Here is a 57,671-nt window from a genome sequence, read left to right as displayed (position 1 = left end):
CGTTCTATGCCGAAAGTTCTGTATTATCCGACCACTCTCTCCTATATAAAAAATGAAAATCCTCTTTCAACCTATCACCATGCTCCACAAGCCCTTTATTCATCGTACTTTTAGAGCGGTGATAGGTTGTTGGCAACCTATCACCGAATCTATCACCTATCACCGCCCAATTTAGATAAAGTCTACTGCAAACATAATCAGACAGCCAGAGGCTATTTCTGTTTCATGTAGTGAAACAAAGTGTTTCATGCCTTGAAACGAAGTGTTTCAAGTAATGAAACATTTAGTTTCAAGCCGCTGAAACTATAGTTCCAAGCGTATGAAACTAAAGTTTCCTGCCGTAGGAACTAAAGTTTCGACCGCTGAAACTGGAGTTTCAAGGCAGGAAACAAGTGATTAGACCGTATGACCGGATAAGTTAGCAATTATTCCCGCACGAAACAAAAGATATAATAAGTAAAATCGCCGGAGCAGATATGAATCCACTCCGGCAATTTCCCTATTGATTCTATTTCCACTTACTATAACATCAATCAACTATTCGGATGAATGTCCAACTTCACCGGTTTTATCATATTCTCCGGTTTCAGAATGGTATCCAAATCTTCTTTGGAAAGGATATTATGTTCCAGTACAAGTTCATAAACTCCCTTTCCTGTCTCTAACGCTTCTTTGGCAATCTTCGTAGAGTTCTTATATCCGATTACCGGATTCAAGGCTGTCACTACTCCGATGCTGTCGTGTACGTCCCGACGGCATTTTTCTTCATTTGCCGTGATACCGTCCACACACAAGGTACGCAAGGTATCAAAACCATTCATGAACAAGTCGGCCGATTCGAAACAGCATTGCGCCATCACCGGTTCCATTGCATTCAGTTCCATTTGGGCGGCTTCGCCGCTCATCGCTACGCAGAGGTCGTTTCCTATCACCTTATAGGCTATCTGGTTCATGACTTCGGGAATCACCGGATTTACTTTTCCCGGCATGATGGAAGAACCCGGTTGCATAGCCGGCAAGTTAATCTCTCCCAATCCGCAACGGGGGCCGGAGGCCAACAGCCGCAAATCATTACATATCTTATTCATCTTGACAGCCACACGTCTCATGGCAGCCGAATACCCTACCATGCAGGAAGTATCCGAAGTAGCTCCTATCAGGTCATCCGCGAGTTTTATATCCAGTCCGGTGATTTTGCGCAAAGCGGCGATACACTTTTCGGCATAGCCCGGTTCGGCAGTGATACCGGTTCCGATAGCAGTTGCTCCCATATTGACCGTCAGAAAATCCTGTGCGGCAAAGTCGAGGTTCTTCACTTCATGTTCCAGGATGCTTGCAAATCCGTTGAATGTCTGTCCGAGGGTCATCGGCACAGCGTCTTCCAACTGGGTACGCCCCATCTTAATCACATGCGCAAACTCTTTTCCTTTCTTGCGGAAAGATTCTATCAACTCGACAAAATGTTTCACCAGTTTCAGGTGAGTATAATATAAACCTATGTGAATAGCGGTAGGATACGCGTCATTGGTGGACTGCGAACGGTTCACATGGTCGTTGGGAGAACAATACTGGTATTCGCCACGCTGATGTCCCAACAATTCCAACGCACGGTTGGCTATTACTTCATTGGCGTTCATGTTCGTCGTGGTTCCGGCTCCGCCCTGAATCATGTCGACAGGAAATTGTTCGTGATGTTTCCCTTCAAGGATTTCCTTACAAGCTTTCAAGATAGCGTCTGTCTGTTCCTCGGTCAGCAAATCCAGTTCACGATTGGCGATGGCAGCCCCCATTTTCGTGATGGCCAATGCCTGAATAAATAAAGGATACTCATTCAAATGAAACTTGCTGATGCGAAAGTTTTCAATACCACGGAGTGTCTGTACTCCATACAATGCGCTCTCAGGCACTTCACGACTTCCTATCAAGTCGCTCTCTGTACGAGTTTTTTTTGATAAATTCTGTTCCATATCGGTTGTTTTATAACAATAACATTTTAGTTAGTACTTATATAACCAACCAAGAAGGTTATTGTTTTTATAAATATGCAAAAACTATTCAATAAGTTTTTTGTTGTTAATACAAGAAAAAGAAAATACAAAGAACGAAAACACTTATCTTTGTGTTTAAACTTAAAATAAGAAACAACCTATGATATTACAATTAGCATTTGTTCTGACTGCCATTATTATTGGCGCACGCCTGGGAGGCATCGGTCTTGGCGTTATGGGAGGCGTTGGATTGGCGATACTCACGTTCGTTTTTGGTTTACAGCCCACCGCCCCGCCTATCGACGTCATGCTGATGATTGCCGCCGTCATCTCGGCAGCCGCTTGTATGCAAGCTGCCGGCGGGCTTGACTACATGGTAAAGCTGGCAGAACATTTGCTACGCAAAAATCCGTCACATGTCACCCTGTTAAGCCCGTTGGTTACTTACCTGTTTACGTTCGTTGCCGGAACGGGACACGTGGCTTATTCCGTATTGCCCGTGATAGCGGAAGTCGCCACCGAAACAAAAATCCGCCCGGAACGTCCGCTCGGCATTGCGGTCATCGCTTCCCAGCAAGCCATCACGGCAAGTCCTATCTCCGCCGCTACTGTCGCCCTGCTCGGATTGTTGGCAGGATTTGATATCACCCTCTTCGATATTCTTAAAATTACGATTCCTGCGACTATCGTCGGTGTACTGGTAGGCGCTTTATTCTCCATGAAGGTCGGCAAAGACCTGATAGAAGACCCCGAATATCAGAAACGGCTGAAAGAAGGACTTTTCAATGATAAGAAAGTGGAGATTAAAGATGTCAAGAACAAACGTTCAGCCATGATTTCCGTCATCATCTTTATATTGGCAACTGCCTTTATCGTACTCTTCGGCTCTTTCGAAGGGATGCGCCCGTCCTTCCTTATCGACGGCGAAATTGTTACATTGGGCATGTCGTCCATCATCGAAATTGTCATGTTATCGGCAGCAGCCATCATCTTATTAGTGACAAAGACAGACGGAATCAAAGCAACGCAAGGTTCTGTATTCCCGGCCGGGATGCAAGCGGTTATCGCTATCTTCGGTATTGCCTGGATGGGCGATACCTTCCTTCAGGGAAATATGGCGCAGCTTACTTTCTCCATTGAGGGCATCGTACGTCAAATGCCATGGCTTTTCGGAATCGCGCTGTTCGTGATGTCTATCCTGCTATATAGCCAGGCAGCCACCGTGCGGGCACTCGTACCGCTGGGCATTGCGCTGGGTATCTCCCCATATATGCTGATTGCCCTGTTCCCCGCCGTAAACGGATATTTCTTTATTCCGAACTACCCCACCGTGGTAGCCGCCATCAATTTTGACCGGACGGGGACAACAAAAATCGGCAGATATGTGTTGAATCATTCGTTCATGATGCCCGGACTGGTATCGACAGCCGTCGCAATCGGGTTGGGACTGCTTTTTATACAAATATTCTAATATATATTATTAACCTAAACTTCATTCAGTTATGAAACAATTCAAGAGATTTGGTCTGGTAGTATCAGCACTGCTACTTACCGTAACAATGGCATTTGCCGCAAAACCGAATATTCATATTCTTGCCACCGGAGGAACCATTGCCGGCACGGGAAGCTCTGCCACCGGAACCAGTTACACGGCAGGGCAGGTTGCCATCGGCGCATTGCTCGATGCTGTTCCCGAAATTAAGGACATCGCCAACGTGACAGGCGAGCAGATTGTAAGAATCGGCTCACAGGACATGAACGATGAAGTATGGCTGACACTCGCCAAGAAAATCAATGAACTGTTGAAGCGGCCGGATATCGACGGTATCGTCATCACTCACGGAACGGATACAATGGAAGAAACGGCTTACTTCCTGAACCTGACCGTCAAGAGCGACAAACCGGTAGTACTGGTAGGCGCCATGCGTCCTTCCACCGCACTAAGTGCTGACGGCCCGTTGAATCTTTACAATGCCGTAGTTACCGCCTCTGCCAAAGAGTCCAAAGACAAAGGCGTATTGGTTGCCATGAACGGACTTATCCTCGGAGCAGAAAGCACAGTGAAGATGAACACCGTCGACGTACAGACTTTCCAGGCTCCCAACTCCGGTGCACTGGGTTATGTCCTGAACGGAAAAGTATTCTACAACCAAGTGACTCTCAAAAAACATACAACCCAGTCTGTATTCGATGTAACTCACCTCACTTCACTGCCTAAAGTCGGTATCGTATACAGTTACTCCAACATTGAAGCCGATATGATGAATCCGCTGCTCAACAACGGCTACAAAGGAATCATCCATGCAGGAGTGGGCAACGGAAATATCCACAAGAACATCTTCCCGTCATTGATAGACGCCCGCAGAAAGGGAATCCTCGTTGTCCGTTCTTCCCGCGTACCTACCGGACCGACCACCCTTGACGCAGAAGTAGATGACGCCAAGTACCAGTTCGTAGCTTCACAGGAATTGAATCCGCAAAAATCACGCGTTTTGCTAATGCTCGCATTGACCAAAACCACTGACTGGAAACAAATTCAGCAATACTTTAACGAATACTAAAAACCTGACCGACTTATGAAAAAATTAGTCCTTATGCTGCTCCTGGCGGGCAGCATACAGGGAGTATATGCACAAAAAACAGAGAAGAAAGACAAATTCTCGCCCAACACTCCCTTATTTGAAGAACTGACAGACGTAAAGAAGAAAACGGATAAGTTCAATCTTTACCTGAATATGCAAGGCAGTTTCGACGCGCATTTCCGGGATGGTTTCCAGGAAGGTGACTTCAACATGCACCAACTCCGTATCGAAGCGAAAGGAAACATCAACAACTGGCTCTCTTACCGCTATCGCCAGCGCCTCAACCGTTCGAACGACGCAAACGGCATGATTGACAATCTCCCGACTTCCATCGACTACGCAGGTATCGGCATCAAGCTGAACGACCAGTTCAATCTTTTCGCCGGAAAGCAATGTACCGCTTATGGTGGCTTCGAGTTCGACCTCAACCCGATTGATGTCTATCAATACTGCGACATGATTGATTATATGAGTAACTTTATGACCGGATTGAACGTAGGCTATAATGTCACTCCCGACCAACAGCTCAACCTGCAAGTCCTGAACAGCCGCAACGGTTCTTTCGACAGCACCTACGGAATCACGGAAGATGCCGAAGGAAATATCCCCGACCTGAAATCCGGCAAAATGCCATTGGTTTATACTCTGAACTGGAACGGTAATTTCAACAATGTATTCAAAACCCGTTGGTCGGCTTCCGTCATGAACGAAGCCAAGAGCCATAATATGTATTATTATGCTTTAGGAAACGAACTGAACCTGGGGAAATGGAACGCTTTTGTGGATTTCATGTATTCGAAAGAGGATATCGACCGCAAAGGTATCATTACCAATATCGTAGGTCGCCCGGGCGGACACAACGCTTTTGATACCGGCTATCTTTCCGTAGTAGCCAAATGCAACTATCGTTTTCTGCCGAAATGGAACGCCTTTGTGAAAGGTATGTATGAGACGGCTTCCGTCACCAAGGCTTCCGAAGGAATCGAAAAAGGAAACTACCGTACTTCCTGGGGTTATCTCGCAGGTGTCGAATTTTATCCGATGGAAACCAACCTGCACTTCTTCGTCACCTACGTAGGGCGTTCGTACGACTTCACTTCCCGCGCCAAAGTGCTGGGACAGGAGAATTACAGTACCAACCGCATTTCTGTTGGTTTTATCTGGCAAATGCCAGTATTCTAAAATACAATAGAACATTAAAAATACCCGATAGCCTTTGTACAGCTATCGGGTATTTTTATATGTTCAGTTCTCTGTTTACGTCAATACTCTTCCTCGTTAAAGAAAAAATCTTCCTTACTTGGGTAATCCGGCCAAATATCTTCAATACTTTCATAGATTTCGCCTTCATCTTCCATCTCCTGGAGATTTTCAATAACTTCAAGAGGAGCACCCGAACGCATGGCATAATCAATCAATTCGTCCTTGGTTGCCGGCCAGGGAGCATCTTCCAGTTTTGATGCTAGTTCCAATGTCCAATACATAATTTTGAGTATTTAAAGTGAATACTAAATTTGTCTTGCTTTCTAATTTTTCGGCAAAAGTATAATAAAATCTATCATTTCCAACTATTATCCCAAAATATTTCGTTGTTTTGTTCATCAAAATTAATTTTTCGGGATAAAACAAACAAATAATCTGATAATCTGTTGACAAAAGCTAATACTTCGGGCGAAATTGTACAAGTTTCGGATAAAGTAAGAATACGTCTTTCGGCTCTCCGGCAAATCGTCCGGCATACGTGGCAGACAGCCGCTCCGCGACTTCCGCCCGGAATAATAAAGGCACAAAGTTCCGGCAGCTGTTCGTCCAGTTTGTCAATCTCCCGTTCGATACTTTCCACATCTTCCGAAGTGATGACACTGGCAGCTTTCAGTTGTGTTTTTTCCTGATCGGTGGCAAGATGCGAACCAATGGCAAATAGCTTATGCTGAATCCCCAAAATAAAATCACGGTCTGCCTCATCCAACAGATAGGTATGCAGCCATCCCAAATGAGAATTCAATTCGTCCACTGTGCCGTAGGCTTCCAGGCGGATATGCGTTTTCGGTACACGGCTGCCGCCCACCAGGCTGGTAGTGCCCTTATCACCGGTCTTTGTATATACAAGGCTCTTTTTCATAATCTTCTTTTTTTAATCATCTATATAAGGTAAACATACAAAGGTTATCAGAAGTTGACTATATAATGCTGTTTTATTTTTGTTTTATCAAAAAAGAGCAAACCGAGGTCGTATAAGTCAAAAGTAATCCCTACCCGCTCGTCCTCTTGCAATCGTTTCCACAGCTCTTTCATCTCTTTCGAGTAACAGATTCCCTGTATCACAAAGACACTTTTCAAGGTAGTCCGCCGTGCACAAATCCTGAAAACTTCTTCCTGCAATTCCGGATTCCGGTAATCATTCAGATAGAGAAAATCGACAGGCGTATCCGCATCAAGGAAAAGTTCAGAAAGATCGGAAGAGAAGAGATAAGAAGCGGAAGGTTTGGCGGATTGCAGGTAGAGGGAAGTCACCGAAGGACGCCCCACCTCAACAATGGCAGCAGGCTGCATCCTGTTCACCAACCTGAACAAGAAACGATTTACTTTTTGTGTGCCCTTACTGTACCCACGTTCCCTTACCAACTTTTTCTGTTCCTTTTTCAAAGAATCATAAGCATAGTAAGGGAGCTTTTCATATATCACATCTGTTATCAGACTGAAAGCAAAAGGGGAATGTACCCCATATCCGCAACGATAGCGGAAACGGGAAAGCCAGATAAAAGGTCTTTTTATACAGAGTAGAAGATTCATAAAACCATCATTCGTTTTTTATTCGTAACGCAAAGATATGTTTTTTTATTTCACAGAAGCAAACCAGGAAAGAAATGTTATAAATACTCGGCAACTTAAGGAAGCGGATTTCATTAGAAAAGGGTTGGTTCCGCAAGGAACCAACCCTCATTACTCATCTATTCCAAGTTACTACTGTAGTCTGAATACCACAGGCACAGTATATTTCACTCGAACTTTCTTACCATTCTGTACTCCGGGCTTCCATTTCGGCATAGAGCTTATCACACGGATAGCTTCTTTGTCCAAATAGGCATCCACCCCTCGTACCACTGCCGGATTCGTAATCGTTCCGTCTTTGTCAACGACAAACTGAACAATCACTTTTCCTGCTGAACCCATTTCTTGAGAAATAGTCGGATACTTGATATTCGTACCCAAATACTTCATCAAAGCAGCCATGCCACCGGGGAAGTCCGGCATGATTTCTACATGTTCATGTATTACATCTTCATCTACCTCTTCTGCTTCCACAACTGGTGGTATCCAAACAATGTTAGGAGTCGCGTCCATATCCTCTCCTACCGTAGAAACATCATCTGCCACCTCTATATCGTTTTTTACTATTTCTAATATATCTACGACCTTAGCTTCGGGAGGTGGAGGCGGTTCCAGTTTCTCTTCCGGAAATGTGATTGGAACTAACTCTGTAACAAAGATGGATTCATCATCTGGTGATAATGCCGCAATCCTGACATCATGTTGTGTCCATTCGAACGAAACGAACATGAAGGCAAGCGCAACAACCAAACCCATCAACAACCAAGAACCTCGTTGATTCTCAATTGCAGCCTTTTTTGATTTCTTGGCTTCCATAAAAAATGTGTTTAAGTAATTAATAATAGAAAATATATAGTATATATACTACTTTTCGTTTTTCTTCTTAAAGCATTACTTAAAGTGCTCTCTAGCTGCAATAAATATAGTATTTTTATGGATAGACTGTTACATTAGCTCTTGTTTATTTTATTCTTTTTCCTTCTTTTGAATAAAATTTATGAAAAGAACCGACTATTCCTCATCCTCAGTAATTTTGATTTTGGCACACCCACTCCAAAGTACAAGGGTTCAGAATGTAGTCATAAAAGTCCAAGATTTTTCATTCTCAATAAGCTGACGGAATTTTATCGCTCTATCCAACTTTTGGTATAGCAGAGCCGTTCCAAAAGCTCATCATGTAAGTAGAAAAGAAAAAACTAGGATTTAAATTGTAATTTATCTATATTGTACGAATTATCAGTAAAATTGCCTATCTTTGCGAATGGATAGAGATCGCTCTTACCAAGAACATATTTAGAAAAGAAAGAAGCGTTATGTTTATCTTGTAGATGAAAACCTGAGAAATTTTCAAATGAGCAAGGATAGCATAGTGGTTCTCACGCTATAAGCGTGGGCTGCTATTACTACATCTGCTCATTAGGTTTTCTCAGGACCTTCATCTTAGATGTGACATTGCAGTTCCACGCTTTCGTTGTTTAATGTAAAAGCCTTTGGGAACTGAAAGGCCAATATTTACGTATGAAAAAAATCCTTTTATGTTTATTTGTTGCCGCATGTTTCGCTTCATGTAGCAACAATGATGAAAATGCATCTATCCAGCTGACGGGAAATACAACAACCTCGCAGACTGTGTATGCAGATGAAACGAGCAAACCGGAAGGTATCAAATTCACCGCTACTGCTCCATGGACAGCTATGGTGAAAAATGTGACAACAACTCGTAGTAGTGAAGTCGATTGGCTAGCTTTAAACCTGTATAGTGGCGATGCAGGAGAATACACTTTGACCATGACGTTACAGCCGAACTTAACAGGTAAAGACCGAGTAGCTGAAATTGTAATCACTTGTGGAGACACGGTTATCCGTATCAGAGTGGAGCAAAAAGAGACTAAGGCAAATGGTGAAAAACCGGAAGTATCAAAAATGCGTTTTGTGGACAATATCGTTTGTAAATGGGAAGATGCAAAAGATGATTGGAGACAAGAAATTACAGAATTCACATACAATCTGGACGGTACCGTAAAACAGATCAGCACTTACGGTGACTTTAACAACAATAATATCATTGACGCTGACGAACGCAGAGATGGTTTGGATTGGAAAACGGAATTTACATACGATGCAGCCAATAAAAAGGTGCATACTAAATTTACAGAATATAATGAAAAAACACATGAAGAAGATTACCAAACCGGTGAACTCATACTTAATGCAGAAGGATATGTTACAAAGGCAAGTTATAAAACAAATGATAATGGTACAGTAGAAACATATCATGAAACATATCATATTTCCTATCAAAATGGTCATGTCATTTCAGTGGAAGCTACCAAACCGGATAGCGATTCAAAATATATAGAAAAGCCGGAATGGCAAAATAACAATCTAGTTAAAATTACGTGCGGTAGCGGTACTGAACAAATCTGGGGGAATTCCGAAGTCACTTATGGCGAAGAGTTAAATCGTCCAGATGTCTCTATAGATTTAAATTTCATTATCGCAAACACAGAATGGCTTGACTGTTTCTGTGAAGATGGAAACTACGGCTTGAAAGTTTGTGATTTTTTTGGCAAACGCAGCAAGAATATGATGGTGAAAGAAAAATCACATAATAATGCAGACAGTCAAGTACATGAATATTCCCACACTTACGGTAAGGATGCAGAAGGATTTATCAATAAAATTACGGTTGACAACAATAACGGTGGTCCCCAAAGTAATGCAAACGCTGTTTACATCATCAACTACAAGAAATAAGATAAAAGAATACAATACGTTGACTCAACTCTGAATGTCTTTTGAGGATATTATCCAAACTGAAATCCCTTTCAACTATCAGCAAAGCAACGGGTTACTAAGAACATAAAAAGAAAAGTTCCAGCTTGGGAAAGTTCGGAACTTTTCTTTACCTGGAAAATTCCTTCCGCAAACTTTTTACCTTTCCTCAAATCCTAAACAAATACCCTTTATTGCCAATCATTACTTTTATTACTAGTCTTTATTTCTATTACTGGTCTCTATCTTGTCAAAACTTATAGTTTAGTGCAACAAAAATCCTTATTCACTGTACTGAAAACTCTTAATTACAATGATAGACTTGTAGCTCATTACCATGAGCTAAACATTCTTTTTTCGATAGAAAAAGAACGATTAGCCACAAATAAAGATAAAATCTGAATTAGCAAAAAAACACTCAACACAAAACGTCCGGATATCCATAGAAAGTGTTACATTTGTGAGTTAACACATAAATCTTCAAACTCAATACTTATGAAACGAATCATTTTTCTATTCATATTAGTACTATCACTCCCCAACATGGCATTCTGCCAAAGTTGCAAAGATGAGTTTTTTATACTTGAAGAATACCAATATGATGAGGAAGGAAAGCCAATCATCATCCCGGCAGACAGTATAGAATATTATCGGATTACAAATAAAGATTATTCTGCATGGGGATTCAAAAACAAAAAAGGAGAAATTATAATACCGCCCGGCAAATACAGTTTCTTAAACGACATAAATAAATACGGGATGATATACGCAGAAAAAGAAAGAAAAGAAGGTTATATAGATATTACCGAAAAAGTCCTTATCCCCTTTATTTATGATAAAGTTGGGGCTCCTTCTGATAATGTAGAACTAATATCCGTCATTAAAAATGGCAAGCAGGGATTCGTCAATTACAAAGGAGAAATCGTCATTGCCTTGGAATACGACGGAAAGCCATACAGCGCTGCGTTTTTTCACCCGGAAGTTGCTATCTTAACTAAAAATGGCAGATATGGAGTAATTGATTCTAAAAACAATGTCATAATCCCATTCGAATATGACAATATCAGATATTCGAATGAAATGGATTATTTCATAGTGACCAAAGGAAAAGAGTGGGCTACTTTTTCTTTCGATGGCAAACAACTATCAAGGTTCGATAATTCCATTATTATACAAAACAGAAATCGGCTCCCTTCTTATATGACTAATCTTCCGTTGTTAATTACAGCACAAAAGAATGAAGAAAATATCGATTATCTTTTTATGGACATCAACTATCGAAATGGAACCAAACGAATTAGAGATTCTATCGAAATTTCAATTGGGGGAGAATTCTCTTACATCGACAAAGCCAAACAAATAATTGTTCCTTACGGAATATATGATTACGCGAAACCATTCGGCTTGGGACGAAATGCTATTGTTGCAAAGAAATGGAAATATGGCATTATCAATGAATATGGAAAAATTGTGTTACCATTAAATTATGATTATATAGAGCGTTTTTCCCAATACTCCCCTTTTAATGATATATTTCTAGCTACTCAAGGACAAACTGTGACAGTTTTTGATAAAAACGTCCGGAAGCTCCCAGTGAAAGATATCACTTCTTACTTATATGAAGATAATAAATTATATATTTCGGATATTCATGGCAAAAAGGGACTTCTTGACTATTTCGGAACGCAGACTATTCCCTTCAAATATGATACACTTTACGCATCACACAACCTCTACACTACAGGATTTATAGCTAAAAAAGAAGGAATGTACGGATTTATCTCAGAAAAAGATGAAATCATTCAGCCTTTCATATATAGAGACATATATACGTTGAAAGATGGACTTGTTTTTGTAAACACTGACAACAAAGCCGGAATGTTTGATAAAAACTGGAATATTAAATTAGCTTTTGAATATGATAGCATCTGTGATACGTATTACAATAACTTTGAACCGGAAGAGGCCAAATACATTGTTATCAAAAATGGAAAAGTGGGTACAGTGGACATTCATAATAAAACTGTAATACCAATCATGTATGACGCACTTTCAGGTTGGGTAGAATATGGTCCAGAGGCACACTTTGCACTAAAGGATGGCAAATATGGTTTGATATCCCACACCAACCAAATTATCATACCTTTCGAATATGACTATATAGGTTTACCGAAAGGTGGCGTCATAGTAGTTCGCAAAAATGGGAAATATGGAGCTTTATCATGGGAAAACAAGGAAATTCTACCTTGCAAATATGATTTCATTATTAATGATATGCCCATAGAAGATATCGGAGACAAACGAGCCCCCAAATTGATTGTATTATTGAATAATACATGGAATTACTATGATGGTCAAGGGGAGATTATCCGCAAAGATGTCCCCAAAGAAATAATTATGGGAAATTATGGATACATACTGGAATGGGGTACACCATCTAATGAGAACCCAGACTTTAGCATGAAGCATGCGAAAAGTAATTCAAAAAATTAATCAACACATGAAATCCTTACTTCAAATTTCGAAAGACAAGACAAAGTTAATCCCATATGCTGAAGTCATTATAGGGATAATTCTACTCAGTCTGGAAGTTTATGACTATTTTACTTTATACTCTATGGAGGAAGTCGATGCTATGTATGGAGGCATTGTTGATTTCTACAAATATAAAGAAAACACATTTTGCCCTGCCTTTCTATGGACGATGCTTATACTTACAGGTATAAGTTATTGGACTAACAAAAAGCTATATTGGATTTCGACACAGGCATTGATACTTCTGCTTTTATTGAAAGCAATCCTACCATTCTATGCAATTTTCATAGAATTAAACCCGATAGTTTTCTATATTTTCCCACTTTGTTACTTCACATTATTTATTGCAATAGAGATACAACTATTCAAAATTAACCAAATAGAATCAATAGATATCAGCACAAAAACGAAGCTATCAAGGCTTGGAGTTGGTATTCTATGTTGTATAATTTATATCTTACTTTTATAAAGACCTGCCGACCTATCATCTTTATCAAGACATTCTTGTATGTTAGACCTCATAAATGACTGAAAGTTAATCCCATCTCAAAGAAAAAACATTGTTTTCACATTATTTATCTATGAGATATTATTTTAGAGTATAAAATGACTATAATACTCATTGCAGTACCACAAGTAGCCAAACACTACTAAAATTGCAACGTCTAACTCCGTAAATGCATAAGGATTGCCTCTTTTAGGAAGCTGTTTAACGCAACTATATTATAATTGCAGTTCATCACTTCCACCTGATTCTCGAAATGCCGATGAATAAGGAGATAGCAGGTGAAAGCAAGGACTGAATTCAGGTGAAACTGGAAATGGGCAGTTCACCTTGTCTTTTCAAAATATCCCATGAGCTAAAACTAATTTCATTATAGCTAATCCGGATATGCTTATAGCAAATCAAAATATGCTCATTGTAAATCTCTGTCATGTATTAACTATTGGGTGGCCAAGTAGCAATAGCCTAGTTATCAAGCAACAATAGTCTATTTATCAACTACTTAAACACTTGAAGTGATGGATCTATATACCCAATACGTTAGATCTATATGTCCAACATATTAGAGCTATATGTCCTGCATATTGGATCTATATGTTCTGCAAACGGTACACATCAAACTAATAAGTTCGATGTGTACCGAAAAAATCGAATTTGACGGAAAAACATATCGAACTAATTCTTATAACAAAGTGCTTGATTAAATATATCAGCAAACCAACGAGTTACAAGGAGTAGAAAAGAAAAGCGGAGAAAGTATTTCTACTTTCTCCGCTTCAGTACCCAGACCCGGTACAAGCCATAGAAATCATAGGAAAATAAAAGAACATATCTTCTTTATTATCAATCACTTGTATATTTCCTATTTTCTCTATTTTTGCCATATTTTGCCCATTTTCCGTTATTCAGTACACTTTTAGTACACTTTGAAATATCATTTTCTTTTGTACCTTTGCAATATCGGAAAACAAAAGAAAATCAACTATTTAGCGTAATCACCCGGTTATGGTACCTAAATCGGGATAAAACCTCTAAACAATGGCAAAGTTAGAAAATAAAACGAAAGAAAACCCCAAGTTAGAACAAAATAAGCTCTCGGATGGTAGAATTAGCCTTTACTTAGAGTATTATTTAGGTAGAGAGGAAAAGCCCGTATTAGATAAAAACGGCAATCAAGTGTACTATGATAGTGGAAAGATGCAAGGTAAGCCCAAGTTTGCAGTAAAGCACAACAGGCGAAAAGAAAACCTTAGTCTGTATCTGATAGATAAGCCCCGTACCCCTGCAGAACGTCAGCAGAACAAAGAAACGTTGGAGCTTGCTACAAAGATACGTGCGGAGCGTGAACAGGAGTTTAAAGAAAGTATGTTGGGCTATCGGTTAAAAAAAGATAGAACGGTCAATTTCTTAGACTATTTCCAAGCCTATATCAACAGTTATACCAAGAAAGATATTCGCATGGTACAAATTGCACTTAGCCGTTTTAAGGACTTCTTAAAAGAGCAATACCCCATGAATGAGTTTAGTATCAAACCGGAACTTATCACCAAAGAAATGATGGAGCAGTTTGTAGCCTACCTGCAATCCCGAAGTGTAGGTGAAGGGGCTAAAAGCATTTACCAGCGTTTCAAGAAAGTTATTCGATATGCGATTGACCACGATGTAATGTTGAAAGACCCATGCAAAAGTGTTACCTGCAAAGTGGATAGCCAAATGCTTCGGAAAGATGTTCTTTCTCCCGAAGAAATACAAAAGTTGGCGGCTTGCCATTATGACAACGAGAACCCGAATGTCAGACGTGCTTTTATCTTCTGCTTATACTGCGGTCTGCGTTTCTGTGATGTAAAAGACCTTACCTATAAGAATGTGGATTACGCTAATCGGTTATTGAAATTTGAGCAAAGTAAGACAAAGGGACATTCTGCCAGTAGTGGTGTAGTTATTCCCCTGAATGATGGTCTATTGTCTATCATTGGTGAAGCCCCGGCAGATAAAAACTGCTTGATATTCGATTTACCTACTTACGAAAGCTGCTGTAAATCAGTAAAACGTTGGGTAAAGAGAGCCGGAATAGACAAACATATAAGCTGGCATTGTGCCCGACATTCGTTTGCCGTGAACATTCTGAACAATGGGGCAAATATCAAAACCGTAGCCAGCCTTTTAGGGCATAGCGGATTGAAGCATACGGAGAAATACACCCGTGCGGTGGATAAATTGAAAGAGGAAGCAATAAACAGCTTGCCCGAACTAAAGTTTTAACCATAAAAGACTTATCTTTGTAACTATGAACTTTGAAGCATTAGTAAAACATATCAGCACGATACAGAACACGTTGCAGGCACAAGCCGCACACGCTGTAAACCTTGCCCTTACTTCCCGTAACTGGCTTATGGGGTGCTATATCGTGGAGTTTGAGCAGAACGGAGAAGACCGTGCCGCCTACGGTGAACAATTGTTGAAAAAACTGGAACAACGACTGAAAACAAAAGGTCTGAACGAACGTAGATTCCGTGAATTTAGGCGGCTGTACCTCGTTTATCCACAACTAAAAGAACCTGTTACACAATACATTGCATCACAAATTCAAATTCGGCAGTCATTGACCGCCGAATTCACTGAACCAATTCGGCGGTTGGTGACCGCCGAATCTGAAAATGGCGTTTGGAAACTATCAACAGAATACCCACAAACCGAAACGTGGATGATTCCGGCTGATAGATTATTCAACAGATTATCTTCCACCCATTTAAATACCATATCGGGAATTGAGAACCCGGTAAAACGTGCTTTCTATGAAATGGAAACCATGCGTGGCTGCTGGTCTGTAAAGGAGTTAGAGCGACAAATCGCATCTTTATATTACGAACGTAGCGGACTATCCAAAAACAAAGAAGCCCTCTCCGCTTTAGTCCAGCAACAAGCAACCTTATTACAACCTAAAGATGTTATCAATACCCCTGTTACTTTGGAGTTCTTAGGGTTGAATGAACGTGCATTAGTGACGGAAAACGATTTGGAACAATCCATTCTTGACAACTTGCAACGCTTCCTATTGGAAATGGGACATGGCTTCTGCTTTGAAGCCCGGCAAAAACGCATCTTGATTGATGAAGATTATTTCTTTGCCGACCTTGTGTTCTATCATCGTATTTTGAAATGTCATGTTATTGTAGAATTGAAGATAGACAAGTTCCACCATGAGTATGCTTCGCAACTAAATATGTATCTGAACTATTTCAAAGCGGAAGTGATGCAGCCGGATGATAATCCACCTATCGGTATTCTGCTTTGCACTGAAAAGGGAGATACATTAGTAAAGTATGCCACTGCCGGATTAGACCCAAATATCTTTGTACAGAAGTATAGGATAGAACTTCCAACAGAAGAAGAAATAAAAGAGTTCATTTCTTCCTCAAACTATGAGAGTTACAAACTTTAAAATTGGCGAAAAGAAAAGGTTATTTCTTCTTTCGAAACTCTGCCTTGCGAAGTTTCACGGAAACACGGGTGTGGGATAGAGATTTCTTCATAAGGATGCTTATTTATAGAGATTGTCTATTCCCTTTTTGGGCACATATACGAAATTGCCGATTTGCCGAGTAGGAATTGAAAACTTTCTGATTTGAAGATAGAGTGTACTGTCATTCATGTGATATTTCTCACACGCTTGCTGTATCGTGTAGCAATCCTTTGGTTCCAAACTATACAGCTTGGGAATGGGCTTGGGCTGCTTTTTAAGCAGACTCTTCCTTAGAGGGTACATCTCCATAAGCGTTTCTTTGCTTACCCGTGTTTGGCGTTGCCCTACATTAACACTTGGAATAACGCCCTTTCGGATTTGGCGATAAAGGGTTTCCTTACTGATGCCAAACAAAGAATAGGCTTCGGGAACTGTTATGTACTCCTGGTCATTGGGAATAGCTTTGGCTATAGCATCCAAACGTTCATTTCTTTTCTCTTCATCTTTCCTGCGCTTAAATGCAACTTTAGAACATCTTGGTGAGCAATACCAAGACGTGATAGTCTTTGCGACGAATGGCTCACCGCAAATCTTGCATTTCCTTGTTATCTCAAACTTTGCTGCACCCATACAATTCTACTTTATTATTACTTATGCTTGTTAAGTGTCACATTATCTACCAATAAGTGTTGGTACAATTATGGCACAATAATACAGCTAATATCCGAATATAACAAAAGAAATACAAAGTTTAACTAAAAAGAAAATCCGCATAACTCATTGAGCTATGCGGATTTATCTATCTATACCTTTCGGTAGTTATCTATACCTACTTAACTTTGTATCATTTAATTCGTAGAAGTATAGTCCTACGAATTAAATGATACAAAGTCGCTATTTTATTCGAAAGAATGATAACCTATACTTCCCAAAGAGAGTATAGCGTACAAAATTAAACAGGACCTAAGAAGCTTTCGGTACAAGTGAAATAGCAAAACCTCCACCAGATGCAGTGCTAATTTTCAACGTTGTTTTATTAGTGACAGTCTTTGTCTCAATCACATAATCTGTGGGATTATTACGATAATGAGCCTTCTTACCATCACGATAAATCGTAGCAATATACTTTTGCCCTGTAGGAAGAAATGAAAAATCAATTGTCGCAATACGAGGAACTTCACCGTTAGTACCACCTACAAACCAATTGTCAGTATTCTTTGCACATCGAGCTACAGTTATATATTCCATTGGTTCAGCTTCAAGGTAATAACTTTTATCCCAATCAAGGGCCACATCTTTAATAAACTGAAAAGCGTCGAGATATTTCTCATAAGTTTCCGGAAGATCGGCAGCCATCTGAAGCGGACTTGACATTGTGACATATAACGAGAGCTGGTGGGCAAGTGTAGTATTCACCCACGATTTTTTATCAGAATTATATTTTGTTATATCATTCTCAAACAACCCCGGAGTATAATCCATCGGACCACCAATAAGACGGGTAAATGGTAGTATCGTTGTATGGCTCGGCTTACTTCCTCCAAAAGCCTGATACTCAGATCCACGTGCAGACTCATTACTAATAAGGTTGGGCCATGTTCGGCAAAGACCAGTAGGACGTACTGCCTCATGAGCATTTACCATAATCTTGTAATCAGCAGCCTTTTCAACAGCATACTGATAATGATTAACCATTCGCTGAGTATAATGATGTTCACCTTTGGGTATTATATCACCAACATAACCACTTTTAACAGCCTTATATCCATTATCCACCATAAACTGATATGCTTGATCCATACGACGTTCATAATTGCGTACAGCACCAGATGTTTCGTGATGCATAATCATCTTTATGCCTCTGGACTTGGCATAATCCCGTATTTCAGGCAAATTAAAATCAGGATAGGGGGTAACAAAATCAAATACATCTTCCTTAAAATTACCAAACCAATCTTCCCAACCGATATTCCATCCCTCAACTAGCACGGCGTCAAAACCATGTTCCGCTGCAAAATCTATATATCGTTTCACTTTCTTTGTAGTAGCCCCATGACGTCCATGAGGCTTAGCATGGGTATAATCTGTTTTTCCAAGATGAATATTAGGAAAATCCCATGTATAGCTCCAATCGCTTTTCCCAGTAATCATCTCCCACCAAACACCAATATACTTGGTAGGAAATATCCATGAAGTGTCCTTGAGTTTACATGGTTCATTAAGATTGAGCGTGATACGGGAGGCGAGAATGTCACGGGCATCATCGGAGACAATGATGGTGCGCCAAGGTGTATAGCAGGCACTTTGCATATATGCCATCTCCCCATTGACATCGGGCGTAAGCCATGACTTAAATACATAATTTTTATCATCAAGATTGAGGTGCATAGCCGGATAATTAACTAAAGCAGCTTCATGAAGATTAATATATAAACCATCATCGGTCTTTAACATCAATGAAGTTTGTACTCCAGTAGGCGAAAAAGACGTCTGTGACAAGTTGTCAGAAATCGATTTTTCCATTAATCCACGTATTTCCGAAAGCCGACTACGTGTGTAATCATATTCCTGTGTATCATAATCTCCTGGAATCCAATAGGCCGTCATATCACCCGACATAGCAAACTCCGTGCACTCGTCTGTGATAACAAAATAACTTAATTCGCGCTGCTGTGGGAACTCATATCGAAAACCGAGTCCATCATTAAAAAGTCTAAAACGTATAGACATTAGACGATTGGTATCCGCTTGCCTGAGATCTACTAGCACTTCATTGTAATGATTACGTATGACCGATTCTTCTCCCCATACAGGTTGCCACGTTTCATTCAACGAATCATTTGTTACAGCAGTCATTTTAAACTTTTCAAATAATTGGTCTGAGTTTTTTAGCATAAATCCAAGTCCACTTGGCTTTATAACAGTTTTCCCCTTATAATACAACGCATAAGTCGGACGCCCTTCTGAAGATAAAGAAAAATTCATTTTCAGATTGCCGTCAGGCGATGAAAATAGCTGTTCGGCAAAAGCTGAGGTTGTACATGCCAAGCAAAATGCCAAACTTAAAGATTTAAATAGTTGAGTTATCATAAATGTCAAAATAATACAAAGATTATATTTTAAATAATTTTGCAACAGCACCACCGCCACGAGCAACAGGAATTGAAAGCGTCGTATTAGCAGTTACTTCACGAGTTTCAATCTCTACCGGATAAGGATTCCTTTCCCAATCAGCATCACATCCATCGCGATAAATAATAGCCTTATATTTACTGTTAGCATCTAGAAAAGAAAGACTGATATTAGCTATACGGGCTTCTGCACCAGTAGCAGTAGCCAAATACCAAGAATCATGACCTTTACTTTTACGGGCAACAGTTATATATTTCCCAATCTCAGCTTCCGGATAAGTCGTTTTATCCCAATCGGTAGGACAATCACAAACAAATTGAAATGGACCAGGATTATTCTCGTAATTTTCAATCATATCAGCAGCCATTTGAAGCGGCGAATAGAGAATCACAAACAGTGCCAGTTGCTTGGCAAGTGTTGTATTGGGATGTGTCTGTGGCATTGCGTCATTCTCAAAATTGAATATAACCGGAGTAAAATCCATAGGGCCAGCCAATCCCCGGGTGAATGGTAAAGTCACTGTATGTTCCGGCGGATTACCACCTTCTTCATTCCATGCATTCCATTCTTGTCCGCGTACTCCTTCTTGAGTCATTAAGTTCGGCCAAGTACGTTGTAACCCTGTGGGAATGACAGGCTCATGATTGTCGATGGCAATCTGATATTTGGCGGCAGTCTCAATCACCTTACGGTAATGTCTCACCCCAAACTGACTACTATGGTATTCTTTATTGTCTAGCAAATCTCCAACATAACCGGTTTTGACATAGTGCATTCCATTTTGCCGATAAAGTTTAAATGCATCTTCCATCTGCCTTTCATAATTAGCAATTCGCCCACCCGTTTCATGATGGCCAATAAGTGCAACTCCTTTACTACGTCCATAATTATTAATATGTGTAATGTCAAAATCCTTATACGGATGTACATAATCAAAATTCCATGACTTCCAATCTGGATTCCAACCTTCCACCAATACTCCACCAAAATTATTTTTAGCAGCGAAATCCATATAACGAATAGTATTTTCTGTTGTAGCTCCATGCTGTGGTCCATCATACCATGTGTGAGTTTTCATGTGGTAACACCACCAAACACCAAGATAGCGTTGCGGCTTTATCCACGAAGTATCCATTATCCGACAAGGTTCATTCAAATTAAGCATGAGACGTGAAAGCATCATGTTACTGGCATTGTCAGCGATTATCAGTGTACGCCATGGACTTACCCGTACACCAGTAACAAATACCTTTTCACCACTACTCCATGGTGTAAGCGCAGCACGAAGTACATTACTTCCCGGTGTAGCTCGTACATTCATAGCAGCGAAATCTGTCAAATTAGCTTCATGAAGTGCTATATGCAATCCTTTGTCAGTACGTATGGTGACCGGAGTACTCGCCCATCCTATCTTATCTATAGGGAGTTCACGAAATAGACCTTCGTAAAAACGTATCCCTTCTACTGGAAGTGACCAACTCGTATGGTTATCTGCAAAAGTAAATTCGGTAAGTTCATCCATGATTACAAAGTCACCCAATTGTGCTTGACGCGGAAATTCATAACGAAATCCGACACCATCATTAAATACGCGAAATACAACACTAATCTCACGACCTGGAGCTATTTTCTTCTGCACGAGATCAAGCGCCATCTCATTATAGTTATTTTCAATTACCGATTCTTCACCCCATACCGGATTCCACGATTCCGAAACAGTATTACGCCGAATACTAGCAACTGAAAATCCGGTAATCATGTCAGGAACGTCTTTTAGCTTCAAGCCCAATCTCGATTGCGACAACACTACTTCTCCGCCACGAACAATCCGATAAAAGATCTCCCCTTTTTTAGAAACCTCGAACGTCACTATTATATGCCCATCCGGGGATGCTATATGATGGGTATTACTACCCATCATCAACATGCTCGAACATAATACAAAGAAGCAACTAATAAAAATTTTATGTATCATTTCAATTCAATATAATCAATAAAGAACATACCATTACCACTACCCTTACAGATATCAACATCATTCACGCCTTGGTTAAGTCTTACAGTTACAGTCTGATCTTTCCAAACATATTGTTCATCAAAAGAAATCTGCTTCTCATCTCCGTTTGCCTTAAAAACACCAGCACCCGGAATATCAGAGGAAGCACGTCCTCGCACAATAACTGTATAATCGCCAGTCACAGGTACCTCAACAGCAAAGAGCACAGAAGCGCCTTCACCCGTAAAATTACCCACATAACCAAACCCGTCAGAGTTCTCCGCTATCGGCGGTAAATCCGCATCGTCTATTGTCCAATCGTTTTTGCAAGACATCAGTCCTACTGTTATCGCTATAAAAAAGGAAAATATAATCTTTTTCATTTCAGTCATTTCTTACAAATTAATAATCGGTTGTTACTTTTGAACTTTTACACTGCCACGTAGAGCAGCAACTTCAGCCTGATAACGTTTGCATGAAGATGTGATACGAAGAATACGACATCCATGTGCAGGTATGTTAACTTTATAAGCACCTTCAAAAGCACCTAAATCAGAATGAGTCCAAAGATCACGTATATTACTAACTTTTCCTTCTTTAATACCTAAATCACGCAAAAAGTTAATAGACATATTTGAAGCTTCTTCCTCTCTGTTGAACAATCCAACAATCCACTCACCATTAGGCAATTGCCCCACCCATTTCGAGCTTGCAATTTCTGATGGATTACCCGACATTGGACGTGCACTAAATCCCATTTTATTAAGTGCCAGAATTTCCTCGTTTTGATAAAAACGCTCACACCCATTAGCTGTATCATACTGATCGGCAATAGCTATGGGCGAACCGGTTATAGCCATTAGTGATACCCAAAACTGACGTTCTGTATCACTTTCACAAGTATTTAACCTAATAAAGTCGCCATCCATCATGATTTGCCCACGGGCGGCTACATCACTAAATCCAACAAAACCATCAAAAGCATTGCCCCACTGTGCCCAACGGTCTTGTTGAATGCCACGACGACGATTACTGATAAAATCCCATCCCCCACCGAAAACATCCTCACTAATACGAAAAAGATCACCGTATGGAATTTCGTTAGCGGCATGATCGAAACAATTGGGCATTACCAAAGAGATAAAAATTTCATCACCCGCTTCTTCCTTAATCCAACGAAGAGCCTTCACATAACGTTCTGTACCATAAGCATCTTCGTAATAGTTCAGAAAATCTATTCTAAGAAATGAGAATCCAAGATCAATAAAATAACGTACATACCCTTTAATCCACTGTTCAGCACCCTCCTTATCTGTATCTACCCAATAAAGATAATCATTAAAATTAACATTTCCCTTGATATCACGAGTGGTCTTTGTAGAGCCTTTCACTGGTAAATTGTTCTCATAAGCTTTTCTCGACATCCACAACGGATCGTAATAAATCCCTGTTTTCAAACCTTTCTTCTTGTTATAATCGATCCAATAGGCAAAATCATGACTCCAAGCGTCATTATACTTCGTTATATATCCATTTTCATTTACAGTTTGTGCTCTTTCAATCCAACCATCAGTGCATACCATATCATAACCGTAAGAGAGAAAATTCTTGGCTACCCAATCTACCGATTTTTGATAACGATCCTCGGCCAATGGGCTATCAGTTACAAAACACTGTTCGTAGGCCATCCAATAAAGAGGACCAGCGCCATGTCTCGTAAATCTACTATCACGAGCACTGACTACTACTGAAACAAAAACAAGTCCACACAAAAATATACTTCTAATATTCATATCATTTTGATTTAATAGTTTATTACTATAATTACAAATTTACTCTATCTTGAACACGTAAAGTGTCATTCCCTCGACATCGACTTCGATTCGATATTTTCCACTGTTTTCTAGAGAAATACCCCATGACGCAGCCAACGGATTACCAGGTCCCTGAACTTTCTTCATCCTATAAATGCCACTGTCTTCTACTAACTCACGATATCCATCACTATCGCCTTTTTCTGGTATAAGGAAAACCACTTGATCCCAATTTCCTTTAGATGTAATGAAATTGAATTGACGATTTCCTTCTGCCTCAGTATAATAAAGTTCACCTTCCCAACTAAAACGTTTGGATGCCTCATCATATATCAATTGTACTCCCGGATCATTTGAATCAGTACCAGAATTACCCGCAACCCCCTGTATATACAATTCGTTAATCTCTGGTTTGTCAAGATCGCGAACCTTTTCTAACGTAACTGTTAAGGATTCAACATCCACTATAATTTTGTATACGGCACTACCTTCTTCCGGTATTCCGAAAAATGCATCTTTTAGTGTACCTTCACCTTGTGAGCAACGTTGCAACCTATAGGTTCCAGGCTGTATGACTTCGATATACCCGTCAGCAGTAGCATTTTCCGGAACAAGAAAATCAACTTGGTCCCATTCACCTTTTTCTGTACAAAATTTGAACTGCTTATTTTCTGTATTATAATGGATTTCTCCCTCCCAAGTGAAGATATTCCCATCGGACGAATCCATATATAGCCCATCAGGTGAATTCCATTTGCCAGATGCATTTCCAAGCATATAAAGTTCTGGTCCTAATTCAATTTCACTAAGCCAAGTCGCAGTAATAGTAATGTTCTTTTTACCCTTCGAAGCGTCTACTATAATTCTATAATTGCCGGGGGTCTCAATGTTCCATTTGCTATCAGGATTACCGGTAGGCACATACTCCACAGCTACGTCAGCAACACCCGATTTATTTATGACTGTTCCCGCTACAACAGGCATAAGAAACTCATCTTCATATTTTCCATTATTATTAATAGGGCATTTCATCTCCCCCTGTCTAAGCGCTCCTTCATACTGAAACACATTTGGTGAAATATTTTCCATTGGATAGGGATTATTAATATCCCAACCAGCCGGGGTAGCATCTCCAATAATAAAAAGTTGATTTAGTTCAAACTCTTTTTCATCAAGTTTCTTTACTAATACAACAGTTACCGTCATATCTTTCACATTAATAGTGATATCGTAAATACCATCTTCTCCTTCATGAATACCCCAAAAATGGTCTTCAAGATCTCCGGTCAGTTCTGAACAAAGACGTGCATTATTAGGTGCATTCTCTCCAAATGTAGTATAAGCATAAGATTTTCCACCCACCACGCCTGAGGAAGGGATGATATAATAAATTTTATCCCAATCACCTCGTGCAGTACAAAATTTAAATTGTTTATTGTCACCGTAATAACGCAATTCTATTTGACAAGTAAATATATTCGGATTAGATGTTTTTTCCATCGGAACAGCCAAATTAGAATCAAAATTGTTTTCTGCCCCATAACCAAGAATATAAATCTGTTCATAGAGTGAAGCATCACCCGTTTCAACAACCTTTAGTTCCTTTTCTGCATCACAGCTATTCAGCAACACTGTGAAGAAGAATCCCACTATCAATAATAGGTAATTATATATTGTCTTCATCTTTTGTTTCATTGTTTAAAAGTTCAAATAAGTTTGCGGCATCAATAGCCAGGATTTTGTTTAAGATTATGGTTTGTATCCAATGATTTACGCGGAATGGGGAAAATCTTTGTATGATCATCTTCATCGGGCGTCTTATCCCACCATGAACCTGTATTGAATTTCCCGAAACGAATCAAATCGACACGACGACGTCCTTCACCAAGAAACTCGCGTCCCCACTCATCCAAGAGTTCCTGTTCATCAAGTGCAACACCTCCTTCCGGAACATAAAGATAATCACTCCATCTCTCTTGTGGATAATTGCGTTTACGCACGGAATTGAGTAAAATTCCAGCTTTCGACAATTCCCCCAAACGAAAACGACACTCTGCTAAAGCATATATGATTTCCGGAAGGCGTATTTCCACAAAATCCGATTCCATTTGACCGGATTCATCATCACTATAGAATGGATACTTTACATAATGCCATCCGGACTGATGGTCTCCTGAACGGAGATTACTAGTTTTGTTTATAGGCCATTGATTAGGACGTAGTCCCTTAAATTGTCCGACAGCATCACGAATATACAATTCATAACTACCATCAGGGGAGGTCATATTCCCCCTCACCCCATCTTTTACAACAGGAATAGAACCAAACAGGAACAACCCCTCACGTTTGTTGTTACCAAGATTTTTGTAAAGTTTCAATCTGACATCTTCAGGATAATTACGAAATTTCTGAGCAGTATTACCGAGTGTATAACTGTAAAGTTTACCATTCAGATCATAGCTTGGAGTAAGGGCATATTTGCAGTTATGATCACCACCTTCGCTTTTGGAATCATTAACGTAATATTCCATCTGTTGTGGGACGCTCCACCAAAACGTATCACCTTTGTAAAGCCAAAAAGTATAATTCTGACTACTGGGAAAAGCGAAGAGAACCTCATCAGAAATATCATTATTCCAGTCAAATACTTCATCCCAACGGTCTGCTACCTGATAGGGTCCATATTCTCCATCAACTATTTTCTGGGCATACGTAATGCACTCTGTCCAACGTGCTTCTCCAATATATACTTCAGCATTCAGATATAAGCGTACCAATAATGCCGCAACTCCAGCTTGGGTCCATTGCCCTTGTTCGTTACCGTTGCCACCAAGCCCCGATTTAGCATTGATTAGATGGAGGATTTCTTTTAGTTCATCTTCTATAAAAGTAAACAGCTTTTGGGAAGAGACTTGTTCGCCAGATCCACTTTTAGGATCAGAAGAAGTATAGAGAGGAACATTTCGGAACTTATCAAGTAAACGCAGATACAGCCAAGCTCGAAGAGCACGATTCTGAGCTTTCAGATTACTGAATTCCTGCTCGGAAAAGCCAAAATCAGCAGGATCCAATCTACTAAGATCATCTATTATGTAATTACTTTGCATAATACCTGTGTAGCAACCATCCCATTCCATATCAAGATATTTACTTTCAGGAGTTAACTCATGGTATTGAAGAGCCCGCCATTGTCCAGCATCATCCCACCACCCATCACGTGTACAGGTCATTATTTGGTCTGCCGTTAGTTCGTTAAGAGGAATATTTGATTGAATAGACCAATAAGCATGTTCAAAGGGGCGAAGAGCTGCTCGTATAACATCTGTCTTAGTGTTATAGTAATTATCACTCATAACATCACTATATACAGTCTCACTCAAATCCGTGCATCCAGTTGTAATGACAGTGAAAACGAATCCGCCTATAATGGCCAATATTTTAGATTTCATGATTTTAAAATTTTATAAGTTTAGAAATCAAGTTGTACGCCAAGAATAAACTGACGGCAACTCGGATAATATGTACGTGAACCAGTAGCTCCCGGTGTCAATCCATTAGTTTGTATAGAAGAAGGGTCTACCCCACTGTAACGGGTAAAAGTTGCAAGATTCTTTGCTGTAAACGAAAATTTGACAGATTCTAGAAAATGAGATTTAACGGGCCATGTATACCCTAACGAAAGCATATCAAGTTTCACATAATCTCCTTTTTCCAAATAATAATCAGTCACCACATTTTTACCTTTTATTTCTGCATTTTTTGTATATGCTTTTTGCAAGACATTTCCTGTAAAACTCTGAGTACCATAGTAGAAATCATGTACATTGAAAATATCATAACCAAATGCACCACGAAAGAAAATGGAAAGATCCCAATTGCGCCAATGAAAATTGTGTGTCATCGATGCGGTAAACTTTGGAAGTCCATTACCAACAATTTGCTTGTCATCATTTGTTCCGTTAGCAGCAGGTTTTATATTACCTTCCCGGTCATAAATCATAAAATTACCGTTTTTATCAATACCAGCATATTTCCACATATAAAAATTACCGATACGTTCACCAGCAGAAATACGTTGTAAGGTATAGAGCGGATATGGATCAGAAGTTTCAACCATATCATAATAATCCTGTCCCACATAATCGGAATTACTGAAATTAACAAACTTGTTGTCCATAGTAGCCCCAACAAAATCGATAGAGTAGTCAAAATCTTTCAACTGTATCGCAGTAAAATGAAGGTCAAACTCAAATCCCGAATTTTTCATCGTTCCAACATTGACAAAAGTTGTAGAATGCAAATAGGGTGGAACAGGAACATTATAGTCTCCCAAAAGATCCTGCTGTTTACGATTATAATAATTGAAAGAACCGGAAATACGATTGTTTAATAGCGAAAAATCGATGCCAATATTCCAGTTTTTTGCCTTTTCCCAATGCAAGTCATTATTCACATTTTTACCTGGCCCCCACACTTGTAACCACTGTCCGTTATAATAGTAATAACCAAACCCTGACATAGTACTGAGTGACCTGTAGTTGCCGAAATCCTGATTACCGGTTTCACCGTAATCACCACGAATTTTCAAATCATTAATCCAACTAATATCCTGCATAAATGACTCCTCCGATATACGCCATCCGGCAGAAACAGCAGGGAAGTTCCCCCACTTATGATCTTTACCAAATTTTGAAGAACCTTCATGCCGTAGTGAAGCAGTTAGCAAGTAGCGGCTTTTCCAGTCATAGCTGACACGACCAAAGAAAGCTATCAACTTGGAATCTTCAGCCCATGAACCCACTCCCACATGGCCTTCTTCCTTATCCCAATCGCCAGTACCGAGATTATTAGAACCAATACCGTCATTTATAAAATCTTTGTTCTCACCAGAGAGATTCTGATCTTTTGTATACTGATAAGAATAACCAACCATGGCTTTTACATTATGCCCGCAAAATGAACCATTGTAATTAGTAAGCCATTCCAGAATACGTTGAGACTGCTTTGCATATTTGCGCGATCCTTCACCAGAATATCCTTGGGCGATAGCTAGTGTAGAAGTAGAAGGACGAAACCAAGAATCGAAATTCGATGATTCGTGTCCAGCAAACGTAATCTGTGTATTTAAAATCTGCCCATTCTCAGAATCTTTCCATAATAAAGGTAATAAGTTAAGTTTGGCAGTAGCATCATAGTCTAAAAGTTTCGTTTCCGAAGTATTATCTTCAAGGTTAATCAACTCAACAGGATTGTATCCAGCAGCCTGACCAGTAATTGCAGTATATTGACCTGGATTGTCTACATCCATAATAGGAGTCGTGGGATTAATCTCCAACGTATTGCGAAATACATCCCAAGATGAGTTTTTACGTTTAATAAGCCTTGGAGCTACATTAGCTGTAAAAGTGAATAGTCCGTTTCGTGTCGTCTGCTGTATGCCTGCTCTTCCACCATATTCCTCCCGTGACGAGTACAAATCCACTCCCTCAGCTTTACGATAATCTATCGATACACGGTAATTGTTTTTATTGTTTCCGCCACTAAGCGATAATGTATGCTGATGCATCCAACCCGTTCTCGTCACAGCATCTAACCAATCATCATTTCCACCAAGATCATTACCATAACCACCCGGAATACGCAATGCGCGATATTGTTTGGCAGTAAGCATATCCAATTCATGATTTGCAACACTTGCTGAAACCGTTCCCATATAAGAAGTATGTATCTGCCCGTCACGCGTTCCTTTTTTGGTTGTCACAAGAATCACCCCGTTAGAACCACGTGTTCCATAAATAGCTGCTGCTGCACCATCTTTAAGTATGTCAAAACTGGCAATATCGTTGGGATTGATGTTCGTTAGATTTCCACCGGGAATCCCATCAATCACAATTAACGGACCGGTTCCCGCACTTCTCGACGATACGCCACGAATCTGGATACTAGCCTGATTATTAGGATCGGCTGCACCGGTATTAGTAATTGATACACTGGGTACTTTACCTTGAATCATCATAGATACATCAAGAGAGGTAGACTTCAAAAAATCTTTCTCATTGATATGAGAAATTGAAGAAGTCAATTCTTTCTTATCCATGGTACCATAACCGATTACCACAACTTCATTAAGCTGTTCACTATTCTGTAATAACTTGATAGTGAGCCTCTTCATTCCATTAACTGAGATAGTCTGATTTTTATAACCGAGATAACTGACTTCCAATACTGCTTCAGGCAAAATCCCAGTAAAAGAAAAGTTGCCATCGACATCCGTAGTGCAACCTTTTGAGGCTACCCCTTTTAGTCTGACAGTTGCTCCAATGAGCGGCTCATCGGTTTCCGCATCCACAACTGTCCCCGAAACATTGATTGCCTGAGCAAACAACATAGTTGTCCAACCAGACATAACTAACAATGTTAATAACACAAATCTTGATAGTAAGTTTTTCATGGATATGATATTAAATTAATTGAGATTAAAATTCTATCACAAAAATAGAATGCAATTATACAAGATAAAAATACAAAACTGATAATTAAGAAAAACAAAATGGATAATAAGATGATAATCAACTTATTACCCATTTTACAGATATGAAATAATTAAGGTCAAATAAAGATTTTCTCAAATGCTATAATCTGATTTTATCCCTTATACTTTGGGAATTGCCATAATGTAATCATCAAATTCCTCTTTAGGGACAAGTGCTTTAGCTTTGGTTTTGGCTTTATATACATATATCGTATTGACAGACAGATTTAAATATTTAGCCACATCCGTCGGATTACTAATGCCAACACGCATCAGGGCAAAAATTCTTATTTCAGTGGACAATTCTCCAGAACTATCGATGCTGACCTGATATTCTTTTGGAAATAACTTGTTGTATTCATCAACGAAGTTAGGAAACAATTTCATAAAAGCTTTATCAAAAGCTGAAAACAGCCGCTGCCATTCCTTTTTAACCCCCATATCATACAACAAATATTTTACTTCATCATATTTCTTATCATTCAACTTACGTATGGCGGTATTACTCATCTCAGCAACCTCGTTTACATATTGATTGGCTTTGATAGATTCAATAATGTAACGGTCCTTGATTTCATTCACTTCTTTCAGTTTCAAGTTCAGCTCAGAAAGCTGTTCATTTGATTTATCGAGTTCTTCAGTTTTACTACGAATAGCTGCATTCGACTCACACAAACTTCTATTACGTCTTCTAATTTTAGCATACATTAAAAACAGAAGAAGAAGCAACAGCCCAAATAATGAAATGGCATATATTAACATGGTCTTTGTATTACGAAGCCATACATAACGTGCATTTTCTATTGATGGAAGTACAGAATTAACCTCAATCTGACGAATTCGTGAATTATAGGTTTTGGCATCATCAAGAGCTAAATGAATATATCGACTTGCTCGACTAAGGTCACCGCGTTGCTGCATTAATATAGCAAGGTCTTTAGCAGCTGTATTTTCTCTAGTTAACGAGCGAATATCATAAATTACTGCAAGGGCAGCAAAATATATTGCAGAATCTACTTGCTCCACACCTTTATATGTATTACTCAATATAGAATAGTTGATTGCTTTTTCATGATCGTTCAAATGGTGAACCCTAAGTAGTCGGATGCGCTCATCAATAGATTCTCTCGGTAGATACTTCCACATCACCTTTTTCTCAATAGCTGCATAATCATGCTCATAGCTGCCAACAGGAGTCAGGGACAAGATACTATCATAACACGTTTCCCTTGAATGAGCATAACGAAGCCCCAATTTAGATTCACGACCTACATACGACTCCAAATTTTGAAACATACGTGCTTTTAAGGTATAATAGTGTGGCAGAACCGCTTTGGGAATAGCAGTAACTTTAATCAACTTATCCACTTCAGCGGCTTCCTTAAAGAAACCCACCGAAGTGTAACAGTCGAGGAGAGCCACATGCGCTAGAACGAGCTCTGACTGATTGTTGTTTTCAATAGCGATATCATACATCTTGTCAGCATAGGCATACACTGAATCAAATTGATAATTTCGATATTCGCTATACAGAATACTACATAAATCAAAACGGGATTCTCCAGTAGGTAGGTTAGCCAATTTGTTTTTAAGCAGAATCAACTGCTTTTCCTTTGCCACAATGTAACTGTGACGATTGTCTATTTCAGTATCAAGTGCAGATAATACCGAATCTATTTGCATGGACGTTACTGCGGCAACCGGCATAATAACAAAGCTAAACACCATACTCAGTAAAACAGACCTGATAACTTGACAATACAGTGAATATAAAATTGAATATGCATCCATATAGATAGTTTTTTCGTGGAAATGGTTAACACATTAATAAAAGAATACTGCAAAATTATACAATTTCGGATATATACACCAATTATAGAACAGCATTTTGTAAAAAACGCCAAGCATTGTTTTGGAACATAACAAGCATTGTTACGCCTTATAAGGATATATTCTCAAATAGGTAGGTATCTTCTCAATCGCATAGCGTAAAGTTGTTTGTGACATAGCATTCTTATAGTGTACGACGAAATCAAAAACTTCATCCCAATGTGATTCACTCACTACTTTAAGCATCCAACCGCAATCTTTTCACACCATCTCATCTTGATCGCACAGCATAGCTGTAGTAATCTCAAGTATATCTTCAAAACACAAACCCTTTCGAGCAGGGATAATCAGAGTTACTGCAACATCTTGATGTACCCAACAATTATCCGATTTTATCCATGCTTCCAGATAAAATACATACCGAGAAATCTTTCGGTTCATAACACTTTTTTAATGAATAGGCACACGCCACTACAACTTCTCAGTTATCCAACTGCCATAACTGTTCACACTGTTCGAATATCTCTGTTTTCGATTTAACACAAACCTTCTTATAAAATTCGAGACTATCCAATAAATTGTATAAATAAAAAAAACTAAATCTTGGAGTTTTCTATCACACAAAATTGTGGACAATGACGTATATAAAAAGAGAATAGCTATAAATCATTGATTTATAGCTATTCTCTTTTTATATACGTTTACTTATCGATTTTACTTCACTTCCTCAAAATCAACAACATTAGAGGCATCAATCAATTTATTCATTAAATTTACCCATGTAATATTAGCATTACTGTGCGCAAACTTTCCTTGCACATACGCATTTTGAAATTCTTTCAACAGCGTGTCATAATAAGATAAACTAATATAAAATGTACAACTATTATCATCCGAGTAATTGGATTTTGAATAAATATCTCCCTTTTGAGGTCTGGAAAATATTCTTTTTGAAAAAGCTTGAAACAACATAGCCAATTCTTGTCCATTAAAAACTTGTTTTTTCTTCGTTTCCATAATATTATTTTTTAAGATGAAAAAAGCGTGGAACATCCCCTACGCTTCTGAGACTTTGGCGAGCCTGTACTGCAAATAAGGAAAGCCCACGCTATAGCGCAGGCGTTCACTTAAATTCATTGCAGTACTTAAAATCGCCAAATTTCAGAAGCAAGAATAAAAGCTAACGCTTTAATATATACATTTATAGACTTCAATAAATCAAAGTCCATGCAAAAATAACAATTTTCAGATTTAAATTCGCAAAAAATATTTTTTTGTTCTTTTCAACATCAATATTTTATCTAAGTCAAACTAATTTAGATAAGCCGAAGTTATGAATACGGTTCATAACTTCAGCTTTACTCCGCTTATAGTTTACCCAGTTTATCGGCTTCTTTTCTCAATTGTTCGGCTTGCTCGTTCAACAGCCTTGCACGTTCCAGTGCTTCCGCCTGCTTTTGGATGCGGTATTCAAAATCCATCACTGAATCGGTCAGCCTTCGGATAAAACCATTATCCCGTTGCCACTTGAACTTGTTTTCCAGCATATCAAAAGTTTCTCCGTCTGCCTGTCCTTGCATCAACAAATAGCGGTATTTCATATCGTTGTCCTGCAACTGCTGCATACGTTCAGCCAAACGAACATTCAAGAATATGGAAACGAAACAGATAACCAGCACTGCCGAAAAAAGAAACAATCCCGGACAAATCCAAGAAGCTACCTTGTTGTAAATCCGTTGATAGAGCGGTAAGGGCGTAGCTTCCTCTTTATCCGTCTTGCAAGAGCCCAAAACATCAATCATTACCTTGAAACAACGGTAGGTTTCCAATACTATTTTCTTGGTGTCCTCGATATGTTTCTGCTGACCTTGCATCCTGTTCCTTATCTCGTCAAGCTGGCTTTGGATAGCCTGCAAATCCTTTTCGGGAACAGCCGGGTTACTGTGCAGTTCCGACAATGCCTGTTCGATTGCGTTCAGTCTTTCGAGAGTTTCCCCCCGACTGGCTGGCGTTACCTGTGCTTCCTGCTTCTCTTTCAGTTCTGTAACCATTGAGAGAAGCCCCTCTAAAATCAAATTTTCCTCCATACGCTTATAACTTTAGTTGTTTTTTCTTTTTTTTCTTCTTCTTTCTCAAAAAGGAATCATCGGGCATTTCATCAGCCGGGGCTGACAAACCGGAAAACAGACCGCCTAAACCTGTTATAAAAGAATTATCCGCTTTGTCGGGTGCTGATACTGATTTCTGAACAGGTGCGGTAACCGTCTGCTTATTGCTTCCGACTGTCATCTGCCCTACATCCCCAAAACATTTATCCAGTTTGGAGAAACTGAAACTACGGTCTATCTCCGAACCCTTGAACGTGTATTCACCTTTGGAAAAGGAAACGCCTTGTATCTCGCCTGTCTGTCCCTTGTACTTGAACCGGATAGTAATACCCTTTTCCGCTAACCGCTCCTGTAACTGCTGCCAGTTTCGGGATTTCCCGATTTCATTCTTTACAGCGTTGTAAATCTCGTATTTCGATTTGTCCGGCTCTTTCAAGCGGTGCTGCTTCACCTGTTCTTTTCCACCAGCGAAATAAAGCCCGTGCTTGGCTTTCAGCTTCTTGCATACCTGCTCGTTACGGTACATATCGTTCCTGTCCGAAATGGTCTTGCCGTTGTTGTCAATACGGTTGAATACGATATGCACATGTGGGTGTTCCCGGTCTTGATGGCGCACGATGATATACTGCGTATCGGTGATTTTCATTTCACGCATATACTCCTGCGCAAGCTGTATCATCTTCCCGTCTGTCAATTTGGGCGCATCCACTGCCGAATAGCTTAGCGCAATATGTCCGACTGGCTTTTTTAAGTCGGGATTCATCCCGGTCTGCATACAGAAGCTGCGGATTATATCTCCCCGGCTTTCTGTTAGTACCCCCTCCGCATGGAGCAAAGCCGCCTGTTCCTTGCCAAGCACATAGTTCACGCAGCCCTTAAACCCGCTTCCCTTTTTTATTTTTCCAATCATCCGACAACTGGTTTATAATTTCGACAATCCTGTTTTTCAGTTTCACTAGTTCCACCGCCACCAGTGCGAAACCTCCGGCATTCGCCCGGTGCGCCAACTGGTTGATGTTGTTGGCTTCCCCTGCCAGTTTGCGAATGGTGTCCGCATCCTTCCTGTTCAGCCGGGGTATGACCTCTGCCGAAACAACTGCCTGCCGTACATACTCACTGACACGCAACCCGGCTTCTCCGGCTCGCTTTCTGATGGCGTAATACTGCAACTCGGTCAGTTTCGTACTGACAACCCGTTGCTGCTTCTCTATCCGTTTCTTTGCCGGACGTCCCCCCGGCTTATCCTTTATATTCGTCATAAGTTTTTACGTTTAAATAGTGTCTTAAAAATTGCGACCAACGGGAGAAATTTTCTTTGCGATGAGCAAAGCAAGGTAGTTTCGGTTTACCGAAACATAACCTTGCTCTCCAAATTAAACCGCCTGCCGTTGGTAATCCTGCCGGACTAAATCCCCCTGCCCCTTTTCTGTCTTGGGGCGGCACGTTGTCCGGTTTCCTGCTTTATCTCCTGCACTTGGCTGGTGCTGTTCTTCTGTTCCTGCTTCTTGCCGCACAGGTAATCGTTCAAGTCCGAATAGCCCCTATAATTGCCCGAGAAGTCACGCACATGGAAGGAGTATTCCAATGCAATAGCCTGTGTCGCCTTATACCCCGTCTCGTCATTGTCAAGCATACAGTGGATGCGTTCATACGGGTACAGCACGTCAATGGCTTTCGGCACGTTGACAGTAGAGTTGAGTATGACATAATCCTGTCTGTCAAGGTCGGGCATGGTCGGACAGTTCTTCATCCGGAACGTGAGGAAAGAAAGATAGTCCATAAAACCCTCGAATACCAAACATTTCTCTCTCGGCTCTCCCTGCTGCCGTATATGGGTGATGTCTTTCGGGGCGATGCAACCCTTAAAAAAGGAATTGCGAACCTCGTAACCTCCTGCCATGTTCGGGAAACCGATAGCAAAGAATGGTCTGCCGTTATTGATAAAATGGAGTTCCTTGCATTCTCTTTTTGCCAGTTCGACATTGATACCTCGTCCCTGCAAGTAACGGAGCAATGCCAGATGGGTCAAGTCACGGACTTCCAAATGTTGGAAACTCGGTTCTGTCCTACGCTGGGGAAAAGAAAAACTGACCGGACGGATGTGCGGTGTCTGTTCTGCTATCTGGTTTAAAAGGTATGGCACGCTGCCGGAGCAATAAAGTTCCTTTGCCAGTGCAATGATGTTGCCGCCCTTACCTGCGCCAAAGTCATACCAAAGGTTGCGGTCAGTGTTCACCTTGAAAGACGGTTCGTGTTCCTCCCTTAACGGTGATTTGTACCATAAGCCGTTGCCCTGCTGCTTGACAGGAGAGTAGCCTAAACTGTGCAGATAGTCTGCGATGGGTATTTGTTTCACATCTTCGATATTCATAACATTTTCTTTTTGGGGGATTAAAAAATAGTTGAAAAGTGCGCCAGTCCTGTTTAGTCCGTTATATATATACCCGTACCATACTAAACCTGCTTGTTCCGATACAGGGAAATAGTAAGTCCGTTCCTCTTATATATACACCCGGACTAAACCAAACGGACTTTTAATAATGGAAATCGGGATTATAGCGGTAGCCCTTGCCCTCTTTCACAATCATGCGCTTGTTCACAAGAAACTTGTTAAGTGACACAAGGACATTGCGTCCACGCTCGTAGCCGATACTCGCATAACCCTGCTTCAATGCCGCTATGACATTGGAATAGCCTTGTACCACCTGCTTGCCGAAACCGTTCTCCAACGCTTCCCGGTGTTGCTGTTCAGTCAGTTCCGTAAGCGGAAAATTCCTGTCCTGCTTAGGTTGTTGGAATACATAATCATCCACGATTTCGGGTAAAGCGTTGTCATTGATACGGAATGCGAACGGGTCAAACTCCCGGTCACGTATGTGCATTGCCTTTACCTCGCTTATGTTGCCGTCCTGCCGGCTTTTCGTGATTTGCAGGACGGTTTCAGCCTTGTTGTTCAGTTCCGTGCCGATATGCCCCCTTGTGTTGTCATCCCCCTTATTCAAATGTAGAACAGTATGGATATGCAGGTTATATCCGCTTGACCAGCGCATCAAAAGGTTGATTAGGTCGGTTGATTCGCTGGGACTGTTGATGTCGTACATCAAGTCACGGATTCCGTCAATGATGAGCAACCCCACATCGGGCATATTTTCAAGCATATAGCCGATAATCTGTTTCCGCTTGTCGGGGGTCTGCTCTCTTAGCACGATGAAAACAAAATCGTCCCTGTCCTTGTCGGTAGGTAGTCCGGCAAGCCGTAAAATACGCTCCATGACCTTATGGCAATGGTATTTGCTCTGCTCGGTATCTACATAGAGGATTTTCCGCTTGTTCGGTGGCAGGTATGCCGAATACTTCAGTACCTCGTCATTCTTCAACGCTGCCGCAACGATAGCGGAGATGTTGAATGTCTTTTTGCTCTTGGCTTTACCCGTGGATGCGCTGAAATTACCCAGCGTGCCAATGGTAGAGCCGTTCACCCAGAGTATTTCGGGCGGCACTTCGTAAGTGTCCGTTACCTTTAAATGAATGGTTTTCCAAAGGGCTGCGAAATCCTCTTTCTGTATGGTAACACCCTGCCCGGCTTCTGTCGCTTTTCTATTTTCCATAGCCGTTATTTCTTTAGAGGACGGTTAAGGATATACTTCTGCGCTTCCTGCTCTATCTGCGCCTGCGTCTTGACCGGGTTCTGACGTAACCATGCTTCCAACTCCGCTTTCTCAAAATAAAGCATTTTGCCCTGCGGCTTGTAATGGGGTATCAAGTTACCCGAAGTCAACTTGTACAGGTAACTTTTAGAAAGGTTCAAGAACTTGCTCGCTTCATCGAAGCTAAGCACACTCTTTGAAAGGAACAACATCTTTTCGAGTTCGGAAACTCTTAACTCTAAATCTCTTTCCATATTGTTTAGGAATTTAGGTGAAACAATATGAAGGTGCGCACCCTCGTTTTTTTGTTAACGGGGGCAAAGTTAAGAGGTTGAAAATGAAGTCTAATTGACCTTTGTTTGAGCGTTCAATCTATGCTCAACCTTTTTTCAGTTGTTTGATGTATTTGTCTATGATTTCATATCCTTTCGGATAGATGTTTTTTGCTTGGTCTGTCGCACTCGACAGGTCAGTACGTGTAAGCGGTTCTCCTTTTATCTTCTTCAATATCAGCTTATTGTTTGCTATGACAGACTGCCATTCATAAACGATGTAATTATAACAGCTAAGTTGCATCATAAGATAGGCTAACAGACGAGTATTATTAACTTTCAATACCCCATTCAGTTTGCAGTTGAAAAAATCGGTAAGTATTTTGGCACTGACGGTAGTAGTAAACATATTCGCTTCATTCACACAGTCGGTCAGAAGTTTGATTTCATTGGCTTTCAACGTGGACTTGAAAGGATTGCTTTTGCCCACAATCTTGGTTGGATTAGTATCTGCACTTTCCTCTTTCTCTTTTGGCAAGACTTGCTCTTGGATGGCAACCGCATCTGTATGGTAATTGCTTTCCTGTTCTTGCAGATAGCGCAAATACTTGGAAAGCACGACAAGATTAACGATAATAGACAAATAGGGAAGCCGCCCATCATAACAGGACGGTTCATGCAAATATGCGTCCATATCAAAATCAGAGCAGCGGAAACCGATATACTTTTTTCTTTCATCAGAATTCAAGTCCTCAAAATAACCGCTTTCCCACAAAAAATCGGGAATATCCATATCCAATACAATGTTACGCACGACACGGTATTTTTGTTGGATGGCTACAATATTTTCAGTCACACGGAAAATTTCTTGCCGCAAATAATCCTTTAGCTGAGCTTGCGTCAAATATTCACGTTTTAAAAATAGTGCATCTACTTTAGTTTTATAGTCATGAGCTATACAACTATCTAATATCTTCTGTATTTCTCTGAAATTGTTTTCCATATGATTTTCCATAATCGTGCGCCTTTAAACGTTCTTACTACAAATATAAGGTAAGAATCTCACTTTTCCCGAAAACATCGGCAATAATAAGGTAGATAAAGATAGGATAAGCGTTAAGAAATTATAAAGATATGGGGAAGAAAACTATTAAAGTACACCTTTTCTTTGTATTCGTCATTCAGTACACGTTTAGTACGCCCTATAAAAGCAGAAAACCCTAATAATCAAGTGATTATCAGGGTTTATTCGTACCCAGACCCGGGGTCGAACCGGGATGGAAGTGAATCCACTGGTGTTTGAGACCAGCGCGTCTACCGATTCCGCCATCTGGGCGCATACTTGATTTCTCAATTGCGGTGCAAAGATACGACATTATTTTGAATCTACAATAGTTTGGCAAAAAAAAGGAGAAAAAAATAATAAAACATGTCTTAAACGCTTCTCTATTCAGAGAATAAACCGTACATTAGCAGAAACTTTAAAATAGAGTCACTGTCATGACAAACAAGGATAATTATTGCGTGATTATGGGTGGCGGCATTGGCAGCCGCTTTTGGCCGTTCAGCCGCAAAACATTGCCCAAACAATTTTTAGATTTCTTCGGAACCGGTCGCTCACTCTTACAGCAGACTTTTGACCGCTTCCAAAAGGTTGTTCCAACAGAAAATATTCTTATCGTTACCAATGCAATGTATGCGGACTTAGTGAAGGAACAGTTGCCGGAAGTGAGCGAAGATCAGATTTTACTGGAACCCGCAAGAAGAAATACCGCTCCATGCATAGCGTGGGCTTCCTATCATATCAGGGCACTGAATCCAAACGCCAATATCGTAGTCGCTCCCTCGGATCACCTGATTTTAAAAGAAGATGAATTTCTTGCCGCTATTGAAAAAGGACTGGATTTTGTTTCACGCTCGGAGAAACTGCTGACATTAGGAATCAAACCCAATCGCCCCGAAACCGGATACGGATATATACAAATCGACGAACCTGCCGGAGATAACTTCTACAAAGTAAAAACATTCACTGAAAAACCAGAACTGGAATTAGCCAAAGTTTTTGTGGAAAGCGGGGAATTTTATTGGAATTCCGGACTGTTTATGTGGAATGTAAATTCTATCATCAAGGCAAGCGAGGAGTTATTGCCCGAACTGGCTTCCAAGCTGGCACCCGGAAAGGATATTTATGCCACTGATGCGGAAAAGGCATTCATTGAGGAGAATTTTCCTGCATGTCCTAACGTGTCCATTGATATAGGTATTATGGAGAAAGCGGATAATGTATATGTATCCCTGGGGGATTTCGGTTGGTCTGACCTTGGAACTTGGGGGTCGCTTTATGATTTATCGGAAAGAGACATGGAAGGTAACGTTACGCTGAAATGCCATTCACAAATCTATAACAGTAAGGATAATATGGTGGTGCTTCCGAAAGGAAAACTGGCCGTAATTGACGGATTGGAAGGATATCTGATAGCGGAATCGGACAACGTCCTGCTGATTTGCCGCAAAGACGAAGAACATGCCATCCGCAAATATGTGAATGATGCCCAAATGCAACTGGGCGATGATTTTATTTAGTAGATTCACTCGAAGGCCGGAACAAAAAACAAGCCGGATAAGATAATCATATACCAATAGTAAACGGTGAACCCACTGCTAGTAATCATACAGTTTGTTCACCGTTCTCTGTTTTTATAATCGAATAAAACTTTGTGTGTCTCTTGAATCAACCGGACATTCTTAGATAATCTCTATTCCCTGCTCCTTGCAAAGTTGCAGTCCCAAGTCTTTTAATCTGAATTTCTGAATCTTTCCACTGCCTGTCATCGGGAATTCATTTACAAAGAATACATATTTGGGGATTTTATAACGGGAAATCTTATTTCTACAGAAGTCGCGCACATCTTCCGCCTGCATCGTCACTCCTTCATGCAGGATGATAAATGCACCGACAGCCTCACCGTATTTCTTTGAAGGGACACCCGCCACCTGAACATCTTTCACTCCGTCAAGTTTATAAAGGAATTCTTCGATTTCACGCGGATAGATATTCTCGCCGCCACGAATAATCATATCTTTGATACGTCCGGTGATCCGGTAATTTCCATCTTCGTCCTTTATACCCAAATCGCCGGAATGAAGGAAGTTGTTGGCATCGAGAACCTCGGCTGTGGCTTCGGGATTCTTATAATATCCTTTCATGGTGTTATAGCCGCGGTTACACATTTCGCCTTGCACACCTACCGGGCATTCTTCACCCGTCTCCGGGTCAAGCACTTTCACTTCTGTAAATTCGAAATCACGGCCTACTGTATTGCAACGTACGTCAAACGGGTCGTCAATGCGGGTGGCGGTCATACCTGGAGCGGTTTCTGTCAGTCCGTAGACGCTGGTCACCTTCATATACATTTTCTCTTCCACCTGCTTCATCAGCTCGACAGGGCACAATGAGCCTGCCATAATACCTGTACGAAGACAAGACATATCAAAAAGGTCGAACATCGGATGATGCAACTCGGCAATAAACATGGTCGGCACTCCGTAAAGAGCCGTACAACGCTCCTTATGGATAGAAGCCAATACGACCAACGGGTCGAAGCGTTCTACCATTACCTGCGTGCAACCATGAGTCAGACAGTTCATAGTAGCCAGTACGACTCCGAAGCAATGGAATAACGGCACGCAACAGCAAAGTTTGTCGTCTGCCGTGAATTTCATATGTTCACCGGTCAGGAAACCGTTGTTGGCAATATTATAATGTGTCAGCATCACTCCTTTCGGGAAGCCGGTAGTTCCTGACGTATATTGCATATTTACTACATCATGGCAGTCCACCTTACTTTTCAGTTCGCTCAAGCAATCATCTTCGATATTATCTCCCAACAGCAGAATTTCAGTCGTGTTATACATCCCACGATGTTTTTCCTGGCCTACATACACCACATTCTTCATGTATGGGAAACGCTCACTCTTCAAATGCCCGCGTTCGCAGGTTTTCAGTTCGGGGAGCATGGTGTAGGTCATCTGTACAAAGTCACTGTCCTTTTCACCATTAACGATGCAAAGGGTATGCATATCCGAGTTCTGACAAAGATATTCAAGCTCGGACTGCTTATAGTTCGTGTTTACAGTAACATATACCGCACCAATCTTTGCACAGGCATATAGTAATGTCAGCCAGTCGGGTACATTCGCTGCCCAAATGCCGACGTGCGTACCCCGTTCCACCCCAATGGCGATAAGTCCTTTTGCCATGTCATCCACGCGGCGGTTGAACTGGCTCCAGGTAAAACGGAGATTGCGGTCGGAATATACGATATATTCTTTATCAGGAGTCTCTTCAGCCCAGTGTTCGAGCCACTGTCCCAAAGTACGGTCGAATAATTGCATGTAGCTAGTGATTAATTGGTTAGTGATTAATGAATAACCGCCGACTCGTTAAATCGGCGTATAAACTACCGCGAGGATTTTGGCGGCTTGTCCCTCATAAGCATGCACGTGATGAGGAACAATGGAGTCATAATAGATGCTGTCGCCTTCTTCAAGCAGATAGGTATTTTTGCCATAACTGATTTCCATGATACCTTCCATGACCATAATAAATTCTTCGCCTTCATGTGAAGAAAGTACGAAGTCGGTATCTTCCGTCGGCATCACGTCGATGATAAACGGTTCCATGTGACGGTCTGCCTTCGACTTGGACAGGGAATGATACTCCATATGTTTGCGGGAATGAATCGCATTATTGGAGAAGCTGATCGCATCTTTGGCTTCTTTCTTACGACATACCACCGGGCCTACTTCATCCTGATCGTCAAGGAAAGTACCCAAACGAACTCCCAATACGCGGGCAATCTTAATAAGCGGCGCAAGAGAAGGAATATCGATATTGTTTTCGATACGCTCGATCTGTTCGATGGCCAAACCGGAACGTTGTGCCAACTCTTCTATGGTAATTGATTTATCTTCCCGAAGGGCTTTAATCTTTTCGCCGACAATTTTACTGGTATCCATATTGTAAGTATTTTAGTTATCAAAGGTGATAAATTATAATAATTAGGTTGCAAAAATAACAAAATCTTTAGATGAGCACAATTATAATCAAAGAAAATATGACCATTCGACAGAAAAAGAAGAAACAAAAAAGCCGTTCCCCATAACGGGAAACGGCTTTTAAACTTTTCGCGGCAAGTAGATTACTTACGCAAACCGAGCTCTTTAATGATGGCGCGATATCTTGTGATATCTTTTGCCTTCAAATAGTCGAGTAAGCGACGACGCTTACCTACCAACATCGTTAAAGCTCTCTCTGTACTATAATCTTTTCTGTTGAGCTTCATATGCTCAGTCAGGTGAGAAATACGGTAGGAAAACAAAGCTATCTGCGCCTCTGATGAGCCAGTATCAGTGTTAGACTTTCCGTACTTTCCGAAGATTTCTTGCTTTTTAGCAGCGTCTAAATACATAATTCTTAGAATTTTAATATAGTAAATTATTCTTTTGAGCGTGCAAAGATAGGGATTATCTTTATATCCCACAATGATTTACAAGAAAAAATTGCTGGCATTGCATATATTTCTAATCCTTATTTCGTACCTTTGCAGCCAAATAATAGGTATTATATGCAAAATATTAGAAACATTGCAATCATTGCCCATGTCGACCATGGGAAAACAACGCTGGTTGACAAGATGCTATTGGCGGGAAATCTGTTCCGCAACAACCAAAATAGTGGTGAACTTATCCTGGATAACAACGATTTGGAACGCGAACGTGGCATAACGATTCTTTCCAAAAACGTTTCCATCAACTACAACGGCACCAAAATTAATATTATTGATACTCCGGGACACAGTGACTTCGGTGGCGAAGTAGAACGTGTGTTGAATATGGCCGACGGTTGTATCCTGTTGGTAGACGCCTTCGAAGGCCCGATGCCACAGACCCGTTTCGTCCTGCAGAAAGCACTGGAAATCGGCCTGAAACCAATCGTGGTAGTAAATAAGGTAGATAAACCCAACTGCCGTCCGGAAGAAGTATACGAAATGGTTTTCGACCTGATGTTCAGCCTTAACGCAACGGAAGACCAGCTGGACTTCCCCGTTATCTACGGTTCTGCCAAAAACAACTGGATGAGCACAGACTGGCAACATCCGACCGACACCATCACTCCGCTGCTGGATTGTATTGTCGAGAATATTCCCGCTCCGCAACAACTGGAAGGGACTCCGCAGATGTTGATTACCTCTCTGGACTATTCTTCTTATACGGGTCGTATCGCCGTAGGACGCGTACATCGCGGCACATTGAAAGAAGGCATGAACATAACGCTTGTGAAACGTAACGGTGATATGTTCAAGAGCAAAATCAAAGAACTTCATGTTTTCGAGGGTTTGGGCCGCGTCAAAACAACAGAGGTCTCTTCCGGTGATATTTGCGCATTGGTAGGTATCGACGGATTCGAAATCGGAGATACGGTTTGCGACTTTGAAAACCCGGAAGCATTGGCACCGATTTCTATCGACGAGCCGACCATGAGTATGTTGTTTGCTATCAACGACTCTCCTTTCTTCGGCAAAGACGGTAAGTTCGTGACTTCACGCCACATTCACGACCGCCTGATGAAGGAACTCGACAAGAACCTCGCCCTCCGCGTAAGAAAGAGTGAAGAAGACGGCAAATGGATTGTTTCCGGCCGTGGCGTACTTCATCTTTCCGTATTGATCGAGACGATGCGTCGCGAAGGATACGAATTGCAGGTAGGTCAGCCGCAGGTTATCTTCAAAGAAATAGACGGTGTGAAATGCGAGCCGATTGAAGAATTGACAATCAACGTGCCGGAAGAATATTCAAGCAAGATTATCGATATGGTCACCCGCCGCAAAGGTGAAATGGTAAAGATGGAAAATACAGGCGAGCGTATCAATCTTGAATTTAACATGCCTTCACGCGGTATCATCGGATTGCGTACGAATGTACTGACTGCCTCTGCCGGTGAAGCTATCATGGCACACCGTTTCAAAGAATACCAGCCGCACAAGGGAGAAATCGAACGCCGCACAAACGGCTCCATGATTGCTATGGAAAGCGGAACTGCTTTTGCATATGCTATCGACAAACTTCAAGATCGTGGTAAGTTCTTTATTTTCCCGCAGGACGAAGTTTATGCAGGACAGGTAGTAGGTGAGCACTCTCACGACAATGACCTGGTAATCAACGTTACTAAATCAAAGAAACTGACCAATATGCGTGCTTCCGGTTCGGATGATAAAGTTCGTCTGATTCCGCCTATCCAGTTCTCACTCGAAGAAGCACTGGAGTATATCAAGGAAGACGAATATGTGGAAGTCACTCCGAAAGCGATGCGCATGCGCAAAGTGATTTTGGACGAAATTGAACGTAAACGTGCGAATAAAAATTAATCCAACTTAGATTCTATATATTTGAAACGGGGAACAAAATTATCTGCTCCCCGTTTCTTATTTAAGGAAAGCTATACAACCAAGTGTATGCCATGCCGAACTTCTTAATACAACACAAGTCCGATTACACCTGCCAGACAAATCAACAGAATGGGATGAAGCTTCCACTTCCACGTCACTAAGAAAGCGACCGCAAAAATAGCTATGCTTTTATAGTCGATAAAATTCTCCCTGTTCATCATAAGCAATGCAGCCGAAGCAATCAGCGCAACCGACATGGGAAGCAGACCGGACATGGCAGCTTTGATATATTTGTTGTCCTTACACTTGGCAAAGAAATAGGAAATGAGCAACACCAGAATAAAAGAGGGCAAACAAACCGCCACAGTAGCTATCACAGCTCCCCAGACACTTTGTGTCACCGCATAGCCGACATAAGTGGCACTATTTATGCCAATCGGCCCCGGAGTCATCTGCGAAATGGCCACTACATCCGTAAACTGTTGGGGAGTCAGCCAATGATGCAGGTCTACTATCTCATGCTGGATAAGGGAAAGCATCGCATATCCGCCACCAAAACCAAACGTACCTATTTTAAGATACACCCAAAGTAGCTGCCAATATATCATACCTGTTTACTTACTATTTTTTCTTTCAACCACAATGTATATACTAATCCTCCTATAATCCCCGCCAATACGATATAAACAGGCGACAAACCAAACTGCCAAATCAGAACGGTAGCTATGGCAGGAGCAATCAACTGAAAATATTTCAGTTTCAGAGCCCTCGCAGCCGAAATACAGGGATACAGGATCAATGCCACCACCGCAGGACGTATTCCATTAAAGATACGAATCATTATTTCATTGTCCTGAAACCGGGCAAAAAACATCGCTATCAACATCATAATAACAAAGGAAGGAAGAATGGTAGCCAATGCACACACCAGGCTTCCGCCAACCTTGTATAGTTTATAACCCACAAAAATAGAAATATTCACCGCAAACACACCCGGAAGTGATTGTGTCAGAGCAAACATCTCCATAAATTCCTCTTTACTCATCCATTGTTTCGCCACGATCTCCCGCTCAATCAACGGAATCATGGCATAACCTCCACCAATCGTAAACATTCCTATCTTTGCAAATGTCGCAAACAGTTTTAAATACTCCAATACCATTCTTTCTTCCTTTTTCCCGCTTCTTAGTTTAGTTCTTAATCAGGCCTTTCTCCGCATCATATTTAATCTGATAATTCCGTCCTTTTACAGTTTTGAAAGTCAGAGACTTATCCGCATATTTTATTACACAGTTTCCTCCTGCACCGGAATGCACCGTAGCTTCTTTCAACTGATTATTCTCCCATACCATATCTATCTCAAAATTTCCTTTTGCACAGACACCGCTGACAGAACCATTCTTCCATGCATCGGGCAAAGCAGGCAACAACTGTATAAACCCCATATGACTTTGGAGCAACATCTCGGTAACTCCCGCTGTCCCGCCAAAATTTCCGTCAATCTGGAAAGGCGGATGGGTATCCCAAAGATTATCCATCGTCCCGTTCTTCAGTAAATTGCCGAACAAGGTATAAGCATGGTTGCCATCCTGCAAACGTGCCCATTGGTTCAACTTCCAACCCATACTCCAACCGGTAGCCCCGTCACCACGATGTACCAGTACTACTTTGGCTGCTTTCGCCAATTCAGGAGTGGTAACCGGAGAAACCGTACGCCCCGGATGCAACCCGAACAAATGATTCACATGACGATGTTCATCCTTCGGATCATCAATATCTACCGACCATTCCATCAACTGGCCGTAACGTCCTATTTTATAAGGGGCAAGATTGGCAAGTACATGTTCCCATTGCTTGCGTTCCTTCTTGTCTACACCCAGCACTTTGCTTGCTTCGATAGCATCCAGCAGAATTTCACGTACCACAGCATGCACAAAAGTTGCTCCCTGGTCGATAGGGCCATGTTCCGGCGAAGTAGAAGGTGCTGCCGTATACGTACCGTCCGGCTTATGCCACAAGTAATCAACGGCAAAATCCGCACTGCTCTTTATCAAGTCATAGCCTGTTTCTTTCAGAAATTTCACGTCTCTTGTATAGTCATAATACTCCCAGATATGAGTAGCCAGCCAAGGCCCCGCCATCGGATTGAAGTTCCAGGACATATCCTGGCTTTCCAAAGGAGTGGTAAATCCGAATATATTGCCGGAGATAGAAGCCGTCCACCCGCTCGCACCAAAATAAGACTGTGCAGTCCTCTCACCCGGCTTCACTAATGTACGGATAAAATCCACCAAGGGAAGCACGCACTCATTCAGGTTGGTAGAACAAGCAGGCCAATAGTTCATCTGAATATTGATATTATTATGGTAATCTACACGCCACGGGCCGTCTACATTATTATGCCATATACCTTGCAGATTGGCAGGCATATTTCCCGGACGGGAACTTGAAATCAACAGATAACGCCCGAATTGATAATATAGCTCTTCCAGATAATAATCCGGTTGTCCTTTCCTGTAATTCTTCAAACGTTGGGAAGTAGGTAAGTTTACCATCTTTGCCGTAGGATTCAACCTTAATTTCACTCGGTCAAACAAAGCGGAATAATCAGCATAATGCTGATTAAACAAAGCTGTATATCCTGACGAAACGGCATTCTCCATCCATTGCCTTGTCGTCTCTTCCGGATTGACACCTATATACGCTTTCGGATCTTTAAAATCCGGATCAAAGTTAGGTTTATAGTCCGTATCCGCCGTAATGTAGAACACAACTTCATCCGCTCCCTTCACTGTCAACTTTCCATCCGCATTTGTCAATGTCCCGCCTTTAGCCTCAGCTTGAATACGTACCACATACTTCATTCCGTTATTATCCAAAGAGGCGGAATACACCAGACCGCTGCTACCGTCAGCAGCCATACTTCCTGTAGATACAGGATTCGGAGCATAACTGAATATCAGGTTTTGTTTTCCCGGCTGGTCTGCGCTGAAACGTACCACCATCACATTAGCCGGGTAAGAAATAAAATAATTACGCTGATAAGCCACCCTATCTTTCTTGAATTGCACGACTGCCATAGCAGAATCCAAAGACAAGATACGTTTGTAGTCGCTCATTCCGATGATATTCAATCCGGTTTCTACATAAAATTCTCCCATCGTAGTAAAGCTACCGAAACGGAAAGGATTTTCTCCGTCAGCTTCATAAGACACTTCGCTATTAAAATTCTGCCGTGTCAGCATTTCAGCTTTCTTTTGATCGCCTTCTGTAAACGCCTTACGTATCTCATCTAATATATGAGCGGACTGTTTATTCACATTCCAATAATAATCCGCACCTTTTGCCGTATTCGGGCCACCACGCCAAAGCGTCTTTTCGTTAAAAGTAATACGTTCAGCCTCTACCGAACCCATTATATTAGCGCCCAAGCTACCATTACCAATCGGTAATGATTGCGATTCCCAGGCAGCGTCCGGGTTACGGGCTGTATCACCGGCTGTTTCCGGTTTATTTTCGCCTTTCCACATATCCGGTCTACCACCATACCATACGGCATATCCCTGTAATGTATTGGGAGTATCAAACCAGATAGCAAGTCCTTTTGTATAATCAGGGGCGCTTGCATGTGCAAGGATAAAAACAAGAAAAGTACAAACAAAAATAGAATAAAATTTCTTCATCATAGTTGTGTCATTTCAATATTAGTATGTTTCTACAAAGGTAACAAAAAATAGCACTTAAACGCAAGAAGGCGGTTCGAAATTCGAACCGCCTTCTGCAATATATCTAATATACAAATTAGAGTTTCGGACCAGCAGCAACCAAAGCCTTACCAGCTTCGTTACCTGTAAACTTAGCGAAGTTCTTGATGAAACGTCCAGCCAAGTCTTTTGCTTTTTCTTCCCATTGGCAAGCACATTCGTAAGTGTCGCGCGGGTCAAGGATTTTCGGATCAACACCTGGAAGCTCTGTAGGAACAACGAAGTCGAAGAAAGGAATAACCTTAGTAGGAGCTTTATCGATAGAACCGTCAAGGATAGCGTCGATGATACCACGAGTATCTTTGATAGAGATACGCTTGCCGGAACCATTCCAACCTGTGTTAACCAAGTATGCCTTAGCACCAGTCATTTCCATCTTCTTAACCAGTTCTTCTGCATATTTAGTCGGGTGCAGTGACAAGAAAGCAGCGCCAAAGCAAGCAGAGAATGTCGGAGTCGGTTCAGTGATACCACGTTCTGTACCAGCCAATTTAGCTGTAAATCCAGACAGGAAGTAATACTGAGCTTGTTCAGGGTTCAGGATGGATACCGGAGGTAATACACCGAATGCATCAGCAGACAAGAAAATAACTTGTTTTGCGTGAGGACCTTTAGAAACAGGCTTAACGATGTTTTCGATGTGATAGATAGGATAAGAAACACGAGTGTTTTCTGTTACGCTCTTATCTGTGAAATCGATCTTGCCGTTAGCGTCAACTGTCACGTTTTCAAGCAAAGCGTCACGTTTGATAGCATTGTAGATATCCGGTTCGCTTTCTTTATCCAGATTGATAACCTTAGCATAGCAACCACCTTCGTAGTTGAATACGCCTTCGTTGTCCCATCCGTGTTCGTCGTCACCGATCAATTTACGTTTCGGGTCGGTAGACAAAGTAGTCTTACCTGTACCTGACAAACCGAAGAAGATAGCAGAGCTGGTTCCTTCCATATCCGTGTTAGCGGAGCAGTGCATAGAAGCGATACCACGAAGCGGGTTCATGTAGTTCATGATAGAGAACATACCCTTCTTCATTTCACCACCGTACCAAGTATTCAGGATAACTTGTTCTTTAGTTTTCAGGTTGAATACTGTAGCGGTTTCAGAGTTCAAGCCCAGTTCCTGATAGTTGTCAACCTTAGCTTTAGAAGCGTTGAAACATACGAAATCAGGTTCTCCGTAATTAGCAAGTTCTTCAGCAGTCGGACGGATGAACATGTTAGTCACGAAGTGAGCCTGCCAAGCTACTTCCATGATGAAACGCACTTTCATACGAGTAGCTTCGTTAGCACCACAGAAAGTGTCAACAACGAACAGACGTTTGCCTGACAATTGCTTTACAGCTTTAGCTTTCAAGTCAGCCCAAGCTTCTTCAGTACAAGGTTTGTTGTCGTTTTTGTATTCGTCAGAAGTCCACCATACAGAATCAGCAGAAGCTTCATTCTTAACGAAGAATTTATCTTTAGGAGAACGACCGGTATAGATACCTGTCATTACATTAACAGCACCTAATTCAGTTACTTGACCTTTTTCAAAGCCTTCCAGACCTGGTTTTGTTTCTTCAGCGAACAAAACGTCATAAGACGGATTGTGCAAAATCTCGGTCACGCCCGTGATACCGTACTTGCTTAAATCTAAATTTGCCATTTTCTTTGAATTAATTAAATTGGTATTTTGTTTTATTATCTCTTTTCACCTTAACATGGGGAGCATTGGAGAGCCCCTTGTAAATCCGGGTACAAAAGTAATACTTTCTTTGGAATGAAAGAAGGGATTAGAGAAATTTTTCCCTAATTGAATCTCTTTTATAAATTCCTAACAATATCTGCAAACTGAACGTTGCAATTTGAAAGATTATCGCTTACTTTGCAAGTCTGTATGATATCAGAACTATGAAAATGAGATTAAATTATGATTAAACTATAATATGAAAGTAATTGATTTTAGCAAAACAAATTCGATTCTAAACCAGTACATATCCGAAATCAGAAATGTAGAAGTTCAGAATGACCGCCTGCGTTTCCGCCGTAATATAGAGCGTATCGGAGAAATCATGGCCTACGAAATGAGCAAGGAGTTTAGGTACTCTGTAAAGGACATCCGGACACCACTGGGCACCGCTCCAGTCAGCACACCGGACAACCAACTAGTTATCAGCACCATTCTGCGTGCGGGACTTCCTTTCCACCAGGGCTTTCTGAGCTACTTCGACGGAGCGGAAAACGCATTCGTTTCTGCCTATCGCAAATACAAGGACACACTGAAATTCGATATACATATTGAATATATCGCTTCTCCACGTATTGATGACAAAACGCTGATTATCACCGACCCTATGCTGGCAACGGGTGGCAGCATGGAACTTAGTTACCAGGCAATGCTGACCAAAGGCCATCCCGCCGAGATTCACGTAGCTTCCATTATCGCCAGCCAACAGGCCATCGACCATATAAAAAACATATTCCCCGAAGACAAGACTACCATTTGGTGTGCGGCTATCGACCCCGAAATCAATGAACATTCTTACATTGTTCCGGGACTGGGCGACGCCGGCGACCTTGCCTACGGAGAAAAGGAATAAAACTTTAAAGATTCTTCCGATATTGCTGCGGCGACATCCCCACTTGCTTCTTAAAGAACGTTCCGAAATAAGAAGCATTGGGGAAGCCGAAAGCGTTCGAAATTTCCTGAATGTCCTGTTGGGTATTTTTCAGCAACGAGATACTTTTGCGGACAATCGCCTTAAAGACAAGTTCCTGCACGGTGTATCCGCAAATGCTTTTAGATACGGCAGAAAGATATTTAGGAGACAGGCAGAGTTTATCCGCATAAAATTCTACACCACGCTCCTGCATATAATATTTCTCAATCAGTTGAATCAGACGGATAAAAACTTCTTTCTTGCGCCCTCCCGCCTCTTGTCCGTCATTGACAAGTTTACGATTATAAACCGAACAAATCCGGTATGTCAGCGCAAGCAAGAGCAACTTCTGCTCGTAAAGATTGAATGAATTGTCTTCTGCCCGCAAGGCACTGTCCAGCAGGGACATATATTTCATGATCTCATTTTCCTCACCGGTAGTCCACACACAGCAAGGTTCTTCGGGAGTGATCCGGGAATACATATACATAGTCACGACCGCATTACCCATAATGTCCCGGATAGGCTCTATCTGGTAAATCAGAATCTGCACTTCCAGATTTTCCGATTCCTGAAGTACCTGAAACTCGCCATCTTCGGGAATAAACAAACTTTCACCCGCTTTGGCCGTATGGGACTTTTGATTCAACGAGAACCGGAAACTACCCTGATGGCAGATAATCACCCCCAGGCCTTTCATGTGAAAAAGTTTTTTCAGGGAAGAGGGGAAAGTTACAAATACACCTCTCGAACTACATATATTTTTTCCACTCAATAAATCACGGTCAAATTGTAATAAACAGTCTTGTTGGGTATCCATAATACTAACATATTAACAAGGAAATATCAGATAAAACGATGCTAAGTTAGCAATTTTCGCTTAGGATAAGGAACGACAAGCACAAATATCATACAAATTAATCCACCGTAGATTGTCCAGCCTGCCATTTCCTTGAGAGCGGAGAGCGTAGCTTGCACCTGGATACGTCCTTTGGTAGATATAGCAGCCATATTACGGGCTTCCGTCTCGCTTTTTCCCTGATACTTCATGCCCTGAACCGTACCGAGAAAAGAGGTGGAAGCGTCGGGGTTCAGCAAGTCGACATTTTGGGCGTAACGGGTGATGTAATGTTGCTGCCGTTCCTGCAATACGTTTGAATAAATCGCCCCGCCGATACCGGGCCCCAGCACCATACGGACGGTAAGCATGATGCAAATCCAAGTAGAAAGGTACTTGAAAGGCATGCGCTGGTTGGCATAGGCGGCCGTCAGGGCATAGAGAATCATCATGCCGGTGGCACGGATAATGACCGCATACTTCAGGCGTTCATACATTCCGGCTGTCTGTACTTCAAAATACATGAAAACAGCCGACAAAGAAAGGAAGAAGAAGCCAAGGGCAAAAAGGTATTTGAAATGCAGCCCTTTGCCACCCAACGCCATGGCAATCACAGCACCGATAGCGTAACCTGCCATACACCAGTTGCCCAACGAGGCATTCTGCAAATTATCAAGATGCATCCCGACACCTGCAAACACATTGACAAACATGGCACTGGAATTGACAATCATCAACAGCAGATAGAGCAAAGCTCCCATACGGATTGTACGCAGTTTGAACGCGTCCAATAGGACATAAGGAGACCGGCGGGTGACATCCATATAAAGAAATATCCCCGCAAAAAGGATACTCACAGCGGTTGCCCAACGGATAGAGTCGTCATCATACCAGTCGAGAACCTTGCCATATACCAGTACGTAAGTGAGACACGTCAGCGAGATGCAGAATGCGGTAACATTGCCGAACTTGCGGAAATTGATGGGAAAACGCCCCGGAAACTTATAGTTGGGCATGGTGGTAAATATAATCAGGATAGAAACCAACAGAATCCCCATCATAAAATAGTATACATATTTCCACTCATATTCAAAGGACAGCCAGGCCGTCAATGCCGTGCCCAACTGTCCCAGAATCATAAAAAACAGATAAACAGCCGGTTGGCTCACACATCTCTCGATGTCCAGCTTATTCCAACCGGCAGCATCTTCCGGCTCCAGTCCGGGAGTTATATTACGGGTAGCTTCCATACCACCGGCATACCATATTAGTGTAAACAGATTGACCATCATCAGCACCATGCGCAAAAAGCCTGTCAGCAGGCTGCAAAGCGCCAACAGGAAAATGCTGTCGGTCTTGGCGCAAATATAGCTGAATATATACATGAACGCGAATCCGACAATGCACATCATCTTCTCCCGACGCACGCATACCAGTTCGTACAGGAACGGTGCAAACGCCGCCATACCGATAGAGGTCACAAAGTTGGCAAACTGGATGTGCTCGGAAATGATACCGAGCCCGCTCATCATCTCAGTACTATTCACCGAATAAACTCCGCCTACCGTAAGAATCGGCAGAAAGAAGAATAACAGGATGATAATACCCAAAGGCTTGGGCATCCAGTCATAAAAAGGATAATTTTTAGGATACGAGGGCATTTAGTCAGTGATTAATGATAAGTGATTAATGATATGACGGAGCAGGCGGCAAGACATGATCAGAGTCTGGCTTTCACCACTACCATCATGCCGGCGGCCAGTCTTTCGTTGTCTTCCGGGGACAAATCGGTGAAATCAATACGCACGGGAATGCGCTGTTGTATCTTCACAAAGTTCCCCGCCGAATTATCCGTCGGTACCAACGAGTATTTGGAACCGGTCGCCCCTGAAATGGACGTCACCTTCCCGGTAAACTCTTTATCACTGATGGCATCCACCGTGACAGATACTTCCTGCCCGATATGCAGATTCTCGATTTGCGTCTCCTTATAGTTGGCTACAATCCATTTTTGAGTGTTGGGGAGAATATACGTAATCGTTTGCCCTGCCGAGATGAATTGCCCTTCTTCCAACGAGCGGCGACCGAGTTTGCCGTCGCAGGGAGCTACCACAACCGTGTAAGAAAGGTTCAGGCGTGCCATTTCGAGCGCCGCCGTCGCCCGTTGGATAGCGGCTTCGGTACTCACACGGCGGTAAGACACTTCATCCACCCCGGAGAGGGCGGCTTTCTTCTGTCTTTGTACGGCTTCCAGTTTCTTGCGTGTAGCCTCATAATCCGTGACAATCTGTTCCAACTGAATGGGAGTGGCCGCATTCCGCTTTACCAGATTTTCATATCGTTTCCGGTCTTTCTCCAGTTTGGCAAGGCGTACTTCAATCTCGGCAATGGAAGCATCGTACACGGATGCCGTTGTCTGCGTGGTGTGCAATGTGGCATTGATTACCGTAGCGCCGGCTTGGGCGTCTTTCAGCGCGGCTTCGGCTTCCATTACGCGGATCTTATATTCACGGTCGTCGAGCACCATCAAAGTATCGCCTTTATGCACTTCCTGATGTTCGGTAAAATATATCTTGTCAATATATCCCGACGCACGCAGGTTGATAGGCGACACATATTGCTCTATCTGCGCATCGTTACTGGTTTCTGTCCGGCTATAACTCAGAAAAAGGCAAACCACTTCGATTACCCCCCAAACAATAATAGCCACGCCCAGAAAGCTGACTGCAATCTGCCAACGGCGAAGTTTCTTCATTTTCTTCGCTTTCTCCTGATGAGTAGCGGAAGGGATATTGTTTTCCATTGTTTCCATATTTATGATTCAGTTTTTAGTTGCGTATTATTTGACTAATGATTCTATCTGACCGGTCAGTTTGAGCAGCATCAGGTTAGTGACCCGGTAGTTATAGTGTGCGCTGATATAGTTGTTCTGCGCTTCACTCATCTGCATTTCATCCTGCAGCACCTCGGTCATCGAAGCGATACCTTCCCGATAACGGTCGGAAGTAACGGCGTACACGTCTTCAGCCAGCAGATAATTGTCTTTCTGCTTCTTAAAGTTACGCTGGTTGTTCATCAGGTCGTTCACAGCATTCAGGTATTGGGTTTGGAGATTCTTCCGGGTGTCTTCCCATGCCAGTTTCCTGTTTTCGATGTCAATCATGGCTTTCCTTATTTTATAGGTCTTGTCCAGTCCGTCGAAAATAGGAATACGCAAGGTCAGTCCCAAGCCATAGGAACGGAACCAATGATTGGACGGGCCGGAGTGGAACCAATGATACCCCTTATCGGTATAAGCAGCATATCTCCAGTTGCCCGTCAGGCTGAGAGAAGGAATATATCCATTGCTCACCATGCGTTTCTGCCGCTCCGCCAGTTCCACCTGCGACTGCGTAAGTTGAAGCTCGTAAAGGTCTTCCGACAGGCCGGTTAAAGCCACTGTCGTAATACTGTCCGTATTGACCGGTGTCAGGGCGATTTCTTTTTCAGCAGGATAATCCATAATGTACTTCAGCATATTAAGCTGCTGTTTCATCATCGCCTGCGCATTGTCATATTGCACTTTCAGATTTTCCAAATTGATATTTACCCTTTTCAAATCGACCTCCATTGACATTCCGTTGTCAAAAAAGGCTTGGGTAATGTTCCGCAATTCTTCCAGACGGGTGATATTCGCCTTTATCAGCACTATTTGCTCGGCCGTAACTTGTCCGAGGTAGTACATCTTACTGATTTGTAAAATGATATCCTCCCTTGCCTTACCATAAGATAACCGACTGATTTCCTCCATGGTTTTAGCAATGGACATGGAAGTGTAAAGAGTCTGATTAAAAAGTGGCATCTGCATTTCCAGTCCCGCATTGGCTGAATGTTGCAATGTTTGGGTAATATTATAAGGAACACCGTAAGACGAACCGTCCGTCACAGATACCGGCGGGTCAAAATTATTATTATAACCGGCAGCGGCACTAATCTGCGGCAACAGTTTCGCCCGATTTTCAGAAACACCATATTTGCTTTTCTGTATTTCCTTACGTTTACTCTCCAACGACAGGTTGTTATCTATCCCTATCCGCAGACAGTCCTCCAATGTCAGGGTTTCTACTCCCTGTGTTCTTCCATTTACAACGAACAAACTTAAAAAGGTAAAAATGAACAGTAATTTCTTCATAATATGTGCTCTATAATTGGCTACAAATTTAGCGGGTTACGACATATGAAGGCTACTCATAATCCGACTCTTTCTATTCATATTTTCCTTTTTCAATGAGGAAATATTCAAGGCTTGTCAGTTTCAAGATTGTTCCCTATTTGAAACTATTAGTTTCTCGGTGTGAAATTTTTAGTTTCAAAGCAACAACACAACAGCGTTTGTTTTTCATAATTTTTTAGTGAATGCAAAACGGCTCTCTTCGTGATGAAGAGAGCCGTCCTTATTTAATGAAGCTACCTTATATATTGTAACCGATGTTGAAATCCACCAGTCACTTGATCTTATATAAAGGATGTGTCTACTTATTCCGCGTCAGGCTTTTTAGTTAGTTTGCGCCGTCCCGCCCATACGAGAATCATGACTCCGATTAATAACATAGCCAATGCTGCATAGGCGATACTTTCTGTAACATGGATGCTCTGCGGATCAAACCACATTTCGATGGTATGCTCTCCGGCCGGTACGTTCATTGCACGCAGGATGTAGTCGGCGCGGGCAATGTCCACCGGTTGTCCGTCAATAGTCGCCTGCCATCCAGGATAGTATATTTCAGAGAATACCACAACTCCGTCTTTAGCCGAAGAGGTCTTATAAACCAATCGGTTCGGCTCGTAACTGGTCAGGCGGATGGTAGACAAAGAGTCCTTATATCCTTCTGTCACTCCTTTCAGTTGTTCCTTGAATTTGGCATCTACTACGGCAGTCTCTGTCGGAAGAATATCATGCAAGGCATCAATTTCCTCGTTTGCGTTGTTCAC

The 57,671-nt window shown here is 41.5% G+C and carries 46 protein-coding genes, 1 tRNA gene and 1 pseudogene (1 of these 48 only partly in view); 12 read left to right on the top strand and 36 right to left on the bottom strand.

The window, feature by feature from the left end; genetic code table 11:
• Positions 1–533 precede the first annotated feature (533 nt).
• Positions 534–1,967, bottom strand: a complete 1,434-nt coding sequence (locus tag BQ7997_RS17050; protein WP_073347331.1) for an aspartate ammonia-lyase — start codon at positions 1,965–1,967, stop codon at positions 534–536.
• Between the two features lie 181 nt (positions 1,968–2,148).
• Here BQ7997_RS17050 and BQ7997_RS17045 point away from each other — a divergent pair, with 181 nt between their 5' ends.
• Genes BQ7997_RS17045 through BQ7997_RS17035 form a run of 3 tightly spaced genes read left to right on the top strand, consistent with a single transcriptional unit; the run spans position 2,149 to position 5,752 of the window.
• A complete protein-coding gene (locus tag BQ7997_RS17045; protein ID WP_073347330.1) occupies positions 2,149–3,459 on the top strand; it encodes an anaerobic C4-dicarboxylate transporter family protein in 1,311 nt (436 codons plus the stop codon).
• Between the two features lie 31 nt (positions 3,460–3,490).
• Positions 3,491–4,549 (top strand): L-asparaginase 2, encoded by a 1,059-nt coding sequence (gene ansB, locus BQ7997_RS17040; protein ID WP_022139041.1) that lies wholly within the window; start codon positions 3,491–3,493, stop codon positions 4,547–4,549.
• A 15-nt stretch (positions 4,550–4,564) separates the two neighbouring features.
• A complete protein-coding gene (locus BQ7997_RS17035) occupies positions 4,565–5,752 on the top strand; it encodes a porin (RefSeq protein ID WP_073347329.1) in 1,188 nt (395 codons plus the stop codon).
• Between the two features lie 80 nt (positions 5,753–5,832).
• Here the strand turns inward: BQ7997_RS17035 and BQ7997_RS17030 are convergent, their stop codons facing one another.
• The 4 genes from BQ7997_RS17030 to BQ7997_RS17015 all read right to left on the bottom strand — a co-directional run bounded on the left by BQ7997_RS17030 (position 5,833) and on the right by BQ7997_RS17015 (position 8,218).
• Positions 5,833–6,054, bottom strand: a complete 222-nt coding sequence (locus tag BQ7997_RS17030; protein ID WP_002558131.1) for a DUF2795 domain-containing protein — start codon at positions 6,052–6,054, stop codon at positions 5,833–5,835.
• A gap of 74 nt (positions 6,055–6,128) precedes the next feature.
• Positions 6,129–6,692: a cob(I)yrinic acid a,c-diamide adenosyltransferase gene (locus BQ7997_RS17025; RefSeq protein ID WP_044654204.1), complete on the bottom strand. Its 564-nt coding sequence runs from the start codon at positions 6,690–6,692 to the stop codon at positions 6,129–6,131.
• A 47-nt stretch (positions 6,693–6,739) separates the two neighbouring features.
• Positions 6,740–7,363 carry a hypothetical protein gene (locus BQ7997_RS17020; protein WP_073347328.1) on the bottom strand — a complete coding sequence of 208 codons (624 nt, stop codon included), beginning with the start codon at positions 7,361–7,363 and terminating at the stop codon, positions 6,740–6,742.
• 171 nt (positions 7,364–7,534) lie between these two features.
• Positions 7,535–8,218: an energy transducer TonB gene (locus BQ7997_RS17015; protein ID WP_073347327.1), complete on the bottom strand. Its 684-nt coding sequence runs from the start codon at positions 8,216–8,218 to the stop codon at positions 7,535–7,537.
• Positions 8,219–8,920: 702 nt separating this feature from the next.
• Between BQ7997_RS17015 and BQ7997_RS17005 the strand changes: the two genes are divergently transcribed.
• The 6 genes and pseudogenes from BQ7997_RS17005 to BQ7997_RS16980 all read left to right on the top strand — a co-directional run bounded on the left by BQ7997_RS17005 (position 8,921) and on the right by BQ7997_RS16980 (position 16,659).
• On the top strand, positions 8,921–10,159 hold the full coding sequence (locus tag BQ7997_RS17005) for a BACON domain-containing protein (protein ID WP_073347326.1): 1,239 nt from the start codon (positions 8,921–8,923) through the stop codon (positions 10,157–10,159).
• A gap of 513 nt (positions 10,160–10,672) precedes the next feature.
• On the top strand, positions 10,673–12,670 hold the full coding sequence (locus BQ7997_RS17000) for a WG repeat-containing protein (RefSeq protein WP_083589277.1): 1,998 nt from the start codon (positions 10,673–10,675) through the stop codon (positions 12,668–12,670).
• A 7-nt stretch (positions 12,671–12,677) separates the two neighbouring features.
• Positions 12,678–13,181, top strand: a complete 504-nt coding sequence (locus BQ7997_RS16995; RefSeq protein ID WP_073347324.1) for a hypothetical protein — start codon at positions 12,678–12,680, stop codon at positions 13,179–13,181.
• Between the two features lie 644 nt (positions 13,182–13,825).
• Positions 13,826–14,011: pseudogene (locus BQ7997_RS25930) on the top strand (recombinase family protein); the annotation flags it as partial.
• Positions 14,012–14,255: 244 nt separating this feature from the next.
• Positions 14,256–15,479: a site-specific integrase gene (locus BQ7997_RS16985; RefSeq protein WP_008776926.1), complete on the top strand. Its 1,224-nt coding sequence runs from the start codon at positions 14,256–14,258 to the stop codon at positions 15,477–15,479.
• Positions 15,480–15,504: 25 nt separating this feature from the next.
• Positions 15,505–16,659 (top strand): PDDEXK nuclease domain-containing protein, encoded by a 1,155-nt coding sequence (locus BQ7997_RS16980; RefSeq protein ID WP_025867454.1) that lies wholly within the window; start codon positions 15,505–15,507, stop codon positions 16,657–16,659.
• Positions 16,660–16,758: 99 nt separating this feature from the next.
• Here the strand turns inward: BQ7997_RS16980 and BQ7997_RS16975 are convergent, their stop codons facing one another.
• From BQ7997_RS16975 to BQ7997_RS16880, 19 genes are all read right to left on the bottom strand, one after another.
• Positions 16,759–17,310, bottom strand: a complete 552-nt coding sequence (locus tag BQ7997_RS16975; protein ID WP_032579560.1) for a helix-turn-helix domain-containing protein — start codon at positions 17,308–17,310, stop codon at positions 16,759–16,761.
• A gap of 333 nt (positions 17,311–17,643) precedes the next feature.
• The gene (locus BQ7997_RS16970) at positions 17,644–19,770 is read right to left on the bottom strand and encodes a glycoside hydrolase family 97 protein (RefSeq protein WP_025868206.1); all 2,127 of its coding nucleotides are present in this window, start codon (positions 19,768–19,770) and stop codon (positions 17,644–17,646) included.
• 22 nt (positions 19,771–19,792) lie between these two features.
• Positions 19,793–21,787 carry a glycoside hydrolase family 97 protein gene (locus BQ7997_RS16965; RefSeq protein ID WP_032579563.1) on the bottom strand — a complete coding sequence of 665 codons (1,995 nt, stop codon included), beginning with the start codon at positions 21,785–21,787 and terminating at the stop codon, positions 19,793–19,795.
• Entirely contained in the window at positions 21,784–22,191 is a 408-nt protein-coding gene (locus tag BQ7997_RS16960) for a CBM35 domain-containing protein (RefSeq protein WP_159436778.1), read from the bottom strand. Before BQ7997_RS16960 ends, BQ7997_RS16965 begins: the two co-directional genes overlap by 4 nt.
• Before the next feature lie 33 nt (positions 22,192–22,224).
• Complete coding sequence (locus BQ7997_RS16955; RefSeq protein WP_025868204.1) at positions 22,225–23,601, bottom strand: alpha-galactosidase; 1,377 nt, start codon at positions 23,599–23,601, stop codon at positions 22,225–22,227.
• A 39-nt stretch (positions 23,602–23,640) separates the two neighbouring features.
• Complete coding sequence (locus BQ7997_RS16950; RefSeq protein WP_032579567.1) at positions 23,641–25,317, bottom strand: SusF/SusE family carbohydrate-binding protein; 1,677 nt, start codon at positions 25,315–25,317, stop codon at positions 23,641–23,643.
• Between the two features lie 29 nt (positions 25,318–25,346).
• Positions 25,347–27,071: a RagB/SusD family nutrient uptake outer membrane protein gene (locus BQ7997_RS16945; RefSeq protein WP_050444320.1), complete on the bottom strand. Its 1,725-nt coding sequence runs from the start codon at positions 27,069–27,071 to the stop codon at positions 25,347–25,349.
• 20 nt (positions 27,072–27,091) lie between these two features.
• Entirely contained in the window at positions 27,092–30,073 is a 2,982-nt protein-coding gene (locus tag BQ7997_RS16940) for a SusC/RagA family TonB-linked outer membrane protein (RefSeq protein ID WP_032579569.1), read from the bottom strand.
• A 201-nt stretch (positions 30,074–30,274) separates the two neighbouring features.
• Positions 30,275–31,945 (bottom strand): DUF6377 domain-containing protein, encoded by a 1,671-nt coding sequence (locus tag BQ7997_RS16935; protein WP_073347322.1) that lies wholly within the window; start codon positions 31,943–31,945, stop codon positions 30,275–30,277.
• Positions 31,946–32,086: 141 nt separating this feature from the next.
• Positions 32,087–32,230: a DNA alkylation repair protein gene (locus BQ7997_RS16930; protein WP_081030034.1), complete on the bottom strand. Its 144-nt coding sequence runs from the start codon at positions 32,228–32,230 to the stop codon at positions 32,087–32,089.
• Positions 32,231–32,698: 468 nt separating this feature from the next.
• Positions 32,699–33,001, bottom strand: a complete 303-nt coding sequence (locus tag BQ7997_RS16920; RefSeq protein ID WP_032579587.1) for a hypothetical protein — start codon at positions 32,999–33,001, stop codon at positions 32,699–32,701.
• A gap of 350 nt (positions 33,002–33,351) precedes the next feature.
• On the bottom strand, positions 33,352–34,071 hold the full coding sequence (locus BQ7997_RS16915; protein ID WP_025868197.1) for a hypothetical protein: 720 nt from the start codon (positions 34,069–34,071) through the stop codon (positions 33,352–33,354).
• A 4-nt stretch (positions 34,072–34,075) separates the two neighbouring features.
• The gene (locus tag BQ7997_RS16910) at positions 34,076–35,002 is read right to left on the bottom strand and encodes a relaxase/mobilization nuclease domain-containing protein (RefSeq protein ID WP_032579571.1); all 927 of its coding nucleotides are present in this window, start codon (positions 35,000–35,002) and stop codon (positions 34,076–34,078) included.
• Positions 34,968–35,351, bottom strand: coding sequence for a MobC family plasmid mobilization relaxosome protein (locus BQ7997_RS16905; RefSeq protein ID WP_032579573.1), 384 nt, complete (start codon positions 35,349–35,351; stop codon positions 34,968–34,970). Before BQ7997_RS16905 ends, BQ7997_RS16910 begins: the two co-directional genes overlap by 35 nt.
• Positions 35,352–35,497: 146 nt before the next feature.
• On the bottom strand, positions 35,498–36,463 hold the full coding sequence (locus BQ7997_RS16900) for a toprim domain-containing protein (protein ID WP_032579575.1): 966 nt from the start codon (positions 36,461–36,463) through the stop codon (positions 35,498–35,500).
• Positions 36,464–36,626: 163 nt separating this feature from the next.
• Complete coding sequence (locus tag BQ7997_RS16895; protein ID WP_032579577.1) at positions 36,627–37,700, bottom strand: AAA family ATPase; 1,074 nt, start codon at positions 37,698–37,700, stop codon at positions 36,627–36,629.
• 5 nt (positions 37,701–37,705) lie between these two features.
• The gene (locus BQ7997_RS16890; protein WP_025868291.1) at positions 37,706–37,993 is read right to left on the bottom strand and encodes a helix-turn-helix domain-containing protein; all 288 of its coding nucleotides are present in this window, start codon (positions 37,991–37,993) and stop codon (positions 37,706–37,708) included.
• A gap of 124 nt (positions 37,994–38,117) precedes the next feature.
• Positions 38,118–39,026, bottom strand: a complete 909-nt coding sequence (locus tag BQ7997_RS16885; RefSeq protein WP_032579580.1) for a hypothetical protein — start codon at positions 39,024–39,026, stop codon at positions 38,118–38,120.
• Between the two features lie 237 nt (positions 39,027–39,263).
• Positions 39,264–39,347, bottom strand: a tRNA-Leu gene (locus tag BQ7997_RS16880).
• A gap of 164 nt (positions 39,348–39,511) precedes the next feature.
• Here BQ7997_RS16880 and BQ7997_RS16875 point away from each other — a divergent pair.
• Positions 39,512–40,594 carry a mannose-1-phosphate guanylyltransferase gene (locus BQ7997_RS16875; RefSeq protein WP_044656077.1) on the top strand — a complete coding sequence of 361 codons (1,083 nt, stop codon included), beginning with the start codon at positions 39,512–39,514 and terminating at the stop codon, positions 40,592–40,594.
• Positions 40,595–40,756: 162 nt separating this feature from the next.
• Here the strand turns inward: BQ7997_RS16875 and BQ7997_RS16870 are convergent, their stop codons facing one another.
• From BQ7997_RS16870 to rpsO, 3 genes are all read right to left on the bottom strand, one after another.
• A complete protein-coding gene (locus BQ7997_RS16870; RefSeq protein ID WP_073347321.1) occupies positions 40,757–42,406 on the bottom strand; it encodes an AMP-binding protein in 1,650 nt (549 codons plus the stop codon).
• 48 nt (positions 42,407–42,454) lie between these two features.
• Positions 42,455–43,030, bottom strand: a complete 576-nt coding sequence (locus BQ7997_RS16865; RefSeq protein ID WP_044653488.1) for a helix-turn-helix domain-containing protein — start codon at positions 43,028–43,030, stop codon at positions 42,455–42,457.
• A 182-nt stretch (positions 43,031–43,212) separates the two neighbouring features.
• Positions 43,213–43,482: a 30S ribosomal protein S15 gene (rpsO, locus tag BQ7997_RS16860; protein ID WP_073347320.1), complete on the bottom strand. Its 270-nt coding sequence runs from the start codon at positions 43,480–43,482 to the stop codon at positions 43,213–43,215.
• 156 nt (positions 43,483–43,638) lie between these two features.
• On the opposite strand from rpsO, the gene typA reads away from it, so the two are divergent.
• The gene (gene typA / locus BQ7997_RS16855) at positions 43,639–45,438 is read left to right on the top strand and encodes a translational GTPase TypA (protein ID WP_022139709.1); all 1,800 of its coding nucleotides are present in this window, start codon (positions 43,639–43,641) and stop codon (positions 45,436–45,438) included.
• Between the two features lie 104 nt (positions 45,439–45,542).
• Here the strand turns inward: typA and BQ7997_RS16850 are convergent, their stop codons facing one another.
• From BQ7997_RS16850 to pckA, 4 genes are all read right to left on the bottom strand, one after another.
• A complete protein-coding gene (locus BQ7997_RS16850) occupies positions 45,543–46,067 on the bottom strand; it encodes a chromate transporter (RefSeq protein ID WP_073347319.1) in 525 nt (174 codons plus the stop codon).
• Positions 46,064–46,621 carry a chromate transporter gene (locus BQ7997_RS16845; RefSeq protein ID WP_022139711.1) on the bottom strand — a complete coding sequence of 186 codons (558 nt, stop codon included), beginning with the start codon at positions 46,619–46,621 and terminating at the stop codon, positions 46,064–46,066. The genes BQ7997_RS16850 and BQ7997_RS16845 overlap by 4 nt, the downstream gene beginning before the upstream one ends.
• Before the next feature lie 28 nt (positions 46,622–46,649).
• Positions 46,650–49,142, bottom strand: coding sequence for a glycoside hydrolase family 95 protein (locus tag BQ7997_RS16840; RefSeq protein WP_073347490.1), 2,493 nt, complete (start codon positions 49,140–49,142; stop codon positions 46,650–46,652).
• A gap of 118 nt (positions 49,143–49,260) precedes the next feature.
• Positions 49,261–50,868, bottom strand: coding sequence for a phosphoenolpyruvate carboxykinase (ATP) (gene pckA / locus BQ7997_RS16835; RefSeq protein ID WP_073347318.1), 1,608 nt, complete (start codon positions 50,866–50,868; stop codon positions 49,261–49,263).
• A 280-nt stretch (positions 50,869–51,148) separates the two neighbouring features.
• Here pckA and upp point away from each other — a divergent pair, with 280 nt between their 5' ends.
• The gene (gene upp, locus BQ7997_RS16830; RefSeq protein WP_022140255.1) at positions 51,149–51,802 is read left to right on the top strand and encodes a uracil phosphoribosyltransferase; all 654 of its coding nucleotides are present in this window, start codon (positions 51,149–51,151) and stop codon (positions 51,800–51,802) included.
• 4 nt (positions 51,803–51,806) lie between these two features.
• On the opposite strand, the gene BQ7997_RS16825 is transcribed toward upp, so the two are convergent.
• The 5 genes from BQ7997_RS16825 to BQ7997_RS16805 form a co-directional block, all read right to left on the bottom strand.
• Positions 51,807–52,682 (bottom strand): AraC family transcriptional regulator, encoded by an 876-nt coding sequence (locus BQ7997_RS16825; protein WP_022140254.1) that lies wholly within the window; start codon positions 52,680–52,682, stop codon positions 51,807–51,809.
• A 41-nt stretch (positions 52,683–52,723) separates the two neighbouring features.
• On the bottom strand, positions 52,724–54,361 hold the full coding sequence (locus BQ7997_RS16820; RefSeq protein ID WP_022140253.1) for an efflux MFS transporter permease: 1,638 nt from the start codon (positions 54,359–54,361) through the stop codon (positions 52,724–52,726).
• 59 nt (positions 54,362–54,420) lie between these two features.
• Positions 54,421–55,512, bottom strand: a complete 1,092-nt coding sequence (locus BQ7997_RS16815) for an HlyD family secretion protein (protein WP_073347317.1) — start codon at positions 55,510–55,512, stop codon at positions 54,421–54,423.
• 27 nt (positions 55,513–55,539) lie between these two features.
• Positions 55,540–56,871: a TolC family protein gene (locus BQ7997_RS16810; protein WP_073347316.1), complete on the bottom strand. Its 1,332-nt coding sequence runs from the start codon at positions 56,869–56,871 to the stop codon at positions 55,540–55,542.
• 344 nt (positions 56,872–57,215) lie between these two features.
• Positions 57,216–57,671, bottom strand: partial view of a YfhO family protein gene (locus BQ7997_RS16805; RefSeq protein ID WP_073347489.1) — the 3' end only. Its footprint extends 2,067 nt past the window's final position; the window shows 456 of its 2,523 coding nt (coding positions 2,068–2,523); its start codon lies off the right edge, out of view; the stop codon is at positions 57,216–57,218.

Source organism: Bacteroides congonensis, from assembly GCF_900130125.1.
GTDB classification, from domain to species: domain Bacteria; phylum Bacteroidota; class Bacteroidia; order Bacteroidales; family Bacteroidaceae; genus Bacteroides; species Bacteroides congonensis.
Note: the sequence above shows the minus strand (reverse complement) of the source record. Positions and strands in the feature narration are given on the sequence as shown.

Bases quoted from the DNA above. Each gene is read 5' to 3' on its own strand.
- BQ7997_RS16915 (WP_025868197.1), bottom strand. From the start codon at position 34,071: ATGGAGGAAAATTTGATTTTAGAGGGGCTTCTCTCAATGGTTACAGAA.
- BQ7997_RS16820 (WP_022140253.1), bottom strand. From the start codon at position 54,361: ATGCCCTCGTATCCTAAAAATTATCCTTTTTATGACTGGATGCCCAAG.
- BQ7997_RS16850 (WP_073347319.1), bottom strand. From the start codon at position 46,067: ATGATATATTGGCAGCTACTTTGGGTGTATCTTAAAATAGGTACGTTT.
- BQ7997_RS16920 (WP_032579587.1), bottom strand. From the start codon at position 33,001: ATGGAAACGAAGAAAAAACAAGTTTTTAATGGACAAGAATTGGCTATG.
- BQ7997_RS16940 (WP_032579569.1), bottom strand. From the start codon at position 30,073: ATGAAAAACTTACTATCAAGATTTGTGTTATTAACATTGTTAGTTATG.
- BQ7997_RS17035 (WP_073347329.1), top strand. From the start codon at position 4,565: ATGAAAAAATTAGTCCTTATGCTGCTCCTGGCGGGCAGCATACAGGGA.
- BQ7997_RS16870 (WP_073347321.1), bottom strand. From the start codon at position 42,406: ATGCAATTATTCGACCGTACTTTGGGACAGTGGCTCGAACACTGGGCT.
- BQ7997_RS16975 (WP_032579560.1), bottom strand. From the start codon at position 17,310: ATGGGTGCAGCAAAGTTTGAGATAACAAGGAAATGCAAGATTTGCGGT.
- BQ7997_RS16985 (WP_008776926.1), top strand. From the start codon at position 14,256: ATGGCAAAGTTAGAAAATAAAACGAAAGAAAACCCCAAGTTAGAACAA.
- BQ7997_RS16825 (WP_022140254.1), bottom strand. From the start codon at position 52,682: ATGGATACCCAACAAGACTGTTTATTACAATTTGACCGTGATTTATTG.
- BQ7997_RS16810 (WP_073347316.1), bottom strand. From the start codon at position 56,871: ATGAAGAAATTACTGTTCATTTTTACCTTTTTAAGTTTGTTCGTTGTA.
- BQ7997_RS16865 (WP_044653488.1), bottom strand. From the start codon at position 43,030: ATGGATACCAGTAAAATTGTCGGCGAAAAGATTAAAGCCCTTCGGGAA.
- BQ7997_RS17050 (WP_073347331.1), bottom strand. From the start codon at position 1,967: ATGGAACAGAATTTATCAAAAAAAACTCGTACAGAGAGCGACTTGATA.
- BQ7997_RS17045 (WP_073347330.1), top strand. From the start codon at position 2,149: ATGATATTACAATTAGCATTTGTTCTGACTGCCATTATTATTGGCGCA.
- BQ7997_RS16935 (WP_073347322.1), bottom strand. From the start codon at position 31,945: ATGGATGCATATTCAATTTTATATTCACTGTATTGTCAAGTTATCAGG.
- BQ7997_RS17005 (WP_073347326.1), top strand. From the start codon at position 8,921: ATGAAAAAAATCCTTTTATGTTTATTTGTTGCCGCATGTTTCGCTTCA.
- BQ7997_RS16980 (WP_025867454.1), top strand. From the start codon at position 15,505: ATGAACTTTGAAGCATTAGTAAAACATATCAGCACGATACAGAACACG.
- BQ7997_RS16945 (WP_050444320.1), bottom strand. From the start codon at position 27,071: ATGAAATCTAAAATATTGGCCATTATAGGCGGATTCGTTTTCACTGTC.
- BQ7997_RS16955 (WP_025868204.1), bottom strand. From the start codon at position 23,601: ATGAATATTAGAAGTATATTTTTGTGTGGACTTGTTTTTGTTTCAGTA.
- BQ7997_RS16875 (WP_044656077.1), top strand. From the start codon at position 39,512: ATGACAAACAAGGATAATTATTGCGTGATTATGGGTGGCGGCATTGGC.
- BQ7997_RS16885 (WP_032579580.1), bottom strand. From the start codon at position 39,026: ATGGAAAATCATATGGAAAACAATTTCAGAGAAATACAGAAGATATTA.
- pckA (WP_073347318.1), bottom strand. From the start codon at position 50,868: ATGGCAAATTTAGATTTAAGCAAGTACGGTATCACGGGCGTGACCGAG.
- BQ7997_RS17030 (WP_002558131.1), bottom strand. From the start codon at position 6,054: ATGTATTGGACATTGGAACTAGCATCAAAACTGGAAGATGCTCCCTGG.
- BQ7997_RS16905 (WP_032579573.1), bottom strand. From the start codon at position 35,351: ATGACGAATATAAAGGATAAGCCGGGGGGACGTCCGGCAAAGAAACGG.
- typA (WP_022139709.1), top strand. From the start codon at position 43,639: ATGCAAAATATTAGAAACATTGCAATCATTGCCCATGTCGACCATGGG.
- BQ7997_RS16910 (WP_032579571.1), bottom strand. From the start codon at position 35,002: ATGATTGGAAAAATAAAAAAGGGAAGCGGGTTTAAGGGCTGCGTGAAC.
- BQ7997_RS16965 (WP_032579563.1), bottom strand. From the start codon at position 21,787: ATGATACATAAAATTTTTATTAGTTGCTTCTTTGTATTATGTTCGAGC.
- BQ7997_RS16890 (WP_025868291.1), bottom strand. From the start codon at position 37,993: ATGGAAAGAGATTTAGAGTTAAGAGTTTCCGAACTCGAAAAGATGTTG.
- upp (WP_022140255.1), top strand. From the start codon at position 51,149: ATGAAAGTAATTGATTTTAGCAAAACAAATTCGATTCTAAACCAGTAC.
- BQ7997_RS17025 (WP_044654204.1), bottom strand. From the start codon at position 6,692: ATGAAAAAGAGCCTTGTATATACAAAGACCGGTGATAAGGGCACTACC.
- BQ7997_RS16930 (WP_081030034.1), bottom strand. From the start codon at position 32,230: ATGCTTAAAGTAGTGAGTGAATCACATTGGGATGAAGTTTTTGATTTC.
- BQ7997_RS16845 (WP_022139711.1), bottom strand. From the start codon at position 46,621: ATGGTATTGGAGTATTTAAAACTGTTTGCGACATTTGCAAAGATAGGA.
- BQ7997_RS17015 (WP_073347327.1), bottom strand. From the start codon at position 8,218: ATGGAAGCCAAGAAATCAAAAAAGGCTGCAATTGAGAATCAACGAGGT.
- BQ7997_RS16970 (WP_025868206.1), bottom strand. From the start codon at position 19,770: ATGATAACTCAACTATTTAAATCTTTAAGTTTGGCATTTTGCTTGGCA.
- BQ7997_RS16815 (WP_073347317.1), bottom strand. From the start codon at position 55,512: ATGGAAACAATGGAAAACAATATCCCTTCCGCTACTCATCAGGAGAAA.
- BQ7997_RS16995 (WP_073347324.1), top strand. From the start codon at position 12,678: ATGAAATCCTTACTTCAAATTTCGAAAGACAAGACAAAGTTAATCCCA.
- BQ7997_RS16960 (WP_159436778.1), bottom strand. From the start codon at position 22,191: ATGAAAAAGATTATATTTTCCTTTTTTATAGCGATAACAGTAGGACTG.
- ansB (WP_022139041.1), top strand. From the start codon at position 3,491: ATGAAACAATTCAAGAGATTTGGTCTGGTAGTATCAGCACTGCTACTT.
- BQ7997_RS17000 (WP_083589277.1), top strand. From the start codon at position 10,673: ATGAAACGAATCATTTTTCTATTCATATTAGTACTATCACTCCCCAAC.
- BQ7997_RS16900 (WP_032579575.1), bottom strand. From the start codon at position 36,463: ATGAATATCGAAGATGTGAAACAAATACCCATCGCAGACTATCTGCAC.
- BQ7997_RS16840 (WP_073347490.1), bottom strand. From the start codon at position 49,142: ATGAAGAAATTTTATTCTATTTTTGTTTGTACTTTTCTTGTTTTTATC.
- BQ7997_RS17020 (WP_073347328.1), bottom strand. From the start codon at position 7,363: ATGAATCTTCTACTCTGTATAAAAAGACCTTTTATCTGGCTTTCCCGT.
- rpsO (WP_073347320.1), bottom strand. From the start codon at position 43,482: ATGTATTTAGACGCTGCTAAAAAGCAAGAAATCTTCGGAAAGTACGGA.
- BQ7997_RS16895 (WP_032579577.1), bottom strand. From the start codon at position 37,700: ATGGAAAATAGAAAAGCGACAGAAGCCGGGCAGGGTGTTACCATACAG.
- BQ7997_RS16950 (WP_032579567.1), bottom strand. From the start codon at position 25,317: ATGAAACAAAAGATGAAGACAATATATAATTACCTATTATTGATAGTG.